Origin of the sequence: Ruminococcus sp. HUN007 (genome assembly GCF_000712055.1) — a bacterium.
Lineage (GTDB): Bacteria > Bacillota > Clostridia > Oscillospirales > Ruminococcaceae > HUN007.
Window position 1 is genome coordinate 1 of record NZ_JOOA01000001.1, and the last position, 57,671, is coordinate 57,671.

General features: G+C 40.2%; 32 protein-coding genes and 3 pseudogenes (1 of these 35 running past the window's edge). 3 read left to right on the top strand and 32 right to left on the bottom strand.

Annotation, left to right across the window (positions count from 1 at the left end; all coding sequences use genetic code 11):
- Positions 1–115: 115 nt before the first annotated feature.
- The 19 genes and pseudogenes from CC97_RS20705 to CC97_RS00100 all read right to left on the bottom strand — a co-directional run bounded on the left by CC97_RS20705 (position 116) and on the right by CC97_RS00100 (position 36,196).
- The gene (locus tag CC97_RS20705) at positions 116–334 is read right to left on the bottom strand and encodes a hypothetical protein (protein ID WP_049962564.1); all 219 of its coding nucleotides are present in this window, start codon (positions 332–334) and stop codon (positions 116–118) included.
- Entirely contained in the window at positions 309–1,472 is a 1,164-nt protein-coding gene (locus CC97_RS00005; protein WP_049962565.1) for an ABC transporter ATP-binding protein, read from the bottom strand. Before CC97_RS00005 ends, CC97_RS20705 begins: the two co-directional genes overlap by 26 nt.
- A pseudogene (locus tag CC97_RS00010) lies at positions 1,469–3,212 on the bottom strand (ABC transporter ATP-binding protein). Before CC97_RS00010 ends, CC97_RS00005 begins: the two are co-directional and overlap by 4 nt.
- On the bottom strand, positions 3,205–3,840 hold the full coding sequence (locus CC97_RS00015) for a TetR/AcrR family transcriptional regulator (protein WP_044973005.1): 636 nt from the start codon (positions 3,838–3,840) through the stop codon (positions 3,205–3,207). The pseudogene CC97_RS00010 and the gene CC97_RS00015 overlap by 8 nt, the downstream one beginning before the upstream one ends.
- Before the next feature lie 237 nt (positions 3,841–4,077).
- Positions 4,078–6,852: an FtsX-like permease family protein gene (locus CC97_RS00020; protein ID WP_044973006.1), complete on the bottom strand. Its 2,775-nt coding sequence runs from the start codon at positions 6,850–6,852 to the stop codon at positions 4,078–4,080.
- A gap of 12 nt (positions 6,853–6,864) precedes the next feature.
- Entirely contained in the window at positions 6,865–7,581 is a 717-nt protein-coding gene (locus tag CC97_RS00025) for an ABC transporter ATP-binding protein (RefSeq protein WP_044973007.1), read from the bottom strand.
- A 362-nt stretch (positions 7,582–7,943) separates the two neighbouring features.
- The gene (gene metK / locus CC97_RS00030; protein WP_044973008.1) at positions 7,944–9,125 is read right to left on the bottom strand and encodes a methionine adenosyltransferase; all 1,182 of its coding nucleotides are present in this window, start codon (positions 9,123–9,125) and stop codon (positions 7,944–7,946) included.
- Positions 9,126–9,187: 62 nt separating this feature from the next.
- On the bottom strand, positions 9,188–10,120 hold the full coding sequence (locus CC97_RS00035; RefSeq protein WP_044973010.1) for a serine acetyltransferase: 933 nt from the start codon (positions 10,118–10,120) through the stop codon (positions 9,188–9,190).
- Positions 10,121–10,143: 23 nt separating this feature from the next.
- A complete protein-coding gene (locus CC97_RS00040) occupies positions 10,144–12,228 on the bottom strand; it encodes a non-ribosomal peptide synthetase (protein ID WP_044973012.1) in 2,085 nt (694 codons plus the stop codon).
- Between the two features lie 19 nt (positions 12,229–12,247).
- A complete protein-coding gene (locus tag CC97_RS00045) occupies positions 12,248–15,106 on the bottom strand; it encodes an amino acid adenylation domain-containing protein (RefSeq protein ID WP_044973014.1) in 2,859 nt (952 codons plus the stop codon).
- Position 15,107: 1 nt separating this feature from the next.
- The gene (locus tag CC97_RS00050; RefSeq protein WP_049962566.1) at positions 15,108–16,028 is read right to left on the bottom strand and encodes a hypothetical protein; all 921 of its coding nucleotides are present in this window, start codon (positions 16,026–16,028) and stop codon (positions 15,108–15,110) included.
- Between the two features lie 812 nt (positions 16,029–16,840).
- The gene (locus tag CC97_RS00065) at positions 16,841–17,620 is read right to left on the bottom strand and encodes an alpha/beta fold hydrolase (protein WP_044973021.1); all 780 of its coding nucleotides are present in this window, start codon (positions 17,618–17,620) and stop codon (positions 16,841–16,843) included.
- A 20-nt stretch (positions 17,621–17,640) separates the two neighbouring features.
- The gene (locus CC97_RS00070; RefSeq protein ID WP_044973023.1) at positions 17,641–25,275 is read right to left on the bottom strand and encodes a hybrid non-ribosomal peptide synthetase/type I polyketide synthase; all 7,635 of its coding nucleotides are present in this window, start codon (positions 25,273–25,275) and stop codon (positions 17,641–17,643) included.
- A gap of 17 nt (positions 25,276–25,292) precedes the next feature.
- The gene (locus tag CC97_RS00075; RefSeq protein WP_044973025.1) at positions 25,293–30,752 is read right to left on the bottom strand and encodes a non-ribosomal peptide synthetase; all 5,460 of its coding nucleotides are present in this window, start codon (positions 30,750–30,752) and stop codon (positions 25,293–25,295) included.
- Positions 30,753–30,765: 13 nt separating this feature from the next.
- The gene (locus tag CC97_RS00080; protein ID WP_049962567.1) at positions 30,766–31,848 is read right to left on the bottom strand and encodes a Gfo/Idh/MocA family oxidoreductase; all 1,083 of its coding nucleotides are present in this window, start codon (positions 31,846–31,848) and stop codon (positions 30,766–30,768) included.
- Entirely contained in the window at positions 31,845–32,471 is a 627-nt protein-coding gene (locus CC97_RS00085; protein WP_156036715.1) for a hypothetical protein, read from the bottom strand. Before CC97_RS00085 ends, CC97_RS00080 begins: the two co-directional genes overlap by 4 nt.
- Positions 32,443–32,922: an NAD-dependent epimerase/dehydratase family protein gene (locus tag CC97_RS00090; RefSeq protein ID WP_044973029.1), complete on the bottom strand. Its 480-nt coding sequence runs from the start codon at positions 32,920–32,922 to the stop codon at positions 32,443–32,445. The genes CC97_RS00085 and CC97_RS00090 overlap by 29 nt, the downstream gene beginning before the upstream one ends.
- A 223-nt stretch (positions 32,923–33,145) precedes the next feature.
- Complete coding sequence (locus tag CC97_RS00095) at positions 33,146–35,464, bottom strand: ABC transporter permease (protein ID WP_044973030.1); 2,319 nt, start codon at positions 35,462–35,464, stop codon at positions 33,146–33,148.
- 33 nt (positions 35,465–35,497) lie between these two features.
- Complete coding sequence (locus tag CC97_RS00100; RefSeq protein WP_044973032.1) at positions 35,498–36,196, bottom strand: ABC transporter ATP-binding protein; 699 nt, start codon at positions 36,194–36,196, stop codon at positions 35,498–35,500.
- A 445-nt stretch (positions 36,197–36,641) separates the two neighbouring features.
- Here CC97_RS00100 and CC97_RS00105 point away from each other — a divergent pair, with 445 nt between their 5' ends.
- From CC97_RS00105 to CC97_RS00115, 3 genes and pseudogenes are all read left to right on the top strand, one after another.
- Positions 36,642–37,613 (top strand): AraC family transcriptional regulator, encoded by a 972-nt coding sequence (locus CC97_RS00105; protein WP_242848079.1) that lies wholly within the window; start codon positions 36,642–36,644, stop codon positions 37,611–37,613.
- Positions 37,614–39,390: pseudogene (locus tag CC97_RS00110) on the top strand (ABC transporter ATP-binding protein). It begins immediately after the preceding gene.
- A complete protein-coding gene (locus CC97_RS00115) occupies positions 39,383–41,140 on the top strand; it encodes an ABC transporter ATP-binding protein (protein ID WP_044973037.1) in 1,758 nt (585 codons plus the stop codon). The pseudogene CC97_RS00110 and the gene CC97_RS00115 overlap by 8 nt, the downstream one beginning before the upstream one ends.
- A 283-nt stretch (positions 41,141–41,423) precedes the next feature.
- Here the strand turns inward: CC97_RS00115 and CC97_RS00120 are convergent, their stop codons facing one another.
- From CC97_RS00120 to CC97_RS00180, 13 genes and pseudogenes are all read right to left on the bottom strand, one after another.
- Positions 41,424–42,173: a phosphotransferase gene (locus CC97_RS00120; RefSeq protein ID WP_044973038.1), complete on the bottom strand. Its 750-nt coding sequence runs from the start codon at positions 42,171–42,173 to the stop codon at positions 41,424–41,426.
- 38 nt (positions 42,174–42,211) lie between these two features.
- Positions 42,212–44,827 carry a bifunctional acetaldehyde-CoA/alcohol dehydrogenase gene (gene adhE, locus CC97_RS00125; RefSeq protein WP_044973040.1) on the bottom strand — a complete coding sequence of 872 codons (2,616 nt, stop codon included), beginning with the start codon at positions 44,825–44,827 and terminating at the stop codon, positions 42,212–42,214.
- Between the two features lie 107 nt (positions 44,828–44,934).
- Positions 44,935–46,110, bottom strand: coding sequence for a malic enzyme-like NAD(P)-binding protein (locus tag CC97_RS00130; RefSeq protein WP_044973042.1), 1,176 nt, complete (start codon positions 46,108–46,110; stop codon positions 44,935–44,937).
- Positions 46,111–46,458: 348 nt separating this feature from the next.
- Entirely contained in the window at positions 46,459–47,187 is a 729-nt protein-coding gene (locus CC97_RS00135; protein ID WP_044973044.1) for a SprT family zinc-dependent metalloprotease, read from the bottom strand.
- On the bottom strand, positions 47,181–50,282 hold the full coding sequence (locus tag CC97_RS00140; protein WP_044973046.1) for a type I restriction endonuclease subunit R: 3,102 nt from the start codon (positions 50,280–50,282) through the stop codon (positions 47,181–47,183). Before CC97_RS00140 ends, CC97_RS00135 begins: the two co-directional genes overlap by 7 nt.
- Positions 50,283–50,286: 4 nt before the next feature.
- On the bottom strand, positions 50,287–50,688 hold the full coding sequence (locus CC97_RS00145) for a hypothetical protein (RefSeq protein WP_156036716.1): 402 nt from the start codon (positions 50,686–50,688) through the stop codon (positions 50,287–50,289).
- 474 nt (positions 50,689–51,162) lie between these two features.
- Positions 51,163–52,485 carry an IS1380 family transposase gene (locus tag CC97_RS00150; protein ID WP_044973808.1) on the bottom strand — a complete coding sequence of 441 codons (1,323 nt, stop codon included), beginning with the start codon at positions 52,483–52,485 and terminating at the stop codon, positions 51,163–51,165.
- Between the two features lie 117 nt (positions 52,486–52,602).
- Complete coding sequence (locus tag CC97_RS00155; protein ID WP_044973050.1) at positions 52,603–53,034, bottom strand: hypothetical protein; 432 nt, start codon at positions 53,032–53,034, stop codon at positions 52,603–52,605.
- Positions 53,027–53,926, bottom strand: a complete 900-nt coding sequence (locus CC97_RS00160; protein WP_197021797.1) for a restriction endonuclease subunit S — start codon at positions 53,924–53,926, stop codon at positions 53,027–53,029. The genes CC97_RS00155 and CC97_RS00160 overlap by 8 nt, the downstream gene beginning before the upstream one ends.
- A gap of 189 nt (positions 53,927–54,115) precedes the next feature.
- Positions 54,116–55,306 (bottom strand): annotated as a pseudogene (locus tag CC97_RS00165) (ISL3 family transposase); the annotation flags it as partial.
- 76 nt (positions 55,307–55,382) lie between these two features.
- Positions 55,383–55,820 (bottom strand): hypothetical protein, encoded by a 438-nt coding sequence (locus CC97_RS00170; RefSeq protein WP_044973052.1) that lies wholly within the window; start codon positions 55,818–55,820, stop codon positions 55,383–55,385.
- A 455-nt stretch (positions 55,821–56,275) separates the two neighbouring features.
- The gene (dinD, locus tag CC97_RS00175; RefSeq protein ID WP_044973053.1) at positions 56,276–57,118 is read right to left on the bottom strand and encodes a DNA damage-inducible protein D; all 843 of its coding nucleotides are present in this window, start codon (positions 57,116–57,118) and stop codon (positions 56,276–56,278) included.
- A 197-nt stretch (positions 57,119–57,315) separates the two neighbouring features.
- Positions 57,316–57,671, bottom strand: partial view of a type I restriction-modification system subunit M gene (locus tag CC97_RS00180; RefSeq protein ID WP_044973054.1) — the final stretch only. 1,174 nt of this gene lie beyond the right edge of the window; the window shows 356 of its 1,530 coding nt (coding positions 1,175–1,530); its start codon lies beyond the right edge, outside the window; it ends in the stop codon at positions 57,316–57,318.

Here is a 57,671-nt window from a genome sequence, read left to right on the forward strand (position 1 = left end):
GAATCTTTCAGAATACATCTTGCTATCGACAAAACGCTGTGCCTGACCTCCCGAAAGCGATTCTCCGCCTTCACCTATTACTGTATCAAACCCATCCGGCAGTTCCATAATGAAATCATAGCAGCGCGCCTTTTTTCGCTGCTTCAATAATCTCTTCACGAGTCGCATCCGGTCTTCCAAGTGCGATATTATTGTAAACTGTATCCTGGAACAGATAAACACGCTGGAACACCATACTGATATTGTCCATGAGTGTTGCAAGCGGGATCTTTCGGATGTCAGTACCCCTTAAGAGAATCTCACCGGATTTAACATCCCAGAATCGTGTAAGCAAGCTTGCAATAGTAGATTTTTCCGCCGCCTGAAGGGCCGACCAGTGCAGTCATTGTGCCCTTATCAGCTTTGAAGGAAACGTCTTTGAGAACATCTTTCTGATCGTAGGCAAATGTTACATTTTTATATTCAATTTCAGGTGCATCTCTGTCTGTAAGAGTCTGTGTACCGTTGTCATCAAGCTGTTTTTCGGCAAAAAGCGCTTCTATTCTGTCAAGGCAGGCACTCATTACTGTAAGTCTCGCCGCCTCAGAATAGAAAGCCTTGATCGGTACAAACAGGTCGAAAAGGAAAAGGAGCATACCGATGTAGTAATTAAGCGGCATAGCACCTTTAAAATACAGGCATGTCGAAACTATGAGAAGAAGTACAGTACCGGCGCCGTAGATCATATTCACACCACGTGACCATGGTGCATGTGCCTCTTCAAAGCCAAGATTGACTTTGCAGTTGTTTTCAAAGCTGTCTGTCAGTTCCTTTGATTTTTCACCGAGCAGATTATAGGTCTTGATAATACCGATGCCTTCTGTAAAATCAAGTACCGCTTTAGTCTGTGTTTCAGAGGCATCCTGTCTTTCCTTTGAATGAGAAAGATCTTTTTTCACCATACCTCTGCCAAGTATTATCATGCAAACAGTAACAGCAAGTGAAGCAAGGCCAAGTCTCCAGTCAAAGAAAAACATAAACAGTATCATAATGATCTGTGAGAACAGGTAGCTCATTACATCTGCAAGCACCATCATGCAGTTTTCTTCGATGAAGACCATATCTGTAGACAGTACCGAGCTGATTCGTCCGATATTTCCTTCTGTGAAAAATCCCATCGGAAGGTGTCGGAGATGTTCACCGAGTTTCATACGCATATCAGAAAATATCATGTAACCGGCAGCACTTTGCAGTCTGTCAGCTATATTCTGAAAAACTGCCTGTACTGCAACACTGAGTACAAGCGCAATAGCAGCATAAACGCCAGCCTTCTTCGTGAGTTCGCCGTCGATGAAAGCCGATACGATCATAAATGTTGCAATTGCAGGAGACTTCATCAGCATGCCTTTAAGAAATGACAGGACAAACGCTCCGTATATTCTTCCCTTATATTTACCCGAAACATCAAGGATACGCTTTATCATACTGATCATGCTTTCACCTCATTTCCAATCGTCCAGTTCGCTCTGGCTTCACTGCTGTTCCAGAGTTTCTGATATTCCTCACAGCTCTGCAGAAGCTTTTCATGAGTGTCGGCGGCAATGATATTTCCATCTTTCATAACACATATTTTATCCGCATTAATAATCGTCTGTAAACGATGAGCAATGACAAGGACGGTTTTACCTTTGATAATCTCACCTATTGCTGCATTCATTTTTTCCTCGTTTTCCGGATCGATAAATGCTGTCGCTTCATCAAGAACAATAACTGGTGCATTTTTCAGTATCGCTCTTGCAAGAGAAATACGCTGGCGTTCACCTCCGGAAAGCTGCTTGCCGCCGTCACCAGCCATAGTATCAATGCCCTTAGGAAGACGCTCAAGGAATTCACTGCACTGAGCCTTGTCAGCTGCCGCAAGTACTTCTTCACGGGAAGCATCAGGTTTTCCTATGAGAATATTGTCATACAGTGTCGTGTTGAATAAAAACTGCTCCTGTGAAACATAGGAAATATTATCATTAAGAGCTTCAATGCTCATATCTGTAATGCCCTGACCTCCGAGAGATATCTTACCTCCGTTCAGGTCATAATAATGTACAAGAAGCTTGGCCAGCGTAGATTTACCACTGCCCGATTCACCGACCAGAGCGGTAAGAGTTCCCTCGCCAAGTCCCAGTGAAACGCCATGCAGTACTTCCTGTTCCTTGTAAGCGAAATGTACATCATCAAACTTTACTTCATGTGAAGTTCCTTTAAACGGATGATTTTCAGATTTAAGCGGAGCATTGTCCATGGCTTTTTCAATCTCGTCAACCTTGTAGTTAAGCTGCGGGAATTTACCTGCAAAGTTCAGCGCCTTAAGCAGCGGTCCTCCGATAGACAGCGTCAGGCAGAACACAAGAACAAGATCAGCAAGTGAAGCAGTACCTTTTGCAACCATCGTTGTACCGACCGGAAGCATCACGAGCGCAACACACGGAATAAGAGCAGTATAGAGAGCCATCCACGGCCAGCAGATCCTGTACCATGCAAGAGTAAAATCACGGTAGCTTTTAATATCGTTCTCATAACGCTTGTAGGATTCACCATCGCGTCCGAAAACCTTGACTACTTCCATACCGTTTACGTACTCAATGATCGTGGAGTTCATTTTTGCAGCAGACGTGTAATAATCATTCATTTTCGCCATTCCTGCCTTGAACATCATCCCCATTGCAAAAAGGCCAAGCGGAAGAGAACAAAGTGCCAGCAGAGCAAGTTTCCAGTTTGCAAAGAACATGCAGACAACAGCGATCAGCGCCAGAGCGAGATTTGAAATTCCTTCAGGAATAGCGTGGGCAAGAATAAGTTCGACCTGCTCAATATCATCGGTGAACAGTTTTTTTTATCTTACCGTTTCCCATGTCGTGGATCGTGCCGAGAGGCTGTCTCTCCAGTTTTTTCTGCAGGGATATACGAATATTTTTCAGCGTATTGTATGCTGAGATATGTGAAAATTTCAGTCCAAGCACATAAAGATTAGCATGAACTAACTCGCATACAAAAATAATAGCGATATGCATCGCTAAATAACCAGCTGATAACTTTTCGCCGTCTATCAGCGGTCTGATGATTCGGTACACCATAAAAAAAGGTACCATAGAGGCAATAAGTGAAACAAGCATTGTCCACAGTGCCGCGTAAGTGTACCTGATGTAGCTGCCCATATAGGGCTTGATCTTGTTAAACAAAGTTTACATCGCCTTTCCTTAAAATAATGACCTCTTTCCAGTTGAAAAACCGACAGATAATACGGCAGTGCTCCTCAATCTGCTCCCAGGACATATCGTGAACGAATGGCTCACAGATACAAGTCCAGAAAGAAGAAAGCAGTACATGGAACTCATCACGTGTTACCTCTGCCTGCGCTAAGCCGCGTTTTTTTGATTCTGAGTAGTACTGTTCATAGGCATAGCTCATTTTGATTACAAAATCATGATTGAAATTCTCATACTTTGTCCCTGCCGCCTTATCGATCAGCATGGTGAACGTATTACGATACTTATACAGCAAACTGAACAGTGGTAACATCGAATCATAGGTCATCTGCCATGTATCGTATATCTCCTTATCCAAAAGTTTGGAAAAGTCGATATTCGATCGTTCCTCAATAAATACTTCAAGCCGCTCTGCTATTTCGTCAACAAGCGCACAGAACAAGTCCTCTTTGCCTTTGTAGCGTTTGTAGACTGCACCAGTCGTAATACCGGCATTCTCACAGATCGTTTTCAGATCCGACTTTACGAATCCCTTATTAAGAAACTCTGCTTCTGCACTGGCAAGCAGACGCGGGTCAATACTTCTGTCGGGTACTGACATATGTTTCCTCCTTTCGTTGAAAACTGAATTACCGATAATTCAATTATCAGGTTAGCGTACGCTTATTATATTAGCATACGCTTACTGCTTTGTCAAGCCATTTGAAACACTAATTTTAAAAATAGGCATAATAGATAAAACACAAAGAAAAAAGCCGTCCAGTTATGAACGGCTTAATATTACCATTTCTGCATGAAACAGAAAGTATAATGTTTAGTGAACGTAATTTTTTTCGATTTATTCAGCGTTCTTAAGTGCAAGAACTTTCGGTATCTTACGAATACGAATGTAGTCGATAATCGTGATTATAAGATAAGCTGCAAATACAAGAACAAATTCCTTGACGAATCCTGATGCCGGCATTACGAAGTCGAACCACCCGCTCATACTCATTAACATTAGCTGCCATGCAAATTTCATAAGGACGAAACCAAGGTATATTGCAATGAATTCCGAGAAGAATACCATTAACGCAGTCGGTATAATATAGAGCGACGCAATCTCACCGTTGCTGTAGCCAAGGATCTTAGTCATCGAAATAGCTCGTTCGTTTTTTTCAATGATGATCTTTGTAAGAAGATAAAGGATGATCGCAGCAATGATAACGCAAACATACTGGAAGTAAACCATGTAGGCACCCATAGAGTGATCCAGCTGACGGGCGATCTTAAGCATATCGTCCACAGTGATCTTTTTAACAATGTATTCCTCATCGATGTCATTAACCGGGTTATTGCTTAAATATCCGGTAAAGCTTCCTTCGTCCTTATCGAACTCATGGTTGAATCTGTCGTTGCTCATAAACACTGTTAAAGCAGCAGTATAATCGTAAATATCGTATACTCTGAATGTGTAGTCCTTATGCTCATACTTTTCAGAAAGAACAATAGTGTCCCCGGCTTGTACTCCGTACTTGTCAGCATAAGCTTTCGAAACATAGACCTCATCATCGTCTGCATTCTTTTCATATTTACTGTCAAGATTTATATATTTACTGTTTTCTGCAACACCGTAAACTGAAATTTCTTCGTTGTATGTATCAGATTTTCTTTCCAGCGAATAAACGGAAAAGATCTCGGCATCCTTAGCGGCAGTTGTAATAGTGTCTCCGTCTTCATCCTCAGTAGTACTTAAAATGATCTGTTCTTTGGCAAACATACCGTCTTCAATATTATTCTGATAATATGAAAGAGTTTCCGGTAAGCCAACGACCATGGAAAGCAGCAGCATAACGAATGTGATTCCTACAAAAAGCATCAGATAGTTCGGAATGTTCTGAAGGAATACACGCATTCGGAAACGTGAGAGGAAGTTCCATCTCGGAAGTCTCATGGTCTTCTTCTTTTTGTTCTGCTTAAGATCATGTCGTAAGAAGCGCAAAGGTGACAGACGCAGAGTTTTTGTAATTACAACAAGATTTATCACAAGCATGAGAACCAGAGGAATAACTGTTGTACGAATAAATGCTTCAGGAGTCCAGATGGTTCTGTACTTCGGCAGACTATAACTGTTATTGTACATTCCTATAACAGTATCCTTGAAAAATGAATAGCCAAGTGCATTGCCTGCGATCGCAGCGAAAGCAACTACAAGCAGCGGAGCACTCATGTAATAGCGTAACAGTTCTCCTTTGGTATAACCGGAAGCTCTGAGTGTACCGATAACCGATGATTCCTGGTCAAGGGTTGTACTTATAGTTACTGCAAAAATGAATGCAAATACTGCTGTAAGAATGTAAAGAAGCACTCCTGCCATCGCCTTGTCTGATCCAAGGTCGTTTTTGGCAAAATTCATTGCATTGTTTGCATAGGCAGGAACAAAATCCTTTATTTCAAGATCTTCATTTTCTGAAGCCGCCACCTGAGTTAAAAGTACCTTAAGAAAATGGTCTGAAAGTTCTTTTTCCTCATATTCATCCGCCGGAGCGTTATTGTAAGTAAATGCATAATTTGAACTTGTATTGCTTCTGATTCTGGCAAAACCTTCGTCTGTGGTCATACCCACATTGAAAGTAAGTGCATCAAACATGGAATCAGTGTTACTCTCGTATAATGTCGAATAATCAACGAAAGCAGCAAGTCCGCACACTTCAAACTTCGTTTTTCCTGCATAAATAGTGTCGCCGGTTTTTATTCCGGCATTGTCTGCGTGCATACGGTCGATAAGTATCTCTTTATCATTTTCAGGAGCATGACCATCAAGTATGTCATACAGATCGATGTCATTTCTTTCAGGATAAACTCTTATCTTTGAATCATTCGTGCCAGTATTCTTATGTATTTCATCTACATCCTTATAGAAAAGCTCATAAACTGTGACCGGAACAGGATCAAATTCTTCATCCAGTTCATATCTTTCTGAAAGTTCAGAATATTTTTCATCTATCTTATCATCTATTTCCTTGTGTGCTTTTTCAAAAGCTTCGTCCAGAGCCTTGTCGTAATCTTCAGACTCTTTTGCAGTTTTCAGTGCCTCTTCATATGCCTTGTCAAAGTTTTCGCTTAAAGCACTGTCATAAGCCTTGTCGATAGCAGCCTGTTTTTCCTCGTCGGAATATTTCATACCAGCTTGCTCAGCCTGTGCAAGCTGACCGGTAACAGCTGCAGAAACCTGTTCAAGTATAGCTGCCTTTACCTGCTTTTCTACTTCTTCCGCTACAGCATCTTCAACGGCGTCAATAACTTCATCCTCTGCCTCATCATAGGCACGTTCACGGAATACTGATACAACATCAGCTTTCTCACCTGATTCTATAGCTTTGATCGTTTCCTCATCCGCTTTGTCCGAAAGGCGGAAATGTCCGTGCTCACGCTTCATGATCGTAACATTTTCATCAAGCGTGGTAAGCATACTGTTATTGGCGACATACATACCGGAAACAAATCCTATGACCGTTACCAGCATAAGAAAAATCATTATATAACGTCTTCGATCACGCCAAATGTCCTTCCAGACACGCTTTACCATCGGATCACGCGGACGCTTTCCGAATGAAATACTGTTCTTTTCCATACCGGAGCCCCCTTACCAGTCGAGCTCTTCGGCAGTGATCTTTTCAGTATTGATTATGTCATGCCTTATCTTACCGTCACGGAACTTGATCACATGGTCAGCCATATTCTTTATAGCTTCGTTGTGAGTAACCATTATTATTGTATTTCCATACTTCTGGTTTACTTCTTCAATGAGTTTAAGAATCTCCTTGGAAGTCTTGTAATCAAGCGCACCTGTCGGTTCATCACAAAGAAGTATATCTGGATTTTTGATTATCGCACGTCCTATGGAAACTCTCTGCTGCTGACCGCCGGAAAGCTGATTCGGAAGTTTATAACGATGATCGTAAAGACCAAGAATCTTTAAAAGCTCATCAATATCAAGCGGCTTGTCAGAAAGATATGCACCTGTTTCTATATTTTCCTTAACATTGAGGTTTGGTATAAGATTGTACATCTGAAATACGTATCCCAGATGCTTTCTTCTGTACAGAGTCAGATTCTTTTCGTTCATTTCCTCAAGCTTATCACCATTGATAATGATATCGCCTGAATCTGCGTTATCTATTCCTCCGAGAATATTAAGCAGCGTGGACTTACCGGAACCTGACGGGCCGAGAAGAACACAGAATTCTCCCTTTCCAACTGTAAAATCAAGACCTTTCAGTACTTCCTGTCTTGTTTCTCCTTCGCCGAAACTCTTTTTGAGTCCGCGTACTTCGAGGAATTTTTTCTCCTGTTCACTCATGATTATTTTGCTCCTTTTCTATGTCTAAGGAAACACTGATTAAATCGGAAATCCGGCTTTGCCGGATTTCCGAAGGTGGGATTTTCGGGGCTTCGCCCCGAACCCCACGCTGATTTATTCATAAATCAGCGTTTCCCTGATAGTTAGTCGCTGCTAACCTTTCCGCTTATAATTATATCACTGTATATTTAGAAATTCAAGCCTCTTTTACCATATCAGTGAATTATCGGCGCTTAGTACAAAATAAAGCAGCATCAGCAAAAACAGTTCAACCATTTTGCTGATGCCGATCTTTACATTTGTATTATTGCTAGGAACTTGTTCCGCTTCTCACATGGATAAGTGAATTAACCAGCTTTTTATCAGAAACCTAAAGCTTTTTTCAGTTCTTCAGTCTTATCTGTCTTTTCCCACGCTGCGCCAAGATCTTCACGTCCCATATGACCATATGCCGCGAGTTTTCTGTACTGAGGTTTTCTCAGATCAAGTTTTTCTATAATTGATGCAGGTCTGAGATCAAAAACCTTATTTACAGCTTCTGCTATTTTGTCATCATCAGTCTTACCTGTTCCAAATGTATCTACAAGAACAGATACAGGACTTGCAACACCGATAGCATACGCAAGCTGAACTTCACACTTGTCAGCAAGTCCGGCAGCAACTACGTTCTTTGCAACGTAACGTGCTGCATAAGCTGCTGAACGGTCTACCTTCGTCGGATCCTTTCCTGAAAAAGCTCCGCCGCCGTGTCTTGAATATCCGCCGTATGTGTCAACAATAATCTTACGTCCTGTAAGGCCACAGTCGCCCATAGGACCGCCTGTTACAAATCTTCCTGTCGGGTTGATAAAGTACTTTGTATTATCATCAAGAAATTCAGATGGAATAACTGTTTTAATAACATATTCCATAATATCCTTTCTGATCTCTTCAAGGCTTACGTCTTCTGAATGCTGAGTAGAAATAACCACCGTATCAACTCTTACCGGCTTTCCGTCATCATACTCAACTGTTACCTGTGATTTTCCGTCCGGTCGCAGATAATTAAGCGTACCGTTCTTCCTTACTTCCGTAAGTTTAAGAGCAAGCCTGTGAGCAAGAGAGATCGGAAGAGGCATAAGTTCCCTGGTTTCGTTGCACGCAAAACCAAACATCATGCCCTGGTCACCTGCACCGATCGCATCAGCATCATTCTCACTGCCGTCCTTCGATTCAAGAGCCTTGTTAACACCAAGAGCTATATCAGCACTCTGTTCATTGATCGAAGTTATAACTGCGCATGTGTTACCGTCAAAACCATATTTTGCTCTGTCGTAGCCAATATCAGTGACCACATTCCTTACTATACTCGGAATATCGACATATGCACTGGTTGTTATCTCACCCATACACATGATCATACCAGTCGCAGCAGTTGTTTCGCACGCTACTCTGGCAGCCGGGTCTTTCTCAAGTATTGCATCAAGAACAGCATCCGATATCTGATCGCAGATCTTGTCCGGATGTCCTTCTGTTACTGATTCTGAAGTAAAAAATTTCTTCACCTGTATATCCTCCTGTCGGTGTGACTTTATTTCCCCTCACCCGATATTTCCAAATAAGAGCGTTATATAATATAGAACCACTCATTGTCATTTTCCGATTCAACTTTCTCAACTGAATTAGCCGAATCAAATTTATATCTGAGTTCCTGATTTTTCACGCTGACTTTTGCGCCGTCAGATACAGAGTGAGTAATAAAAGCATTTCCTCCTATTACTACATTTTTTCCTATAACAGTATCACCGCCAAGGATAGAAGCTCCTGAATATATCGTAACATTGTCTTCGATGGTCGGATGCCGTTTTTTGCTTTTAAGAAGCTGACCGCCTCTTGTCGAAAGCGCACCAAGCGTTACACCCTGATAGATCTTGACATAGTCCCCTATCTCTGTCGTTTCACCGATCACTATACCTGTTCCGTGATCGATAAAGAAATACTTTCCTATTGAAGCACCCGGATGTATATCGATTCCAGTCTGGCTGTGAGCATATTCAGTCATCATACGCGGAATTACAGGAACTCCAAGCAGATACAGCTCGTGCGCTATCCTGTTGACAAGTACTGCAAACAGTCCCGGGTATGAATAGATGATCTCATCCTCGCTGAAAGCAGCCGGATCACCGTCGTAAGCTGCCTGTACATCAGTTTTTATATACTCTCTGATCTTACCGAGTTTTCCTACAAATTCAAGAGATAACTTCTCGGCTTCTTCTGATCTGTTATCCTCTTCGCCAAGAACAATTGATATCTGCTTTGTAAGCTTGTAAATTACATCCTCGAGAAGCATTGAAAGATTGTTTCTGAGAGTATACACCTTGATGGATCTGTTTCTGAAATATCCTGGAAAAATTATTTTTCTGAGATCTGTAAGTATCTCAACTATAACATCCTTGTCCGGATGATTGAATATTTTAGAATCGTCAGTTTTTCTTCTCTCTTCATCATCAGCAAGAAAACTGTTTACGATCCCGCTAATGCTTTCTTCAATTGCGTTCAAGCCATATTCTCCTCTGTGTTTTCTTAATCAAGTTCTGCCGCAAGCAGCTCAGCAAGTTCATCTTCATCAAGTGCATCAAGATCTTTATCGTTATCTTTCTTAGCTATAAATTTACTGTAAAGATATGATGCAAAACTGTTCACGGTGTTGTGGTTAAATATATCAGCTATATCAAGCTTGACATTCGGAATTGTATTGAACTTTTCAACTATGCTCACTGACATCTCGGAATTGATACCCATCTGCATAAAAGGCATGTCGGCATCAGTTTTATCCTGAGGAACACCTGTTGCTTCAGCGACCTCGGAAATAATGATTTTCTTCAGATCATCCTCGCTTCTGATCACCGCATCTGAAAGACTGCCGCTCTCCTTTGGTTCCAGAACATAAACTACTTTTTCAAGTCCGTCAGAAAGATATAATTCTTTAGTTTTCTTGTGCTGTATTTTATCACTCTGCGTTCTCGGAATTGAGTTTTCTTTTACGATTACGACGCTTTTTACAGGAAGAGAAAAAGTGGAAAGAACTGCTTTTCTGATATTTTCTGCTGCAGCTTTCACCTTTTCTGAAGTAATATTTTCATTCTTTATTTCCTGAATTATAACAAGGCTGTTTTCTTCACTGTCCGAAGCCGAGAATGCACACGCAGCATAACTAAGTGCCGAATCGCTGCCGGATGCTACTTCTTCAATATCAGCAGGATAATAGTTCGCACCGTGAATAACTATAAGATCTTTGAAACGTCCGGTAACATAAAGCTCACCGTCTTCGCCCCAGAAACCTGCGTCACCGGTGTGAAGAACTCTTCGGCCGTTTCTGTCTTTCTTATACACTGCTTCTGTAGCTTCTTCAGAATCCCAGTACCCTTCTGCCAGAGTAGGTCCGGCTGCACATATCTCACCGATACGGAGTTCAGGAAGTATCTCTCCGTCCGAATCAGTAATAAACACCTGATTATTCTCTATCGGTACTCCGTTTCCTATGAGGTATGTATATGAACTGTCGTTTTCATCTTCGACAGCTATACTGCCGCAAAGACGTCCGCTCTCTTCTATCTTTACGATATTTCTTGAAAGTGCCTCTTTATCAGCCTTTACCCATCCTATAGGATCATCAATATCGTTTACTGTGAGAACAAGGGTCGCCTCAGCCAGTCCGTATCCAGTCCTGATGATATCATCTCTCATGCCGAATTTCTTCGCCAGATCAAGAAATGTTATAAATGTACTGAAACGTACAGGTTCGGATCCGCTCAGCATGGATTTCATTGAAGCAAGAGAGATCTTATCCGGATTTCCGGCATCAAGATTCTTCTTCAGCAGTGTACAGAGAAGTTCAAATGCGAAATTAGGGGCTACTGTATGAGTTCCTCCGAATTCACTGATCGCTCTGAACCATTTCATCGGGTCTTTTTTGAATATAAGCGGAGACATAAAGATATTAGTAATGTTGCTGTAAACACTTGTAAGAAGTCCTGCTATAAGTCCCATGTCGTGATGATAAGGAAGCCAGCTTACCCACTTGTCTGATCTGACAAAATGCATCTTGCTTTCAATTTCCCGCATATTAGCACTCAGTGATTCGTTGGTTACAACAACACCCTTAGGTTCACTTGTGGAACCGGATGTAAACTGCAGAAGTGCGGCATCACCGAAAACCACTTCATTTACAGGTACGCTGCCTGAAGACATTGAAAAACTGTATACCGGAATCGAATCATACATTTTTTCAGATATCATTTTAAGATTTTCTGACTCTGTATCATTGGTAAGTATGCATTTTGCTTTGCACCTGCTTATTATTCTTCCGGTTTTTTCAAAATCAGCATCCTTATAAGGAAAATCAAGCGGAACAGCGGATGCTCCTAGCATAGTGCAGCCGAAAAACGCATAAACTACTTCTATGTTCTGTCTGAAAGCCAGAATGCATTTGTCATTTTTTCCGACTCCTCTGTTCTTAAGAAACCCAGCGTACTTAGAAGCTGCTTCGTATATCTGCTTAAAGGTAAACTTTTCACTGTCGTTTTCATCAAGATAGATATATGCAACTTCATCCGGAGTTTCAATAGCTCTGTTTTTAAGCCTTAGTGCAAGTGAATCTGAATACATTGTAATACTCCTTTTATTATCATATTTCCCCGAATTCCGTATCATCATCATTATTTTCTGCAAGCTTTTCGTCGATAGATGCTGCGATTGCTTCAAGTGTTGGATCATTGTACATTTCCTTGAGCGATAGTTCTATATCATACTGTTTCTTGACAACTGTCAGCAGATGCGTTGCAAGAAGGCTGTCACCGCCTGCCTGGAAGAAACTCTGGTTGATACCTACTTCCTTTACGCAAAGAATTTCTTTCCAGAGTTCTGCGATCTTCTTTTCAGTTTCTGTTTTCGGAGGTACAAGTTCAATATTGTTTTCTTCGGAAACAAGTTCTGTTATTTTATCCTTGTCTGCTTTTCCGTTCTTGTTAAGCGGAATTTTATCAAGGAATATTATTTTTTCAGGTACCATGTATTCAGGCAGCTGTCCTGAAAGATAATATTTAAGTGCATTTACTGAAAGTGCTTCGTTTATATTCTTTTCTGACGCTTCAATAAACATAAAAACGGATTTTTCTATTGTTCTGCAGGTAACTTTTCTGAAACCGGCATCTGCAAAGTATTCACACATTTTCTCCGGCGGAACTATCGGATTTTTTGATACCGGACGATTTTCTTCAGTAAAACGTTCAAATCCGTTTTCTATAACAGCTGCAGTAATTCCGGAAACAGGAGGCATTTCCTTAAGATCGGTTACAAAAGCAGTACCGTTTTTCTTAAGCATATCCTTTATAATGAAAACTGCATGAGGAATATCTTCTTTTGTATGAAAATCATTTACTGAAATTACCATATCAAAAGAATTTCTTAATTCTTCCGGAACATACTCCTTTATTATTTCAAAACTGCAGTCTTCATCTGCAAGATTCTGTTTTGCCTGTGCGATAAAGAATTCTGATGAATCGATAAGAGTAAGTGAAACATCCGCATCGCTTACCTTTTCAAGCAGGTACTTAGCAAGAAGCCCTGTTCTGGCACCTGTAAATGCAATGTTCATATTCATTCCGTCATCATCATACTTATCGTTTATCCTGTCGGCGATAATATCAATGCTCTTCAGTATTCCTGGTTCTTGCGCTGAAAGCTTCTCAGGTGACAGCACCTCATCTTTCAGCATATCAGCTTTATCGCGGGTCCCCTTCAGGATATCAGCTATAAAATCAGCTTTTTCGATAATTTCCTTAAAAGCTTCATACACCTCTTTATCAGGTGTAATATCAAAGCGATCACCAGCAGTTATTATTCCGTCTTCAAGTTTAATTATTCCGTCATTTTTCAGACTTTCGATCCAGTAATCATAAAGATTTCTGTGTTCAGGAACAAATCCAAGACTGGTAAAATGATCGTCAATGTTCACCCTGATACTGCAGTCTTCAATACCAAGGATCTTCTTTATTACAAAACCGTTTACCTGCTTCTGTGCTGCAAGAATATCTGTATTATCGCTTTCAGTGCTTAAGATCTCCGGAACGCATTTAGAACCGTCATTTGCTTCAACAACGACCGATGCAAGATACTGTCTTGTGCTGTTCTGCACCATTACAGAATGTGCATTTTTAACGCTTTCATGAGCAAGAAGCTTTCCGGTTATCTCACCAAGCTCAACACGGAAACCGCCGAACTTGACCTGATCATCAAGTCTGCCGAGAAATTCGATATTACCGTCCGGCCAGTACATTCCTTTGTCGCCTGTTCTGTACCAGCGCTCACCGGAATCTGTTATAAAACGCTCTGAAGTAAGGTCAGGCGAATTTATATATCCTTTTGCAAGACCTTTACCGCCAATAAGAATCTCACCTGGTTCATTATCTTCACAGTCTGTGAGATCTTCCTTTACTATTCTGTATTTCTGATTATAAAGAGGAACGCCATAAGGAACAGACTTCCAATCCGGATCAGTATTGTTTCCGGCATCAAAATAATTTGACCAGATTGAAGCTTCTGTTGCACCGCCAAGAGCAATCATACGTGCACTGCTGTTTTTCTCACGGAATTTATTAACAAGTGACGGATATACCCAGTCACCGGAAACCATAGCAAGTTTCAGTTTTCCTGCTGCTTCATTTTCTGTATCGGCACAGATAAGCATTTCAAAAAGCATAGGTACAGAGTTCCATACCGTTACATTTTCATGTGCCATAAATGTTTTCCAGAGGCCGGCTTCCTTTTTCATTCCACGGTCAGAAATGACCACTTTCCCTCCGACAGAAAGAAGTCCGAACACGTCATATACTGAAAGGTCAAAGTCTATTTCGGAAACAGCAAATACCGCATCATTCCTGCTTACTCCGAAACGCTCATTTATATCTGCAATAGTATTATGAGCAGCATAGTGCTGAATCTCAACGCCCTTCGGTGTACCTGTCGTACCGGAAGTGAAGATGATATAGGCTGAAGAAGCAACTGGAATTTCTGTATAAGACTCTTCCGCTTCACTTGTTTCTGCTTCTGACGGAGTTATTGTCTTTATGTTCAGTTTTTCAAAAAACACCTTATTTTCTTCTGAAGTAACCGCACCGCTGATATTAGCTTTTTCGCATATAAATTTTCTTCTTTCATCAGGTACTGAAGAACTCATCGGCAGATAAGTGCAGCCAGCAGCAAGTATGCCCATTATCGCGCTGATATATTCTGCACTCTTTTCAATAACGACTGCTACTATATCTCCGGGTTTAAAACCTTTTTTCTTAAGCTGACTGCTGTATCGGAGTGCTTTATCAGCGATCATTCCGTAAGTAAAATATTCATATTCACCGTTACCGTCACGCTGAGCAACCGCTATACGTACCGGATCTTCCGCTGCATTGCGGAAAAAGTCTTCATGAAGAAGCTTCTCAGGAATATCATGATCTGTCTGATTAACCTTTTTTCTTATTTCACTTAACATTTTAATCCTCCAGTAAAGTTTCAATCGAATCTATTTTAAGATCAGCGAGAATATCGTTGATTATCTCTGTACTGTCATACGCATTTTCATAGAATTCCTTAACTACTTTTTTCGAAATAACGCCCTTTCTAACCTGTTCGGATAATTCCTTGTCAACGTAGTTTACAGTTTTGTTTCTGTACGCAAGATATGACCACAGATGAGCAAGCTTGCATCCGGACGCTATGTATGTGGACGACATTGTTTTCATTGGTTTCCAGTCCATTTCCTTTGTGATATAGTCAATCATCTCCATCGGCTTATAAGGAAAATACTGATACATGAAAACTCCCTTTACCCCATCCGGAAATAGTTCTTCCGGAAAATAGTCAATAATGTCCGGCGCTTTTTCCGAACTTATTTTCCTTGCTTTATCAACGCTTTCCCTTATCATTTCACGAATAGCTTCTCTTTTTACTATTCGTTTAGGATCTGTTTCAAAGCTTTCCCCCATACCGACTACCTGTTCAGGATTATGTCCTGAGAATACCATCGGAGCACCATGTTCTAGAGCGAAATCAGCAGCAGCTCTTATCATGAAGCGGCCGCAGTAATTGCATATATGGCCGAATCCGCCATCCTTCAGTTCCTTTGAAGTAAAGAGAAACCTGAAATATCTTCTCATTACATCTTCATCGAACTTGTTTACATGCAGCGGCATATCCAGCTTTCTGCAGATATTTTCAGCTCCTTCAAACGTCTGATTGTACTCATAATGTATGTCGTTGATAAAACCTATAAGTCTTAAACCATATTTTCTGCGAAGCGTGCATGCAAGATAAGCACTGTCCTTACCGCCGCTCATCATTACTACACCGTCATATTTTTCGCCTTTGCCCTTGTGCTGGTTTATCGTGTCCTCAAAAACATTTTTAAGCAGCATCCAGTCCGGTTCACGTTCTTTCTGGGCAAGACGGCAAAGTGAACATATTCCCTTCTGGTCAAGAATGATGTTACTGTTTAAATCCTCTTGTATATAGCAGCGCTTGCATCGCCTGTCAGTAAAAAAAATTCAATCAGAGCTCCTCCTTATAACCAATTTCTGAATTCTGAAATATATCCCCTGATATTTCTGCTTTCATATGAACAAACCTGACACTCCGAACATATTCCGGCAGAATATTCATTATCACACAGTGATAAAAAATGAAGTTTTCCTCGCTGTTTTGTCTTCCACAGACAATCTGAAAAATCATACATTTTCATTTTCTCTGTAAGACCTTTTCCGGTATACTTTAAGAAAGCTTCCTTCAGGCTCCACAGACCTGAACAGTACATATAAGGATCCGAAGAAAGTGAAATCAGTTTTTTCTCATTACTGCTCATCGCAAAATCCATTACTGAATCCAGATGAGTTATCCTGTCCTGAATATCAATACCTATTTCAGACGAAGAAAGACCGCAGCATACCGCTCCTCTGCAATGTGAGAGGCTGAAAAAAAGACTTTTTTCATTATCAAAATAAGGTTTTTCCAGTGTCGGCACATACTACAGCGGGCATATCTCTGCTGTTTCTTTCTTTATAAAAGGAATAAAACAGAAGGAAGTATACTGCGATACAATTTTTCATATCAGATGGTTTAATGTAGCTGTATGCTTTTTTTATACGGCTTTCAGGAAGGAAACTCATCATGAAAGTGAGTTCATGATCTGTGAGCTCCTCAGTTCCTGATGCCGTCAGGATATTTACAAAACTCATGCGCTCTGTCCGGCTTTATTTTCAAGTGCAGCATTTATCCTCTTCTTAAGCATGGTAACATATTGCGAACCGAGATTGAAAAGGAAGAAATGATTTCCCTCAAATTCGCGCTTTTTCAGATATGCTGTCGTTACATTATTCCAGTCATCAAGCATATTAAAGGCTGCGTCATGATCAAGTGTACCTGCATACGCATATACCGGAACACTAATCATCTCACCGTTATAGTTGAATGATTCATTAAGCTTATAGTCATTTCGGATATGCGGTATAAGATATTTCATGAGTTCTCTGTTTTTCAGAACGTTTTCAGGCGTTCCTCCCATTATCGTCAGCTCATTTATTAGCGCATCATCATCCATGCTTGTATTGAATCTGTCAGGCAGATGAACGCACGGAGAGTGTCTGCCTGATACAATCAGTATTTCAGGACTGTTCATATTTCTTTTTTCCATTTCATATGCTGTCCTGAAAGCTACTGCCGCTCCCATGCTGTGACCGTAAAATACGATTCTTCTTCCGTCAGCAAACCGATCAACTGCTTCCGCAGCAAGTTCAGAAAGCTTTGTCATATCATAGATGTATTTTTCCCCCATACGGCAGCCTTTACCCGGAAGTTCTACTGGTACGAAAACTGTATTGTAATCGGACTGAAGCTGCCATTTTCTATACACTGCAGCGGATCCGCCTGCGTGATGAAAACAGAAAATCATAACTGCGTCTTTTCCGGCTTTCCCAAACTTATTGAACGGAAACCAGTTTTCAAAATCATTCACAATGATCTGTCCTTTCGTATTTACAATTCATTCCAGTTATCAGACAAAGCAAGTTTTCTGATAAATGAAACATAGGTTTCAAACATTTCATTAATTTTATCAGGTTCAAATAATTCTTCAACATAGTCCCATATAAGGACGAGTTCGCCGTTTCTTACCAGAGCCTGATGATCAAGTGCTACCTGAGGTGTCTGACTTATCGCATAAAGTTCTTTCGTAACACTGAATACTTCATCATCTTCAGCGGAATCAAGATTTCCGAAAAGCTCACTGGTGAAAACCACAGGCATTACAGCACTGAAAATATTGTTTCCGGAAAATCTCTTCAGCAGATCAAGTCCGTTATAAGTCCTGTACTCAGCCGCTTTCATAAGAAGATCATGGACCGCTTCGGTTTCCTTTATAAAACTTCCTTCAGCATGATAAGGAACAAGAGTTAAGTTTGTAAAGTCACCAAGCAGCTTTGAAACTTCTCTGTTCAGAGGCAGACGGTTATAAAGAGTAAGATTGAGTGAAAACTCTTCTGAACCACCAAATTCTGAAATTATCTTCATGTAAGCAGTGCAAACTGCCGCTGAAGCAGTAACTCCTGTTACTTTCAGCCTCTCATTGAGTTTAAGTGTCAGATCACGGTCAAGCACGTATCGCTTTCTTGAAAAATGAGGTTTCTTTACGCTGTCCGGAGATACACGGTAAGGAAGTGCCGGTGCAGGCGGAAGTAACGGAGAATTTTTCTCCCAGTATTCGCATGCTTCGCGGTAATAATCCTTCTGTTTCAGCCATTCATCTTTTTCAAGAACATACTGTCTGAACGTATAATCAGGGAAATCCACCTTTTTGCCGCTGTACAGACTATAGATCTGACTTATCATCATATTTGCACTCCAGCCGTCAAGCAGCATGCAGTCAAAACTGAAATGCACAACAGTTCTGCCATCGTCAGTCCTGCTTACAGATACATCAAACATTGGCCATTTTCCTGTTTCATAAACAAAAGCCTTGTTTTCTTCGCGATATTTTTCAAGTTCTGTTAAAGTCAGTTTTCTCTGAACTATCCTGTAATACGGAACTTCCTCAAGCGGTACCTGAGTTCCGTCATCCAGAACAACAGACTGAAGTATATCATGATTATCAATCATCGTATTGACTGCTTTCTCAAGTTTCGCCACATCAAGATCATTCCATTCGAGTTCAGCGTAATAATGTGCGCTTGTGCCGCCAAGTTCATAATCAGATGATCTTCCGAGAAGATAAGCTTTCTGTACAGGTGTAAGCGGATAAGCATTTTCTGAATAATACTTTTCCAGTTTTTCTAGACGCTCTTTTTCGGAATCAAGCCATTTTAAGATCACACTTTTCTCTGATTTTATCTGAGCAAGAAGCTCATCGGTCAGAGCACCTTTAGCAGCACGGAATTTCAGCTTTTCTCCTTCTGAACAGAGCTCTATTCCGAGATCGCGATACTTCTTTACAGGATCATATCGTGAGTTATCTTCATATACCCTCTTAACTACTTTACGCTTTTCTGATGATAACGCTTCTTCCTTTTTGTCCGCTGCATCCGCAAACATAGCAGTTATTTCAGACACACTTCGGCTGTTCAGCATTTTGGTGATAGATGGTCTGATTCCGTAAACACTTTCAAGTTCATCGGCGAGATGGATCATTTCAACAGATGAAACACCCAGCCTGCCGAAATTATCAGAAGGATGGATATTATTTATTCCAAGGATATTCCTTATAGTCAGAAGTACAGGATCAGCATTATCATCGGTCATATCATTCTCAGATATACGTTCTGACCGCTCGTGATATATCGCAGTCAGTCGTCCGGAATCGACTTTACCGTTTCCTGTAACAGGAAGTCTGTCAACAGCAAATATATTTTCCGGGAGGAAATAATCCGGAAGATATGCCATAAGAGATTTTTTAATCTCAGAAGCATCTATCTGATCTGATGTTTCAATGAATGCTGCAATTTTCTTTGCACGGTCGCCTACAGGAAGAACAAATATTCTTTCCCTTATTCCGCATTTTCTGAATGCAGATTCTATTTCAGCAGTTTCTATACGATAGCCGTTTATTTTGACCTGTCCGTCTTTTCTTCCTAGAAATTCAATAATACCGTCTTCAATATATCTGCCGTAATCGCCGGTGTCATAAACACGTTCACCGGCTGCTGAAGAATAATAGAAGGAACGTTCGGTGATCTCTTTCTCGTTATAATAACACTCAGCAAGTCCGCGTCCCGCAATATGCAGTCTTCCGCTGACTCTGTCAGGGCATCTTCTTCCGAATTCATCGAAAATATAGAATCTCTGATTCGCAAGCGGATAACCATAAGGGACTGACTTCCAGTTTTCCTTCAGTTCATGAACATCAAAATAATTTGACCATACTGACGCTTCAGTAGCTCCGCCCATACTGGTAAGCTTACAGGACGGAAGTGTCTGCTTTATCTTTTCAGGAAGAGTCATCGGGATCCAGTCACCGGAAAGTATTACTTTCCTTATGGTGCTGTTCTGAATATTTTTCTTCTTCAGATAATCGGTAAAAATATCCATAAGTGCCGGAACACTGTTCCATACAGTGACACCGTTCTCCGAAACAAGTGCATACTGTTCCTTAGGATCTATTCTCTGTTCTTCAGTCGGAAGCACCAGAGCACCTCCGGCAGTAAACATTCCGAAAATATCATAAACAGAAAGGTCAAAACTTAGTGCTGAAACTCCTATCGCTCTGTCTTTTTCGTTTATACCGTATTTTGAATTTACATCAGTGACCGTATTCATGGCAGATCCGTGCGCGATATACACACCCTTCGGAACGCCGGTTGATCCTGATGTATAAATGATATATGCACCGTCTTCAGGAGTAATAACTGTTTTTTCAAAGTTTCCGTTGCAGGACTTTATCATTTCCGGAGTAACAGTTTCAAGAACAAGTTCATCCGTATTCCTGTTAGTTATGATCGCAAACGGAGCAGCTTTTTCAATAATACTCTTTGTTCTTGCGACCGGCTGATCATGAGTCAGAGGAACATAAACGCATCCTGCCAGGAGTACACCCATTACAGCATAAATCTGTTCAAATGACTTCGGAAGGTCTATCAGTATCCTGTCGCCTTTTTTCGCACCTTTTTCATGAAGTAAAGAAGCTGTTTTTATAGCCATTTCATTAAGTTCGCCATAAGAATAGCTTTTTCCGCCTGTTATAAGCGCTGTTCTTTCCGGATGTTCCGAAGCGTTCTTTTCAAAGCCCTCTGTCAGTATCGTTTCTTTACGGATAATCTCAGTAGAATTTGCCTTCAGATGAACAGCACGCTGGGAAGCAGGGCGAAGATCAGTAAGTATAGTACTGAAGAACTTCTTATCATCTGAAGCTCTTTTAATAAGTCCGGTATACACTTCAAACATTGCATCAACAACGCCTTCTGCAAATACAGAATCCGGTGTATCCCATGAAATAACAGTGTCCTCATTCTCATAAAATACCTGATGGTCGAGGCACACCTGCGGTGTTGATGAAACAATACTTCTAAGTTTTGATGCAATAACCGAACCAGACATATCACTGTCATTACGTACACCAACTGCACTGGTAAAAATAACATTATACATTCTGTCATCCTGATGAAGCTTTCTGAGCTTATCAGTAAACTCTACTGCAGAATAATCGGCATGCGCAATATTTTCGTGCATGGTTTTCTGTATTGCCAGAGCATTTTCTGCTATCGAAACATTTTTTCTGTTTACTTCCACTGGTGCAAGCCTTGTAAAGTCACCGACGATTTTTCCTATATCTGGTGAAATATCATGTCTCCTGAAAACTGTAAGCATTACGGCAAAACTGCTTCCACCGCCAAATGCTGAAAGTACTTCTGAGTACAGTGAAAACAGTGCTGCTGACGGAGTGAGTCCGTATTCTGCTGCGTTTTCAGAAAACTGCTTCCATTTTTCCTTTGATATATTCTTCCTTCTTCTAATGAAAGTTCTGTCGGCACCGGAAACGAATTCTGATGAGATATACGGCAGTTCAGGTGCTTTCGGAAAATTCTCAGCCTTTTTACTCCAGAATTCTTCATCAGATCTTTCTGTCGCCATTAATTCTTCGTTTTCGCGGGTGAATTCCAGGTAATCCCTGTAAGTGATCTCAAGAGGTTTCAGTTCATCTCCATTGTACAGTTTTTCAAGATCATTTATGATAATATAAAGACTGGCTGCATCGGCGATCATAAAGTCGATGTAGAAATGCATTCTGTAACAATTATCATTCAGATGTGTGAGCCTGATCTGATACATAGGATCTCCGAGCGGAATGATCATACCGGACATTTCATTTTTTACAGTTTCCAGATGATCTGAAAGTTCATTTGCTGGAATGTTATCATATATTCTGATATCCGGATGAGACTCACGTTCAATATACTGAACTGCGTCTTCTGTTATCCTGCATCTTAGCATATCATGACGCTCTTCAAGCTTTCTTACTGCTTCAGCAAATCTGTCAGTATCAAGGTTCTCTATATCACCTTCGAAATAAGCACAGCATGCTTTTCCGGAAAGCAACATATTAGGATTGTCTCTGCCTGCCCAGTACGCATACTGAACATCATTCAGAGCAAACGGTTCATAACGTTTTTCTTCATCTGTCTTTACACAATCTTTTTTCTTTTCTTCCTCACCCGATGCATTTTTTACCGCAGTCACTATTTCACCGAATCTGCAGTGGTCAAACAGCTGTTCCACCGGTAGTTTTACCTTCAGAACGGAATAAATTTTCGTAATAAGTCTTACTCCGCTTACAGAATCTATTCCAAGTTTAAGAAGATTTGTATCATCAGTTATTTCATTCTCAGGCACTCCGGTAAAATCAGCTACCAGACTGCGGAGGATCTCTGATTTGTCGGTACTTGTATACTTTTCATTTTCATCTGTAAGATCCGCAGCGACACTTACAGAACTTCTTTCTGCGAATGTATGGATAAACGGTATTCTTCGTTTATCAAAACTGTAATTCGGTACAGCACAGCGCGAAGCACCGGAAAGTACATATGCCTTTCTGATATCGCATTCCGCACCATGAAGAAATGCAGATGTAATAACAGACGGTATTCTTTCTTCAGCGTCACAGTCCATATCAGCTGAATGTATGCATACAGCAGTTCCCCCGGTTATGCTCTCTACAATACCTGAAAGAACTGGTTCCGGGCCTGTTTCTACAAATATTCTGCCGGAATTGTCTCCAAGGTTTTCAATACTCTCGCAGAAATGCACTTCTGAAAGAATATGTTCTGCCCAGTATTCCGGAGATGCGATCCTTTCGCGTTCAGGTCTGCCGCTGATATTCGAAATTATCTCTATGGAAGGAAGACTGAATTTTACTTCCGAAGCTGCCTTACGGAATTTTTCAGCTGCTTTTTTCAGCAACGGTGTATGGAACGGTCTGCTTGTACGCAGAACTTTGAACCTGATACCAAGCTGTTCTGCTTTTTTGAGAACGGCATCAGTTTTTTCTTCAGTACCTGCAATAACTGTCTGCGAACGGCTGTTTGAGAGTGATATAAATACTTCATCCTGATCACTGATCAGTTCGGCGGTCTTTTCACGTCCTGCAAATATTGCTGCCATTCTTCCCTTAACAGCATATTCTTCAAGTATCTGGCCTCTTAAAGTTACAAGTTTAACTGCGTCTTCCGGAGTCATTACTCCAGCAATACACGCAGCTGCATATTCACCTATACTGTGGCCGATAACTGTATCAGGTTTTAACCCCAGACTGATCCACATTTTCGCCAGCGAATACTCACATGCAAACAGCGCAGGCTGTGTATAAACTGTTCTTTTCAGATCATAATCGCCGCTGAATACAATGTCATAAAGCTTTGAGCCGGTAATTCGGTTATAGTACTTAGCACACAAATCAAAAGTTTCACGGAAAACCGGAACTTTATCATAGAAAGTTTTACACATTCCGCTGTACTGAGAACCCTGACCGGTAAACAAAAAAACGGTTTTTACAGGTTCTTCTGCCACAGTGCTCTCCATTGATACGCTGTGCCCTTTCGAAACAGCCTCTTTCAGTACCTTTTCAAGATCTTTTCTTCCGGAAACTGTTATACAGGTTCGGTTACTTAGCTTAGCCCTTGTTGTATTCCACGAATATGACAGGGATGTCATATCCGGATATATCCCTTTACTCAGATATCCGAGCAGTCCCCGCATATTTCTTATAACACCGTCAACAGATGGCGCTGTAAATACAAACGGGTACACAGGCATTTTTCCGGGAACATTTTTTCTGACTGACCTGTACTCCTTCATAACGATATGAACGTTGGTTCCGGATAATCCGAATGAACTTACACCGGCTATACGTTCACGTTCGCCTGTATTCCATTCGGATCGTTCAGAAGCAACACGAACCGGTATCCTGTTCCAGTCAATAAAACCTGATGGCTTGTCAAAATGAAGACTTGCCGGCATCTTTTTTCTTTCAAGCATAAGAGAAGTCTTGATAATACCAGCTATACCTGCTGCTCCTTCAAGGTGACCGATATTTGTTTTGACCGATCCGATAAAAACCGGAGATTTCCGTTCCCCGAGGGCTTCAGCTATCGCCTTGGCCTCGATCGGATCGCCAAGTGCCGTACCGGTACCATGTGTTTCGATATATCCAAGGTCAGATGCGCCTATACCACTCTTTTTCCACGCAGTCTTCAGAAGTTCAGTCTGTGCTGAACCGTTCGGAGCAGTAAGCCCTGAACTTGCACCATCCTGATTTACAGCAGAACCAATAATAAGGCTGCTTATTCTGTCGCCGTCTTTTTCGGCATCGGAAAGTCTTTTCAGAACGATTGCTGCTGCGCCTTCTCCTCGTACTGTGCCTGATGCGTTTTCCGCAAAGGCTCTTACTTCTCCGTCAGAAGAAAGAATGCCAAGTCCGGCTATCTTTTTCGTACTTTCCGGAGAAAACATGATATTTACCCCGACTACAACTGCTAAGTCACAGTCGTAGTCCCGCAGATACTTTATTGCTGTGTCTATCGCAACTGCCGACGAAGAACACGCAGTATCGATGGAAATTGACGGACCGCTGAAACCGAAAAAGTAAGAAATTCTGCCTGAAAGGAATGAATGATCAATACCTGTTATGTTGATCTCGTCATTGTTTTCATGCATATAGTTTTCATGACCGAAATCATTCTGAACAGCTCCGGCGAAAACCCCGACTCTTTTACCTTTAAGTGAATCAGGTGCATAGCCGGCGTTTTCAAGCGCCTCCCAGCACACTTCAAGTGCGATCCTCTGCTGCGGATCAACTGAAGCTGCTTCTCCCGGAAGCATCCGGAAGAGTCTGTTGTCAAACTCTTCGATGCTGTCAGCAAGGAAACCCGCCTTTTTTAGTCTGTCATCCTCAAGATATTTTTCCTTATCGTATTCGTTCCATCTGTCATCAGGAACTTCACTGATAACATCTTTTCCGTTCCACAGAACATCCCAGTAATCATCCGTATTTCTTATGCCGCCCGGCAGTCTGCATGACATACCGGTCACAGCAGCCGGTTCTGAATGACTTCCAGCCATTCTTAAGCGTTCCTTAAGATTTCTTATCTCAAGGAGCGCTTTTTTCATCAGTTCTTTTTCATTATGCATTTTATAGCCTTTCCTGTTTACGACTTTATGATCTTTGCAGTCTCAGCGATCTTAGCTATGCTTTCCGGCATTTCGATACAGGTGTAATGGTCACCGGCAACATCTATAACTTCCATTTCACCAATACATATACTGCTCCAGAAAGATCTGTCTTTTTCAAATTCGTAGAACATCTTACTGTTGCCCTCCGGTCTTACATATCTTATATCGCCAAAGTATGTATCCATTTCGCAGGAGTACGATCTGAGTATACGGCAGTAAAAATCAAACATACTCTCAAGCACAGACGGGATAATGCTTTCAGAAGTCTTTTCTGCAGCAGCCGCTGCGTACATTCTGAAGCGTTCATCCTTATCGGTTGCTGCGAGTTTTTCCATACCGGAACAAAGTGTCTCAAATCTGCTGTCTGATCTAAGCTTTTCATAGCATTTTTCTTCTATTTTTCCGTCTGTATCTATCAGATACTTAAACATATCTTCAATATCACAGTTTACGCATTCTTTCATCATTTCAAGATTCCCGAATGTGAGGCCGTAGTTCTGAATGAACATCATTTCAAGGAATATCCTGTCTTCAATAAGCCACGGTACTGTCTGGGAATCTATAAGAAGAACATCGTCGATTTCGATTCCTTTTTCCGCAAGACGAACAGCACACTGAGATGCAAGCCATCCGCCGAAACTGTAACCTATAAGCTGAACATGTTCTGCTCCGGTTTCTTCGATCAGTGCGGAATAATCGTCTGCGAGTGTGGGAATTATTTCCTTTTCATCCATACTGAAGAACTTTTCAGTATCACCGAGAGCAATCGTCATAACGTCTCCGGCATTCTGAGCAATCAGTTCATTTACAAGGCCGCGCAGTATATTAACTGTACCAAATCCGGCATGGAAGACCACTCTGAGCGGACCTTCACCTGCACTTATTATTTCAGCATTGCCGATATGACCGTTTTCTTTTCTTCTGCTTTCCTCTGCTTCATGTTCACCGTTCTTCACGGACTGAATGAATTCTGCGACATTATAAATATCAGGATTATTTAACATAAATCTGAGAATTGAGTCAAACGGAACATCGTTTATCATAGTTTCCCTGATTTTTCCCGTTATCTGGGCCATAATAAGAGAATCCGCTCCGTGATCATAAAAACTGTCATGCAGGCCAAGGCCCTTAAGTCCGAAACTTCCGAGTATCTCAGCAACCGACCTCTGAAGATCAGTCATGCCGGACATAACAGAATCATTTCCGTCTGTCTTATCTGCGGCTGAAGACGTCACCCTCTTTTCAGCGATTGAACGCAGTGCTTTTTCGTCTGTTTTGCCGTTTGCTGTAACAGGCATATGGTCAAGCATGATATATACGGAAGGGATCATATATGAAGCAAGATTGTCACGGATAACCGAAGAAATATCTTCACCGCTTATATTTACCCTGTCCGTCTTCATCTGTTTTACAAACAGTTCCATACCGTAAGTCTCAAGAGAACTGCCAGGTTCAGGAAGTACAGACAGTGATGAATCTGGATCATTCTCATTGAATATGCTCTGCCACATCTGAGAATCAATAAATGCTTTGTCTTTTCTGATATCATCCTGCGGCTTTGTCATAAGAAATCCCTGTGAAGCAAGTATCCATGCTTCTTCTCTGAACGGTTCCGTGAAAAGGAAATATCCGCCCGGTCTTGCAAGTCTTCTTATCTGAGCAGCGCTGTAACGTATATCCTCTGCATTTTCAAGTACGCCTACAGCGATTATGATATCAAACGAGTTCTCTTCAAATCCCTGTTCACTAATATCTCTGTCTATGTTAAGTACAGAAAATCTCATATTCGGATTTCCTTCAAACTTTCCTTCCGCCAGCGGAATAAAATGAGGATTGATATCAGTTACATAATATGTATAATCCATTCCTTCAAGAGCTTTTGTCACCTGAAGTGAAGTAGCACAGGTTCCTGCACCTATTTCAAGTATCCTTACCTTCTTATTATTCTTTGCGTAGTTTGCAGCGAAAGAACATATACATCTGTTAAGATACTGTGACATAAGATTGTTTACATACATATCAGTAACGACATCTGTTGATCCGTCCGGATAAAGAAGCTTGACAGGATCAGTATCACCTGAAAGAAGTCCGTTCAGTTCGGTTGCGGAATTCCTGATATAACGCATAAACGCAGCAGAATTTGAAATATTTCCTTCTTTGCTGATCAGATCATCCCATTCAGATCTGTAACTTTCTTTATCGACAGGAATGAATTTGTCTGTAAATTCAAAGGTATCCCCATCTGATCTCAGTATATTCTGATTTACAAGATCCTTAAGCCAGTATTCAACCAGCCACTGATATTTTTCAAGTATTTTACCCGAACTGAAAAGATCATTAAGTACAAAACTTTTTTTATTTCCAGAGACCTCATACAAGGCATTTGCCATACCGGAATAAAGAAGTTCATTCTGTATGTCAAAAGCAGCGATCACTCTTTTAATATCCGTATTTTCAAATACTTTTTCGGCTTCGGTATCTATTCTGTACGTAAACTTTTCAAATTCATTTTTATATTCATTCTGAGCTGAATCATCTGAAAAAGCCGGTTCATAACAGCATACAACAGCATGTTCATTTTCTGATGACAAATAGATAACTGAAGCAGCTTCAACTGAATTAACGTGATTAACTGCACTCTCTATCTCTCCGAGTTCGATACGGTGACCGTTCAGTTTTATCTGTGAATCAGAACGCCCGAGGAATTCTATTTCTCCGTTGTAATGATACTTGCCCACATCTCCGGTCATATACATTCTTTCTCCGGAAACAGGATGTTTTATAAACTGTTTTTCTGTCTTTTCAGTATCGTTGTAATATCCTTCAGCAAGTCCTTTTCCGAGAATATATATATCACCTTTCACACCGACAGGGCACGTTCTTTTTTTGCTGTCAAGAATACAGAACTGCTGGTTTGCAAGCGGATAACCGTAAGGTATACTTGCAAATCCTTCTGACAGTCCGTTATAGTCATGATAGATCGACCATATCGCTGCTTCAGTTGCACCGCCAAGGCTTACCACCTGCGCATTTGCTGAATATTCATGAATTTTGTCAGGAAGTCCGAGCGGGATCCAGTCGCCGGAAAGCATAACAAGTCTCAGTGATGAAATATCAGGGATTTCAGATTCATGATCAAGATAAACAGTAATCATATTCAGCAGTGACGGAACACTGTTCCAGACAGTTACTTTATTTACTGAAAGAAGTTCTGCAAGATACTGAGGTTCTTTCTTGCGGCTGTCTTCAGGATATACAAGCATTCCGCCGACAGAAAGAAGGCCGAAAATATCGTATACAGAAAGATCGAAAGTAAGCTGTGAAACGCCGAGCACACTGTCATCTGGACCTACTGCATATCTGCGGTTGATGTCCTCGATCGTATTTACCGCAGCCTGATGGCTTACAGCTACACCCTTCGGTTCTCCGGTTGATCCTGAAGTAAAAATTATATAAGCAAGATCTTCTGCAGAAGCCTTTTCTGTATCCGGAAGCATTCCTTCCTCATTTAACTCATCAGCATATATTACACTTATTCCGTCAGGATAATCGGTAGTATCCCCTTTAAGAGTGATAATGTATTTTATATCTGCTTTGTCTATGATCTTTTTTATTCGGTTTGCCCCCTGTTCAACAGATACAGGAACATATACCGCACCTGCAGCGAGAACTGCAATTGCACCTGCTGGCTGGTAAACAGATTTTTTAGCAGCTATTCCTACTCTGTCGCCCTGTTTTACACCGTTTTTATCAAGCGCAGAGCATATTCTTCCTGCTATTTTCATAAGATCAGCGTATGAATATTTTTCCGATCCTGCAATAACAGCAGTTTTATCAGGATATTTTTCTGCTGATGAAATCACTTCAGAATGAAGAAGATGTTCAGGAAGTTTGCAATCAGTATCATTTGCCTTTCTGTACAGTTCTTCCTGATAAGCAGGATAATCATATCTGACAGCATGTTCGGCAGATTCGTCTTCCGCGATCTTCATCAGTATTTCACTGAAAAGCATGAACATATCATCAAGCATCTTTTCATCGAATACATTTTTACGGACATCCCAGTTGACCTGCATTCCGAAGTCCCCGTCCATGACCTGACAGTCAATGAACACCTGCGGCGTCTGGCTGATACCTGTACCAGTTACCATACCCTTAAGCGACTGCGCATTCATTGAATTCAGAAGACCTATAGCACTTGTAAACACATACGGCATAAAAGCTGCATCAGCGCCTTTTCTTCTTGATACTTCACGCATAAATGAAACACCGCTGTAAAGGCTGTGATCAAGGTCTTCAAACAGTTCCCTGCTTGCTTTCTGTGCTGTCGAAGTAAAATCGGAAGTGTTTTCAAAATCCACTTCAAGCATATTAAGACTTGTAAAATCTCCTACTACCTTGCCTATATCACGGTGACAATCCTGTCTGCCGAGTATCGTAAGGTTTATCGCAAACCTTTTGTTTTCACTGTAACGTTCAAGTACAGATGCATATGCTGTAAGCATAAGAGCAGTCGGAGTAACGGAACAGTTTACCGCAGCTTTCTTTATCTTAGCCCATTGTTCAGGGGTAAACTGCAAAAATCTTCTTTCAAACTCCGCCTTTGAGTCCGGATCATATTTTTTAGTATCAATATGCGGGCATTCAGGAAAAGTTTCAATTTTATCAAGCCAGTATTTTCTGTCATTTTCATATGCTGCTCCAGCCTTAAGCTCACGTTCCGCAATAACATAATCCCTGAAACTTACCGATATCTCTGGAAGTTCTGATATTGTTCCGAAATAAAGTCCCTCAAACTGCAGAAGCAAAAGCCAGATACTTGTCCAGTCAGCAATTATAAACTCAATGGAAAAATGCATGACCGCACTGTTTTCGTAATTTGTAACACCCACTGAAAAATAAGGCCAGCTTCCTACCTTATAACTGCTGTGCCCCATTTTCTTCATTACTTCATTTCTGTCAGTGCTGCCGTAGTCGGTAACAGTAAAATGAGGAGCCTTTTCCATTATCTGCTGATAGCCTTCCTCATGGATAACAGTTCTCAGCATTTCATGATGTGCGATAAGACGATTCCAAATGTCTTCGGCGCGTTTCACGTCAATATGTTCATAGTCAAGCTGAAGATAAATGTGACACGCAACACCGCCGTAATCAAAAAGGTTCTTTCGTCCCATAAGATAAGACTGCTGAACATCGGTGAGCAGGAACGGTTCAAAACGGTGTTCAGGATCTTCAATAATTCTGATTCTGCCCTTCATGCCGTTTAGTACATCTATTATTTCCTGCTTGTATTCCTTAAGTTCAGCCATATCTTCCTTCTTAAGAATACCGTTTGCAGCTCTGAACTTTATTTTGTCTTCTTCGGTCCAGAGTTTAACACCTTTTGCTGAAAGCCTTCCGATTATCTCTTCAGCTTTACTGTTTCTGTTTTCCATTCGATCACTCCTGTTAATTGCCTGAATTTTCGATATATGACATCAGACTGTCTGCTTCACTGCTTACAGTTTTGCCTGAAATAAGTGAAGCGAAGCCTATTTCTGATGTAAATTCATGCCACATTTTTGATGCAGCAAGGGTTTTGTTATAGTACATATTCATTGCTTTGCTGTCTTTTTGCTCTATAATTCCCAGATAGTTTTCTATATCTTTTCCAATGGCAGGTATCCATTCCTCTGTAAAGATCTTACTGAATTCTTTACTCTGTGGTCTGTACAGCTCTCTTACACTTTTTTTAGCAAGATCAGGGTCACCGCTAAGCTCGGAAACGATACCTCCGTGAACAGGCACAAACATTTTATTGTACCAGTAAACTCCGCCCATAGCATCATCAAGACGTAACCTGCCGTCAGATGTAATCAGTTCGAATCTGAAAAGATAATGCATAAAGTTATCCGGGTCCTCCGGGTTTACCTGATTCTGAACTGTAAACAGCACCGGAACTCCACCGATATCAGCTTCGGCTGTCTGAAAAGGCCTGTCGTTTTTACTTATGTTATGCAAACTGAAAGGTCTGACACTTTTAACAATTTCAGAAATGATCTCAAAAACCGGATATGAAACCTGTGAAGCAGTTCCAACCTCAATAAACTGTATTTCAGAAACTTCTGACAGTTTTTTTGCAGCCTCTGTAAAGCATTTTACATTAGGCAAATGCCGGTACAGATCACCTACTCTGTAAAACACTCCGTTTTTTCCTGCTATACGCGCACATTCTGTAATATCCCTGAAATGTACAGGCTGTTCCTGTATAACGTTTATTCCGCGTTCAAGAAACTGCTTTGAAAGATCAGTACCAATGCCACCAAGAACACCGGAACGTGTAACAACACAGGCCAGTCTGACATCATCTGGTATCTCCTCCACAGATCTGAAAAGTCTTACGCCATAATGTTCAGCACACTTTACGGAACGTTCGCTGCCTGCCGCAAGAATACCGCAGAAATCTATCCTGTCCTCTGATTTTTTCAGTGCTTCGCAGTAAAACTGTCCGAATGTCGTTCCGCATACTACTGCTTTTATTCTGTCACTCATATTTCACCATAGCTTTCTTCATTCAGTTCATCGATCGACATATCATATTCATCGAACATAACTGTTCTTTTATTCCCGCTTATTTTCTTTACGATATCCGGCATATATCTGTTAAAGAAAGGTGTACGCGAAAATTCAGAAAAACTTATCAAACCTGAAAGATCAGTTTCATCTGCTGCCATCTCAGTACATATCCCGGAAACAAGCCCTGTCAGTGACTGTGATGATTCCGTTCTCAGAACCAGAGTTGATGTTTTTTCTTTTTCTTCAGAAATGCCGCTTATCTCTATAAGGAACATAAAATGATCATTTGCCTTTATATGATGAAGTCTGCTCAGTTCCACAAGTCTATTTGCAGATCCCGTCTTATCAGTACTGAATGTTACTGCAGCCTGTTTCAGAATTGAACCGGTCTCAGCACCGCCGAATGAAACAAAACTTTCTCCGTCAGCACACAGGTTCTTTTTCAGAAAAGCTGTTTCCGAGTCGGAATATTCTGTCAGATCTTCCTCACCGATAAACGGAACATTCACTCCTTTAAGCTGCTTCACCATACCCGATTTAGCTGTCGAACCAGTTACACCTTCGAGGTAATCATAAGCGGCACCAAAGGAAAAAAACACCGCTCATGGAAGTTATATGTCTGTAGTTAGTCACTTTGCTAAAGTTACGGGCGGCATAAAAAGCAAGAGGAACCGAAAGTCCCGGAAGCGCACCGGCTGTGTAAAAACCTTTTCCTGATACATTTTTAAAGTGATCTCCGGTTCCGGCATCAACAAACGGTCTGTTATTGACAGCACAGATATCAGCGATCTCAGAGCCCTTACGTACTGCCCCAGAAACCATATTCAGTACGACATCGTTTCTGCAAACGAACTCTTCAAGAAATGCATTGTCGGTAATATCCGCTTCGGTAAAACTAACATTTATCATTCCGTTAAAAAACAGATCCTTACGTGCTTTATTTATATTACGGCTCACAGCTTCTATCTGAAACCTGCCAGTACTGTTCAGATATTCAAGAGCATAGCGCCCTACGTCACCAGCTGCGCCAAGAATGCCGATTTTATTCATATAAATAATCCTCCGTTCATTTAGTTAGTTGTAGCTAACCTGTATGCAAATTTTTTTACCCTGCAGCAATCTGCAAGGTAAAAAAATCAGCATATTCATTTTTCATTATTTTTTAAAGCGCTGATCATAGAGTGATCAGCGCTTAGAAACGGGGTCAAGCCCCCGTTTATGACGCATTTCGGAAACCGGAAGAACCATATCTCCTGTTTATAAATGGCCCTGCTTATTCTCTGTTTTTCAGCGCTTCTGTCATTGCGATTTTTCTTACATGCTTCATATGAATCATATTGGTGATAAGGCATGTAATTACACCGATAGCAATAATGGATGCTATTACCGGTACACTTACTTTAAAGTAGAAGAAACCGCTCATTGACGAAAGCATCGAAGGCCACATTTTACACATAAGTTTGTACTGCAGCGGCAGACAAAGAATAATTGAAACAACAATGATTATTTCAGCCTGTGAAAGATAAAGCTTGTTTACTTCAGGATTTCTGTAGCCGAATACTTTAAGAAGAGAAATGTTAAGCGCGTTCTTGTCGATAACAATCTTTGTAAGAAGGTACATGACAATTACATAGCACACAACACCGACGATAACAAGAATAACTATAAGTGAAGCCATAAGTTCCTTCATCTGTTCAGCACTGTCAGCAACTTTGTCTCTTGTTATAGTATTGGATATATACATATCATCGATATCTTCAATTTCTTCATCGCTGAAGAGTGTATTATAATATCCTTCTTCCTTTTCAAGAAAATCGTTCAGAATATCCTGCTTTGTAAATGCATACACGCCAAGCTTGAAATCAACTATATCAACGATTTTTACATCCCAGCTGTGAAGAGTGAGCTTGTTGTCAAGTGTGATCCTGTCACCGATCTTAAGTCCGAGCTTTTCAGCCATAACATCTGATATTATAACGCTTCTTCTGTTTAGCCTGTCTGTATCGATCTCGGAGAAGTAATCTGAATCTTCACAAATACCGAGTACATTTACACCGAGCATTCTGCCGCTGTATTCTGTTTCATAGGAACTGATAGTATCACGTTCAACGTATTTGTCGAGAACTGAATCATCCGGAAGCGGAGTCTTTAAAACATACTGGTAATCAGAAACAGCGCTGTCCGGAAGTGTATCGATATACACATCAAAAGAAGAATTCATTCCTAAGCCGAACATTATAAGCCATCCTGAAAGGAATACACCAAAAACAAGTGAGATATATTTTCCCTTGTTTCTGAGAACCGTTCTGAGTCTGAAACGGCTGATAAAGTCGAGGAATTTCAGACTGTGTGCCTTTCCGTCCTTTGATTCCTTTCTTATATCCTTTCGGATAAGTTTTAAAGGTGTTAGATTAAGTTTTGAGCAGAATACTATAAGATTTATAATTACCACTGCAAGTATCGGAACAGCAAGTCCGAGAACATAAACCTTCGGTTCAATTGTAAATTCAAGTTCCGGAAGATTGTCATACTCGTAAATGCTCTTTGCAGGAATTTCGTAAAGCACAGTCGTTCCCAGTGCAAATCCCGCAGCAGAACTTATAAGCGTAACTACAAAAGGAATTGTAATGTAATGAATAAGGATAGAAATTTTTCTGAATCCTGTTGCAATAAGTACTCCGACAAATGAGCACTCCTCTTCAAACGTATGAATCGATACTATAGCGAAAAGGAACGCAACAATTATCATGCCGAGAATTATGAAATACATTGAAGACTGAAGATTGGTTTCAACCTTTGAAGTAACGCCGTTTACACGTGTATTATCTTCAATCGGACAGAAACTGCTGATAATATGGTCTTCGCTCAGATCTTCGATAAGAGTTTTGTTTCTTTCGTTAAGTTCGTCATCCTCGTAGACATTTCTGTACCAGTATGAATAATTCCATACAAGATCTTTTTCATCGATCTTATCCATGTAATCGGCATTCACCACAGCTACACCAAACGTGTTTCTGTCAGCGAGAAGATCACCGGTATTTTTAAGTGATACAACATAATCAGGCAGACCGATTATTCCGGTAACCCACATTCTTTTACCGTTGATTCTTATCCTGTCATTAAGCTGAATGTCATTTGCCTCTGCAAAAAGTTTGTCTAATGCAATCTCATCTTCAGCTTCAGGAAGACTGCCTTCAAAAACGATCTCTCTATTGATGTCCTTTCGAGGTCTGAAAAGTCTTAATGTTACTGTTTCATCTTCATCATCCTCATCGTCGTCATCATCGTCTTTATCATCATCTTTTTTAGTTTCAAATTCGATATCTGTATAGAACTGTTCTTCTATTTTGATATCGCTTTTGAGCTCATCGCAAAGCTCATCATAATCCGCTTTCATAAACAGTGTGAATTCACCGTTTTCAAGTCTGTTTGCATCGACCATGTTGTTGTATGAAGCAAGCGTGCTTCTGTATGATACCATATAAGCTACGCAAAAGCATACCAGCAGGACGATAAAAAGTGCCATTCCAAAATAACTTCCGAAGTTTCTGATAAAAAATCTTGGAAGTCTTTTTCTTAAAACTCTGTTCATAAGTCAACCTCTGTTCAATTACTGCAATTCTTCTTACCAGGTAAGGTCCTTTGCCGGGACCTTTTTGTCATTAATAAAGTTTTTCGTCACTTTACCGTCTTTAAGAAGAATTACCCTGTCAGACATATGACTTATCGCTTCGTTATGTGTAACAATAACAATGGTCGTATTATACTCATGATTTACTCTTTCGAGCAGTTCAAGTATTTCCTTTGACGTATCATAGTCAAGAGCTCCGGTTGGTTCATCACAGAGAAGAAGCGAAGGTGTCTTTATAAGAGCACGTCCGATAGATGTTCTCTGCTGCTGTCCGCCGGAAAGCTGACGAGGAAATTTATTCTGGTGTTCTTTGAGACCAAGGTCGTCAAGAAGCTTGTTTATATCAAGATTTCTTTTTCCGAGAAATCCGCATACTTCAATATTTTCTTTTACTGTAAGATCAGGAATAAGATTATAGAACTGAAAAACAAACCCGAGATAATCACGTCTGTAGTCAAGAAGGTTATCGCCTTTATCAAGTTCGATCTCATTTCCCTCAATAGTAATAGAGCCGGATGTGATAGTATCAATACCGCCTATAAGATTGAGAAGTGTGGATTTTCCGGCACCAGACGGTCCCAGAACCGTGCAAATTTCCCCTTTTTCGAGTTCGAAGTCTACTCCCTTAAGAACATGAACAACACTGTCCCCTACACCATAATCCTTTTTGAGTTTTTTTACTTCTACAAACATTATTTTTTTCCTGAACGAAAACGATCCGTTCAATACCTTTCATTTTATTATGGCAGAATAAAATGATATCTAAAGGTTAGTCCGCGCTAACTCACGATTATTATTTTATACTAAACAAATCCGGTTTGTCAAGAAGGTAATTATGCAATCTCGCTTTTTCACATTTTTCTTTTCGATTTACAATTTCATTTCAGACATTTCAACAATTTTTACAACCTGGTTGCTGTTAAACAATCAGTAAGCCCTGTTCCACTCTTAATACAGTTATGATAAAACGAGAGTAAAGCCCCGTTTTCATCCCGATAAACCCATTTACCGATTGGAGTATTACTATCCGATTGGTACTTGATTTTGTTATAAACCTATATTATAATCATTAAGGCAGAATAAAATTTTACCTATCGGTTAGCTGTGACTTACTCTAATCCAGACGGAGGAATATAATTTGGATAATCAAATGAATTTTATTGATCTCGGGGAAAATGTTACGGATGTCGGACATACAAATGACTGCCGTATAATGAGAATAACCAACGATACCGGCGAAGGTACTATGACTATGTATCCGGTATTTGACGGTGTATATATAGTCTACAACAATTTTCATATGAAAGAATGCAAGTCAAACTTTCACGAAAATAATATTCTCTGCATAGATCACTGCCGTGAAGGTCGTATAGAAACTTCAAAGGGAGACGAAGCATGCTGCTATCTTTCAGCCGGTGATATGCGTATTGACGACAGTTCACACAATAAAGGCAATTCCTTTTTTCCTCTTGGTCACTACTATGGGATGACTATTGGGATAGAAATTGATGCTGCTGAAAAAAGCATACACGAATCAGTTCTGAATTTTTCTGTAAATATTCCTGCAATTGCTGAAAAATACTGCTGTCACGAAACACCGTATGTTATTTCAAAAGCTCCCGAAATAGCCAATATCTTTTCACAGCTGTACAACGTACCTTCAAAGATACGAACGGATTATTTCAGGATAAAAGTACTTGAACTGCTTTTGTATCTTGATGCACTTGAGATCAGTTCACACATTGAAGAAAGACCTTATTTTTATAAGTCGCAGGTAGAAAAGATACGGACGCTGCATAAATTTATAACTGCAACACCTGAAAAATTTTATACTATCGACGAGCTCGCTGCCAGATTTGATATCTCTTCAGCATCGCTGAAAAAATGTTTTACAAGTGTTTACGGAAGTCCGGTATACACATATATGAAAACATACAGAATGAATCTGGCCGCTGTAGCCCTCAGACAGGAAAGATCCAAAAAGATATCGGATATTGCCAGATCGGTCGGGTATGAAAACTCAGGAAAGTTTTCAGTAGCTTTCAAAAGCGTAATGGGCAGAACTCCCCAGGAGTACAGGTCCTATTATATCGAAACGGAGGATAATTAAATGAATAAAAAAGGCTGGTTTTCGCAGATGCTCAGCTTTGCAGAAAACTGTAAACCCAAAATGTTCTGGTCAGTCTTTCTTTCAGTTATAAGCCTGTCAAGCGGTCTTATTCCATACTACTGCATGTACAGAATAATAGCTGAATTTACCGAAGGGACTGCAGATAAAAGTACTGCCGTAAAATGGTGCGTTTATTCACTGATAGCATTCGCAGTAAAATCTCTCTGCTTTTCTTTATCGACCGGACTTTCCCATTCGGCTGCGTATGAAATTCTGGAAAGCTTAAGAAAAAGAATAGCAGACCGTTTTCTTCACGCTCCGCTGGGCACAGTACAGGACCATTCAATAGGTGAGATAAAGAATATTATCGTTGATAAAACAGAAAACATGGAACCGCCGCTTGCTCATATGGTTCCGGAAGGTGCTGGTCATATAGTCCTTCCTGTAATAAGCTTTATCGCACTTATTATGATAAACTGGAAACTTGCGGCCGCAGCACTTGTCACTTTCCCGCTCGCTTTTATCTGCATGGGACTTACTTTCAGCATAAGCGGAAAGAATTTTGAAAAGTACAACGAATCCAACGCATATATGAACAGTACTATCGTTGAATATATCGAAGGAATTGAAGTTATCAAGGCTTTCGGAAGAGCCGGTGTTTCATATGAGAAATTCGCCGGTGCCATCAATAACTACAAATCATTTGTTGTTAAATGGATGCAGTCCACATGGATCACAATGAAGCTTGCTTTCGCCCTCTTCCCTTCAACAATGATCGGCGTTCTTCCTGTAGGCATTCATCTGTGGACGAAGGGAGAAATATCTGCTGCTGAATGTGCTCTTGCTGTTATGATGTCGATCTCAATGGTTGGTTCACTTGCTAAACTGGAAGTATTCTCAGAAAATATGAGACAGCTGAAAAATACTGTTCTCGAACTTATGACTTATCTCGAAATGAAGGAACTTCCTGAACCTGCATCAAGAGCGGAAGTAAGAAACTTCAATATAAAGCTTGATAACGTACACTTTTCTTATACCGGCAAGCCTGAGGATGAAGTACTTCACGGAATCAGCACTGAACTGAAGGAAGGAAGTTTCACAGCTCTTGTAGGTCCTTCCGGCGGCGGAAAATCCACTATCGCCAAGCTTATTGCCCGTTTCTGGGATGTTACTGACGGAAGCATCACTATCGGCGGAGTAAACATAAAGGATATGCCGCTTTCTCAGCTCACGGAATATGTAAGCTTTGTTGCGCAGGATAATTTCCTGTTCCGCACAACCATTATGGAAAACATAAGACTCGGAAACCCTTCTGCATCAGACGAGGAAGTTAAGGCTGCTGCCCGTGCAGCTCAGTGCGAGGAATTCATAATGAAACTCCCGGAAGGATATAACACGCAGGCCGGCGAAGCAGGTAAAAGACTTTCAGGCGGTGAAAAACAGCGTGTTGCCATTGCAAGAATGATGCTGAAAAATGCTCCTATAGTTATACTTGATGAAAGCTACCGCTTTTACTGATCCGGAAAATGAAGACAAGATCCAGCGCAGTATCGCTGAACTTACCAAAGGCAAAACCCTTTTGGTCATTGCACACAGACTATCCACTATTGCAAAAGCCGACAATATACTTCTGCTGAAAAACGGAACTATCGAAGCAGAAGGAACTCAGAGTGAACTTCTGAAAAACAGCAGTCTTTACGCTTCAATGTGGCAGGCTCACATAGGCGCAAAGAAAAGATCGGTTATTTCCGGAAAGGAGTGCAGAGCAGATGTTTAAAACCTTAAAACGTATCATAGACTGGTGCGGTGATTTTAAAGGAAAACTGTATCTTGGATTTGTTTTTTCATTTTTCTCACACTGGTTTGCGGCAATGCCGGTAATGGCAGCTTCATATGCCGTAGGTAAAATGATAGATTCAGAAATGAACGGTACTGAATTTGACCGTCAACTGATACCGCTCAGTCTTGGTGTTCTTATACTGTTTGTTTTTCTTCGTTTTCTTTTTGACTATATTCGCGCAAGACTTCAGGAAACGATCAGCTATGAACTTGTGGCCCGTGACCGTCTTGCCGTGGGTGACGCTCTTAAAAGAGTCTCGCTCGGATATTTTCAAAATGTAAATACAGGTACCATCCTTTCATCTATCACAACAGGACTGAATACACTTGAAAATATGGGAATAAGAATGACGGATGTGTTTATAGGCGGCTATCTTAACTTCGCCTGCGTTCTAATTTTCCTTCTTTTCATTAAACCTGTAATCGCTCTTATAGCAGTTGCAGCAGCGGCTGTTTCTTTTATATTCCTTACACTCGTATCAAAGTACAGTACACGAAATGCTCCTGTCGAAGCTCAGGCCAACAAAGATCTTACCATGGCTGTGATCGAATATGCGCGAGGTCTTCCTGTTGTAAAGTCATTCGGTCAGAGCGGAGCATCTACTGCTGCTATCAATAAAGCTATAGCAGACAGCAAGCGTATACACCTGAAGATCGAATGGGGCTTCATTCCTTCCAACTGCGGTCATCATTTAGCGCTGCGCTGCGGTACAGTCGCTCTGGGGCTTGCATCCAGTATTATGGGTATTTCAGGTGAGCTTCCGGTTTCATATATGCTCAGTTTCATCTTCTTCTCATTTATCATATTTATCAGCCTTGAGCCGATAAGTGACAGTTCGCATATTCTCGGAGTTATTGATGACGCGTTTGATCAGCTTGATATGCTGAAGAAAACTGATAATATGATCGACCGTGACGGAAAGGATATAACTCCTGATCATTTCGATATAGAATTCAGTCATGTAGACTTCGGATACGATACAAGAAAGGTACTTAATGACGTAAGCTTTTCTATTCCGGAGAAAACAAGTACTGCTATTGTAGGTCCGTCCGGTTCAGGTAAGACAACTATCTGCAGCCTTCTTGCAAGATTCTATGACACTGACAAAGGTACGATAAAAGTCGGCGGACATGACATAAAAGAAATGACCTGTGACAGTCTTTTAAAGAATATAAGTATGGTTTTTCAGAATGTATATCTTTTCAATGACACAGTAAGAGCAAACATTCTGTTCGGTAACCCTGACGCAAGTGAGAAAGACATGATAAACGCAGCAAAAAAAGCATGCTGCCACGACTTTATCATGAAACTTCCGTACGGATATGATACAGTTATAGGTGAAGGCGGCGGCACGCTTTCCGGCGGTGAAAAACAAAGAATATCCATCGCCCGTGCAATGCTTAAGAATGCCCCGATAATAATTCTGGATGAAGCAACAGCCAGCATCGATCCGGAGAATGAACACCTAATTCAGAATGCTATTTCTGAACTCACAAGGAACAAAACGATCATCACCATCGCACACAGACTTGCAACTATTGAAAACGCAGATCAGATCCTTGTTGTGGACAATGGTTCAATTATTCAGAAAGGAAAGCATTCCGAACTCATTCAAAAGGAAGGACGATATAAGCAGTTTATCACAATAAGACAAAACGCTGAAAAATGGAGCATCAGCCAGAACTGATATCTTCTGTGATATAAATACTCAAAAATGTGCATACAGGTTTTCACTTGTATGCACATTTTTTGTTTCCTTAAGGAAACGCTGATTTATTCATAAATCAGCGTGGGGCTCCGGGGCGAAGCCCCGCAAATCCCACCTTCGGGAATCCGGCGAAGCCGGATTCCCGGTTTAATCAGTGTTTACTTAAATAAAAGCAGAACGGACATCCAGAATATACTGAACGTCCGTTCTGCAATTATTGAGGTTTATGAAATATCAAAAAGATTAGAAAAATGCGTACCTTTTATTCGTAGTCCACTACATTTACCCATGAAAGAAGGATCTCTTTTTCCTTGTCTTTCTTCTTGACCGACTGTGAAGCGGCAACTACAGGCATCCAGGACTGGACATACTTCTTTTCTGTCTGACTCTTTGTGCAGAAGAGTTCAAGGTATTTCTCAGCACCGGCAATGTTTCCTTCAAGGCAGAATGTGAGATAAGTTCTTGCGGCATCTGCAGAAGCGTTGCCCTGTGTGGCATGAGCCCAGTCTATGATGTAAGGAGTTCCGTCAGGAGTGATGATGATATTTGACGGTGTGTAGTCGCCGTGACAGAGCTTAACGTGCTTCTTCATACCGTCAAGACGTGTGTGAAGATCATACTTTGTAGTATCATCAAGATCAGAAAGATCGATCTTGCGGTTCATCTTGTCTGTGAGACGGCTGAGCAGCGGGCAGCTCTTTGACTGGATCTTCAGCTGCAGGTCAACGAACATTTCCATGTATTCATCATACTTTTTCGGATTGGATGCAATAAGTTCCGAGAGGCTTTCGCCTTCAATGAACTGTGAAACGATCGCCCATTTTCCGTCTAATCTTGTTACTTCAAAAAGCTCCGGAACATTAAGACCAGTCTCCTCAACTCTTGCGTGGTTGAGAGCTTCGTTTAATACATCAGCCTTTGAAAACACTTCATCGAAAAGCTTGATACATCTGTCACCGTCACGGTAGATCTTCTTGTTTATTCTTTCTGAAATGCAGTTTTCAGGTTTCATGCTTTTTACCTCCCCTTTAGCCCTTAGGATATTCTTTTTCAGTAAATGTTTTTTCCGTAGTATGCATTTAAGTACATCTGCTTCATTTCACTCATAAGAGGATAACGCGGATTTGCACCTGTACACTGGTCATCGAATGCATTTTCTGTCATTTCATCAAGTGTTGCGAGGAAATCTTTTTCTGAAATGCCGTAGTCAGCAATAGTATCCTTGATTCCGATTCTGTGACGAAGATCTCTGATAGCAGCGATAAGTTTTTCGAGCTTATCCTTCGGATCCTTACCGCCAAGGCCGAGATAATCAGCTACTTCAGCATAACGTTCGAGAGTGTGAGGATGATCGTACTGCGGGAATGTACCCATCTTAGCCGGCTTTTCGGAAGCGTTGAAGCGAAGTACATCTTCTATAACAAGAGCATTTGCTATGCCGTGAGGAATGTGGTGGTAGGCGCCGAGCTTATGAGCAAGTGAATGGCTTATTCCGAGGAATGCATTTGCAAATGCCATACCTGCCATTGTAGCTGCATTTGCCATCTTTTCTCTTGCTTCAGGATCGTTCGGACCGTTATCGTAGGCACGAGGCAGATATTCGAATATGATCTTGAGTGCCTTGAGTGCAAGACCGTCAGTAAAGTCGGTAGCCATTACTGATGCGTATGCTTCAAGTGCATGTGTAACTGCATCGATACCGGATGCTGAAGTAAGGCCCTTCGGTGCTGACATATGGAAATCGGTATCGATTATAGCCATATCAGGAAGGAGTTCGTAGTCAGCAAGCGGATATTTTACTCCTGTGCTTTCATCAGTGATAACTGCAAAAGGTGTTACTTCCGAACCTGTACCTGCTGATGTAGGAATTGCAATGAAGTATGCCTTCTCGCCCATCTTCGGGAATGTATAAACTCTTTTTCTTATATCCATGAAACGCATAGCCATGTCTGCAAAATCTGCCTCAGGATGCTCGTAAAGCACCCACATGATCTTGGCAGCATCCATTGCTGAACCGCCGCCGAGGGCGATTATAACGTCCGGCTTAAAGGCAGTCATCTGTGCGGCACCTTCCTTTGCACACGCAAGTGTCGGATCAGGTGCTACGTCGAAGAAGGAAGCATGCTGAATGCCGAGTTCATCGAGCTTGTCTGTAATAGCCTTTGTAAATCCGTTTTCGTAGAGGAACTTGTCAGTAACCACGAAAGCACGCTTTTTATCCATTACTGTTTTAAGTTCGTCAAGCGCCACCGGCAGGCAGCCTCGTTTCATGTACACTTTTTCAGGAACTCTGAACCAGAGCATATTCTCTCTCCTTTCGGCAACGGTTTTAATATTGATAAGATGCTTTACTCCGACGTTCTCACTGACTGAATTGCCGCCCCATGAGCCACATCCAAGCGTGAGTGAAGGTGTAAGGCTGAAATTATATATGTCACCGATACCGCCCTGTGATGAAGGTGTATTGACGAGAATACGGCAGGTCTTCATTCTGCTTCTGAATTCTTCAAGCTTTGCCTGTTCAGTAAGTAAGTTGAGATAAATGGATGAGGTATGACCGTAACCGCCGTCGGCAATGAGCTTTTCAGCCTTGTCAAAGGCATCCTTTATATCCTCTGCCTTGTACATTGCAAGTACAGGGGAAAGCTTTTCGTGAGCAAATTCTTCTGAAAGATCTGTACTGTCTACCTCACCGATAAGGATCTTGGTACCTTCTGGAACTTTAACTCCGGCAAGTTCGGCAATTCTGCACGCGCTCTGACCAACGATCTTCGCATTGAGTGCGCCGTTTATAAGAATGGTCTTGCCGACCTTTTCCTTTTCGGCCTTTGTGAGGAAGTAGCATCCGCGGGCTGCAAATTCAGCTTTTACTTTGCTGTAAACATGCTTGTGAACAATAGTAGACTGTTCTGAAGCACATATCATACCGTTGTCAAATGTTTTTGAATGGATTATCGAGTTTACAGCCAGAATAATATCTGCAGTTTCATCGATGATAGCCGGTGTGTTTCCGGCACCTACACCGAGAGCCGGCTTTCCGCTTGAATAAGCAGCCTTGACCATTCCCGGGCCACCAGTTGCAAGAATAATGTCTGCTTCAGCCATTACGAGATTTGTCATTTCAAGGCTCGGTACATCGATCCATGAAATAATGCCTTCAGGAGCTCCAGCCTTTACAGCAGCCTCAAGCACGATTTTTGCAGCTTCGATCGTAGACTTCTTTGCTCTCGGATGCGGGCTGATGATGATACCGTTTCTAGTCTTAAGTGCAAGAAGTGACTTGAAGATTGCTGTGGAAGTAGGGTTTGTTGTCGGGATGACAGCAGCAATAAGACCGATAGGTTCAGCAATTCTTGTGATTCCGGCAGCTTTGTCTTCCTCAATGATACCGCATGTTTTTGTGTTTCTGTAGGTGTTGTAGATATACTCAGAAGCAAAGTGATTCTTGATTACTTTGTCTTCAACTATACCCATGCCTGTTTCTTCAACAGCAAGCTTTGCAAGCGGTATTCTGTTCTTGTTTGCAGCAGTAGCAGCAGCAAGAAAGATCTTATCGACCTGTTCCTGCGTAAATGAAGCAAACTGCTTCTGCGCATTTCTGACTCTTTCGATTGCAGCTTCCAGCTTTTCTACGCTGTCAACTATTTCGTAGTTCTTCTTATCCATTTTTACCTCCCGGATTTTATAATATTTATGTGAACATAAATTGTAAATCTATTATCATTATTTACGAACACAAAAAATCAGGACACTCTTATTTACTGTGTAACTGATTATTTACGCGCAACACCTGTATCTCTTGCAGCCTGTGCTACTGCCTCAGCAACAGCTTTCGGAACATTCTTGTCAAGAGCGCTCGGAATTATGTAATCCGCGCTGAGTTTATCATCAGTAACAAATGAAGCGATCGCTCTTGCAGCTGCGATCTTCATCTCATCATTGATATCGCTTGCGCATACATCAAGTGCTCCCCGGAAAATGCCCGGGAATGCAAGAACATTGTTTATCTGGTTAGGATAATCGCTTCGTCCGGTTCCGACTACGGCTGCTCCGGCAGCAATTGCATCTTCCGGCATGATCTCCGGTGTAGGATTTGCCATCGGGAAAATGATCGGATCCTTTGCCATCGACTTGACCATTTCACGTGTAACGCAGCCTGGTGCAGATACGCCAATGAAAACATCTGCGCCTTCTATTACATCCTTAAGAGTTCCCTTTCTCATCTGCTTGTTAGTGATCTCCGCCATTTCCTCCTTGACAGGATTCATGTCTTCAGTTCTGCTCTTGTAAACTGCGCCCTTTCTGTCACAGAGCACAACGTCTTTGAGACCCATGGAGATAAGGAGCTTTACTATCGCAATACCGGCAGCACCGGCACCGCTTGTAACGACTCTTATCTCATCTATTTTCTTGCCGACAACCTTAAGTGCATTCATCATAGCTGCAAGTGTAACAACAGCTGTGCCGTGCTGGTCGTCGTGGAAAATCGGAATGTCACAGCATTTTTTCAGTTCTTTCTCTATTTCAAAGCATCTCGGAGCTGAAATATCTTCAAGATTTACACCTCCGAATGAACCGGCAAGAAGTTTCACCGTATTTACTATATCGCTTACTTCCTTTGAACGTATACAAAGCGGTACGGCATCAACATCACCAAACGCCTTGAAAAGCGCGCACTTGCCTTCCATAACCGGCATACCTGCTTCAGGTCCGATATCTCCGAGGCCGAGTACAGCTGTTCCGTCTGTCACAACCGCAACAAGGTTTGAACGTCTTGTAAGCTCATAGCTTTTACTTACATCTTTCTGAATTTCAAGGCAAGGCTCAGCAACACCCGGCGTATAAGCCAGAGAAAGATCCTCCGTTGTCTCCAGAGGAGTACGGCAGGTGACTTCGATCTTGCCTTTCCATTCATAATGCTTCTTCAGCGATTCTTCTGCGTAATTCATTTATAAAGATCCTTTCGCTTGATTTCTGGCAAACGAATAAAATTTGTGTTCGCCGTAGGTTAGCACTTGCTAACCTATTATAATTATAAATGTACTGAAATAAAATATCAAGGGCAAAACCTTCCGTTCCGGAAAAAACGTAAATACCAACAAAAAGTAATTTACAATCATGAAATCTTTTGTATTTAGTTACCTCTCGCTAACTGTTTTGCATCATTTCAATATAAATAAGTCATGACCGATAACAGTTATTCCTGCGGCATATGATCGCCGAACAAAAACGGCTAAAACAGCAAAAGATCGTCTCTGTTCTCATCCGACAGAGGCGATCTTTTGTTAGTTTCAGTTCTAAATATTTACGCATTTCTCGAGAATATCTTTCGTTTCTTTCCAGTTTGGAAGCATTACCTGAAGCAATGAATAAAACTTCTTTGAATGATTCGGATAGACAAAGTGACAAAACTCGTGATAAAGAACATACTCTATACAGAATTTTGGGGCTTCAATCAGTCGTTTGTTCAGTATAATGGTTTCTTTCTCTGGAAGACAGCTCCCCCATCTCGAAGACATTTCCCTTATTTTCAGTTCAGGAAAAGGAAGATCATAACAAGCAAATCTTCTGTATACATTCTGCATCACTTCTTCAAAAACTGATTTGCTGTACGATTCGATCCATTCAGTGAATTGTTCCATTATGCGTGGTTTATAATCCAGACGAAGTGCATTAATCTGAACGTATACACCATCGCATACTACTGATTCGTGAAAGCTTTTAACTATTTTCAGACGATGATTTCTGCCAAGAAGAGTTATATTTTCACCGTTCACATACTGAAGTTCTGAAGAAGGTGCGATGTTACAATCAAATTCAGCAACGTGTTTCAGAATATAGTTTTTTCGACTGATAACAAAAGAATCTATCTCGCTGACAGGAACATCTTCAGATGCAGATACATAAATACTGCTGTCATTGGTTATTCGCAGATTTATATTTTTTACTTTTTTTCTTTCAAGAATAAAACTAATAGATTGGTTTTCCGTTTTAACTACTCTTGATTCAGATGAAACATTTAGCATCCGTACCTCCCGTGCGCTGACTGCTTAATCGTTTCCGTAATCGCATCCTGCGTCTCAACTGTCATGCCCCATTCGTATTTGTCACTGTAACAATAAAGTACATAATCAAATTCGCGATTAATTTTCTTATTAATTTCAGTGTTGCTTTCCCAGTCAACCTTACAGTTTTCCTGCATTATCTTTGCGATTTCAAGTGAAAGTTCTGCTTTTATATCGTCAGAGATTTCAGCATTAATCCTTTCATTAAGTATAGTCGAAATTATGTAGTAATATACCTGAGCATTAGAATTATGCTGAATAGCTGAAGGAAACTGTATTTCCACTTTACCTTCTGAATAATCTTTTTTAATTTGATTCATTCTTGAAAGATATTCAGCTTCGCTTATAATCTGATTTCGATATTGTTCAAGCGCCTTCTCTATCTTTTCAGAGAACTTCTGATAAAATGCAGGATTTTCATCACGCTTCAAAGCAATACTTCTGGTAAGCCTGTATCGTATAGCATCAGCTTTTGCTCTGTCTGTACTGAGCCCGCTAAGTATCTCTTCCATTCCCTGAGAGTCGAGTATATCTACCGGAGCGGTTATTTTCTTAAGACCAGTAACAGAAAGGTTTCTGTCTAAAAGATTCTGCATAATAGGTTCATATTCCTTATTATCTACTGCATCCGAATATCTAAGTTTAACAACTTGCCTGAGTTTGGAAAAGAATATAAAATCATTCTTAAATGTCTTCATTAAATCATCCGGAACAGCGTCATATGCCTTCTCCGAACCAACTACTAACGAAAGCGATTTGCCAAAATCACAAAGACGATTATAAAAATCATTTCTTCTTTTTTCATCTTCAAGACTATCACTGAATTCATTAACATCAGTTTTATTTCTAACTAAAGAAAACATATCAATGATTTGTGAATGCGCATTTCTTAAATCACCAACTGCTTTCATTACATCAATTACAGCTCCGCTGATCTCAGAACCGTCGAATCCTTCAAGTCCTGCACCACTGTACATATTCATTGCATCATCGAGCTTCTTAATAAGACCGCGATAATCAACGACAAGGCCGAAATCTTTTCCTTCACAAATTCGATTGGTTCGAGCTATAGCCTGTAGAAGTGCATGTTCCTTCAGTTCTTTGTCGATATAAAGCACCTGGCATAACGGCGCATCAAATCCAGTAAGAAGTTTGCTGCAGACTATAAGAATATCAATCTCACCGTCTATGAATTTGTCCTTTAAAGCATCTTCATACTTATCTTCATTGCCATACTGTTTCATCATTTTATTCCAGTATGCAATCACTTTATTATCAGTTTCCGAAAGAATATCATCTTCTCCTTCACGCTTATCCGGTGCTGATATAACAACAGCACAGTTCAGATTGCCAAGCAGTTCAAATGCCTCAAGATATCTTACAGCATCTCGCTTGAAATTTACTGCAAGCATAGCTTTCATACCAGTGTCCTTTATGGACTCTGTAAAATGAACATCAATGTCCATTGCTATTCTGTTTATTCTTGCATCAGTAGACGAAAGGCGCTTTATACTGCTCCATTTTTTCTTCAGGTCTTCCCGCTCACGTTCATTCAATCTTTTGGTTGTTCTTTCAAACCACATATCTATGTTTTCTTCATCAACCTTCTGATCAATGAATCGTCCTTCATAGATAATCGGAACAATAGCTTTATCCTCTACGCCGTCTTTTATTGTGTATTTATGGATATAGCCAGAACCACCGAATCTTCCGACTGTTGATTTTTCTTTTTTCATAAGCGGAGTTCCGGTAAATCCGAGGTAACAGCCACGCGTAAATACCATTCTCATTTTGGCAGCCATTGTACCATAATTGCTTCTGTGGCTTTCGTCTACAAGCACGAAAATGTTATTATTATCAAGTTTTACTTTCTGATTTGCTGCAGCAGTAAATTTATTGATTACTGTTGTAATAACATCAACCTTATTGCTGTTTATAAGATCTATAAGATGTTTACCTGTCGATGCTTTTGCTGGAGAAAGTCTTGTATGCGCAAATGTGCTCGCTATTTGTTTATCAAGATCTTTACGGTCTGTAACAATAACTACTCTTGGATTACAATCAGACATCTCCATCAGTATATACTTTGCAAGCATAACCATGGTCAATGACTTACCACTGCCCTGCGTATGCCATATAACACCACCCTGCCTGTTTCCGTATTCATCAAAAGTATTGATCGTTTTGATTATGTTCCGTATAGCAAAGAACTGCTGATGTCTACAGATTTTCTTTATATTCGCATCAAATACGATGAAATATCTTGTTATTTCCATCAGTCTTTCAGGAGACAGTAACGATACTATGTCTTTATCCTGCTGGGTAACTGTTCTGTCAATTACTGTACTCTCAAGTATTTCATCACGCCATGACACATCTTCTTCACGCCACACATTCCAGAATTTCTTTGCTGTTCCCGTGGTCGCATATTTTACATTGTTTGTGTTTGTACCCATTACCACCTGAGCAAATTTGAAAAGCTGAGGAGTATAATCGTTTTTCTGATTACGTATCATCTGTTCAACAGCTCTGTCAACAGAAAGCAAAGGACTTTTACATTCAATTACTGCAAAAGGTATACCGTTAATAAAAAGAACTATGTCCGGCCTTGTATCGTTTCTGCGATCAATACTGTGTACAGAAAATTCTTCAGCTATATGAAATACGTTATTGGACGGGTTTTCCCAGTCAATGTATTTCATATTAAACTCCTGCGTTCTTCCGTCAGGTAATGTTTCCGGAAAACTCTTTCCAAGCATAATAGCATTATAAACTTTTTCACTGGAAACAACAAGATTATCTGCAAGTGGTTCATCCAGTTCGTTTACTGCTCTGTTGATATTATCTTCAGAGAATTTAAATGTTTCTCCGCAGAAATCATAGCTGTTTATTTTCTCAAGCTGCTCTTTTAGAATCTGTCTCAATAAAACATTATAATGATTTCCACGGTTGTCATCACACTGTTCGACTGAAATATACTCATAACCAAGTTTAATAAGTAAATCAATTGCAGGACGTTTGCTGATATTATTTTCAAGGTATTCGCTGCTGTTCATAAAATCACCTCAGTTCAGGAACATTAGATAACTCAGTTATAACTACAGGTACGTCTTCTTTTCCTATAAGCATTTGTTCATTTGAAAAAATATATAGTTTATTCATATTTTCTTCATAATAAGCATTTGCAACAAGATAATAATCATTATTATCTGTTAATATCACTCTGGAATTTACCACTCTATGATTTCCAGTAATATAAGGATTCTCTCGGCTTTGATCTTCTCTTAAATTACTGTAATTTTCTTCTTCATCTAATGATACTATTCGAAAACATTTTTCTCTTGCTGCTTTATTCTTTCCATATCCGCCAGCATACAAAACCATAATAACAGCTGTGATTATGAAAAAACTTGCAATCAAAAAATAACCTTTTTTCCTAGACGTCTGTACATTGTCAGTCATATTATTTCCAACCGACTCTATACTGACCTGATACATTCGATTTCTTGCATTTGACAGATGAACAAAGATATTTCTTAATTTTAAAGATTTCCGACATTTAACATAATAATTAAAACTTCTTTTAGGATGAAATATTACAACATGTAAAAACGTTAGTATATCAAAATAAATTGACAATGTAAATGGCAGTCCAATACAAAATGCAACAACTATTTCGATTACTATTCGCATCATAATATAAGATAAACCAGTGAAGTGTACTGCAATAACTGATAACACAGGTAAAAGATAAACTAACCCGAATAATTCACGAAACTTCGGAACGCTGTGAAAAATTATGAATTTCTAAAAATCAATTTTCAAAAGTGAAAATTCGGAATATTTGCCACTATAAAACAGTTCGAGATGGTACACCTATCCTGTAAATATATTTTTTTTGATTTTTCGATTTTCAAAATACTTGGTTTTCCACAACTATTCATTCAGCTGTACATAAAGCTGTTGAATATTGATATACGTTTCTATAATATCGCTCTTGTGTACGCAATTGCTGCAGAACTTAAAGTATTTGTATCTGGACTTGCATACAATTTTTCCTGCTACTTTGAATATAGCCATACGTATAGTATTGGCATTACAGTTTCTAAGTCTTTTACTCAAGGCAAATCTTCTAAACAGATTGAAGATGTTGTATGCAAGCGCATGGATAAGAAATCGGTTAGCGTTTACAGTCATCGACTTACTGCTGACATGTCGGAATCCAAATTCGTTCTTACCTTCCTTGATGAAGTTTTCCATAGCACCGCGTTTACAGTATGCATTGATGAGCTGCTGCGCTTCGCTTTTCATTGAAGTAACAACAAAGGTGTACATGTAAATCATCTGGCCGTATGGTTTTTCAATTTTGAAAACAACACGTCTCGGGTGTTTCCACGAGGAAGCCTGATATTCGAATTCTCCGTATGTACATGCATAGTCAAGCGAATTCAAATCTACAGCTGTTTTCAAATCTTTAAGTTTAGCTTCTGCGAGCTGTCTGAGTACATTATTTTCCTTCAGCCTGATTACATAGCTGATACCATACTTTTCACAAAGATCATATATTTCCGGAGCGGCAAAACCGCTGTCTCCTCTGAGCATACAGTTCATATCAGGATATGATTCAGTATACTCTTTGAATATTGGTTCAAGAAAATCTGCAGCATCTTTACTGCAGTATTTTGATCCTTCGCGTAATTCAGCTCCAATGAGGTCTTTGGTTAATGCATCATAGCATAGTAATGGATGATATCCAACGTTCTGATAATGAAAGTTGAAGGCTGTGCCTTCCTGATTCCCATAAGTATCAAGCAATGTTGAATCCAAGTCAAAGACTATGAATTCAGGTCTTTTAATTGCATAAGCTATTCTTCTTAACTCAGTCAGTATACAGTTAAGCTGCTTGATTGTAGTTCCATCTGCGCGGCTGAAAAATCTTGACATTGATGACTGTGAAGCAATGCGATCCTTGTTTAGGGAAGTTGTGAGAACATGTTCATGAGCAAGCTCATTAGCATCGTAATCGTTGTAGTATGAAAGAAAAATCTGTGAAATTGCCTGATGAAGATTATCTGCGTCAGTGTGAAATCTAACAGCGGAATCTTTTGTTTTAAACAGCTGAAACAGCTTTTTTATACCTGTTACATGCATGAATTCTTCTATCAAAAGGGCACCGGAATCTGACGTTAAATCGCCACCATCGAAATTAAATTTCACAGAACTATTGAATTTAAATGAAAAATCGCTTATACTATTAATCATGAGAGCTTCTCCTTTGTTATTTTGTTGTTTGGCGATTTCAATTATAACAAATTTGAAGCTCTTTTTCTATACCATAGCTTCACTTTTTAGGTGAAACATGAAAAACTTTTTAAATTACATGATTATGTGGCTGAAAAGAGTTTCTTTATGCCGCGATGAATAATTCAGGACTAATATTCCTAAAAAGACTATTTTAATTTTTAACTTCGTAGATTCTTTGTGACAAAACAAAAATATATACAAAGATACAACGTTTAAACATAGTGCTGCTAATCCCAAAAATCCATTCGAAAGTAATTTGAAAATAGTAGTTGATAATTCTATGTTTGTCCATGATTCGTCAACATTAAAATAACCTAAATATGAACTTTGGCTTATATATATTAAAAACGTGATCACAGCGCCGATAACAGGAATCAACGCAGCAATTCCGCTAAACACTAATCCATATTTATCTTTTAGTTTTTCAGCTATACTATTTAATGAATTAGTGCTGTTTTCATCATTACTTTGACTATTGTTATCTATTATTTCTTCATTAGTCATTAACACATCTCACCTTACCTGTAAGTAACAACTGCATGAGTGCTTTCTTCTTTTTCTTTTCGGCTTCTAACTTACGCTGATGAAGGGTGATTAAGCCGTCAACACTGGTGAGAAATTCAGCTATACGCTTTTGTTCTTCGTAATATGGTGATACCATAATTTCACCTGACAACCATTCATCGTTTGAAATATTCATGGTGTTTTTTACACCTTTTCTTACCAAAGGACTAAGATAGTTATTTGTCTTTTGAGGGGTATCAAAACAATAGTAAATGAATTTAGAGTCGTTCCCCTCAGTTGTTACATTAACTATATAAAGTGGCGATATTATACCTGTTTCCTCGGCTACAATCTTTATTATTCCGAATGGTTTTGCCTGCAATGGTGAACGAGTATAGATGATGTCACCTGTCTCAACAACCTTATAATTGGATATATCTTCACCGGCAAAACTTCTACCCTGAAACCTGATTTGATTGACACAACCGAATTCATCTGAAACCGATAAAACATCTTGTTTTGTATACTGATTTCCGTTCTTTCGTGTGGCAATTTCAAGTATTTCTGACAACTTGCGCTGTTTCCAAGCATCAGTAAATCCCTTAAATCTCAACTCCGGATATCTGCTTCCTTTCTTCGGGAACATTTTTTCCAGATATGCTTTTTTCAGTTTCTTGAGGGATTCTACTTTCTGCTCCTGAAGGGAGATTAGTTTGTCCTGGGTGGTGAGGATGGAGGCGATTTTTTGTTGTTCTACAAGCGATGGTAGTTGACAGCTTACTTTAACAAAAGATTTCCAATATAATCTTTTTCTAAAATCAGTTACTCCATAAGATAAATCATTAATCTGGCCAATGATATCTTTGCTTCTAAGAAGATAATTCATAAACATTGGATAAATTTGAGGCATCGTTAATATGTGTGGTAACTTTTCCGCCTCTGTTCTTTATCCTTTTGCTGCTATTAGAGAAACCAGCGTGTGTGGATATCAGTGTCAAGGGTTTCCGCGTAGCGGTGCTTGCACCCTTGATACTGATATTCACATATGCTACAATTTCTAATTGCAGAAGAAGGATGAACGCTAATTCCAAGGCAGTCTAACATCAATGCCTGAGCATCTCAGCATTATCATAGCTAACATGTTATCGATATTTCTGAAGCCATAGGCCATACGTATAGATAGTTTTATCTTGTTGTTAATTGCTTCAACTCTTGCGTTCGAAAGATGATATTTTATCGTGTTCAGAATCGATTTTCTATGACGATTGATTTTCTTTTGTAGCTCAACAAACTTTGGCAAACGACAATGTCTTGCCCACTTAATCCATGCATCAAGTTTTTCTTCAGCCTCCTCAGCTGTATCACTATGAAAGACGTATCTAAGCGCTTCTTTAAGTTTGTAAGCTCTGAATAGTTTAGGATCTGTTTTCGATATCCAGTCAATCTTGTCAGCTTGCCTGGACGTGAGTTTTTCCATCGACTTTCCTAATATGAGCTTGGATGTCTTTATTTCTTTAGCAACGTCAATCGTCTTCGGAGTATCCTTGGGCTTACGACCACGTTTGGCTGGTCTTTTACATAGTGCTACTTCCTTTTTGATTGAACGCCATGTATCTACGCGCATATCGTCAAGTGCTTCCATTGCCCAGCTGATTACGTGAAAAGGATCTACATAGCGCTCAGCGTTTGGACAGTATTCTTTTATACATTCATCAATCCATTTAGCTCCGTCTCCGGATACGAGTTGTATGTTTGCTCTCTGTTCTTCTGTTAGCTGATCAAAGAATGAAGAAAACACACTTTTACCATGACCTTCAGATGCCCATATCACCTTTCCGGTATCATGGTTTATCACCGTCGTTATGTATTTATGACCTTTCTTGTAGCTTGTTTCATCTACACCGATTCTAAAGAGATTATTAAATCTTTTTTCAGGGTCAGTATCAAGTGCATCGTTTACTCTTTTAACGATTGCTCCAACGGTACCCCATGAAATTCTCATGAATTCTGAAACTGCAACTTTAGAACAATTAACAGCCAGCCAGGCTGTTATCTGCTCAAAATCATAGGTGAAACCTGAGTTATGCCTTGCCCACGGAAACTGACATGTAACTACTCCGTGTTCAGGACACCTGACTCTGCATGATGGGGCTACAAGTATCACTTTGTATGTTGACCAGTCACATGCTCGCCACGTTCTTGCTCCATAGTTTCCTGCATCATATACTTTACATTTCCTGCCGCAGATTCCGCATCTGCACTGATGTCCTTTGGTTGCATGGACCTTCCTGTTTTAATTTTTTCTCGTCAAAAAAATCATAACAGATATCATATGCTTTTTCAATTTTTTACGGCTTTTTCTGCGATTTTATTTCCACACATGTTAATGAAGAGCCATAAATTTTTTCATTTGGAATTGCTGAAATATAAGCTGGACTAACCATTCCTTCATTTGTAACAACTCCAATTGCCCCCTGCCATGCACGCATCATATTAAAAACCACATCGCCGCTATATACGTGCTTATATACTGATTTATCTTCACTTCGTTTCACTTTCTTACCTAAATCTTCCTCTTCAAGTTCACCATCAGATACACCCGTATGAATTGACACCGTTAAGATTTGAAGTGAATCATTACCTCTTTCATTACGTTCTATATAAAGATCGTCAAGTTTATAGCATTCCCAATTTTCAGGAATAATCTTTTTCCCGACTTTTTTATATCCCATCGGCACAACACCATTTTCTATATCTTCTATCCTTTTCTTAACTTCTAGTGTCATATAATTCACCATCCTTTTTTATTTTCTATGGAATTTCAAGTTTAATATTGCTTATTATCTGTATTCTACATAGTATCAATTTGACACTTTGTGGCCTCTAAAGTATCAACCAAAGTATCAGTTTGACACTTTGAAACCTCTAAAGTGTCAACCGAAGTGTCTGTTTGACACTTTGAATCCTCTAAAGTATCATTCAAAGTATCAGACTGACACTTTAGAATTTATGGAGTATTTATTACCGTCTGCTTTTACGGCATCTTTACCACCTTTTCCCAACACAGTTTTTCGTCTCTTCTAGCACCATTTTCGACTTCTCTGGCACCATTTTCAGCTTCTCTAGCACTGTTTTTCAGCTTCTCTAGCACTGTTTTCAGCTTCTCTAGCACCATCTATACCGAACTTTATACCGAACTCTTTACCGAACTCTTTACCGAAACTTTGACGGTATAAAGTTATTATTCATCTGCATCCGAAATCAAACTTCTTCTCTGTTTCCTTTCAATTTGCGAAATACTTCTGTCGGGTGTCGGAAGGTCTTCCGGCATTGTACCGCCAAGATCAGCGATGGTCTGCCTTACTTTCGCACCGACTTCGTAGTGTGTTTTGTTTGCTTCGTCTTTTCTGGTTATATTATCACGTCTGAGTTTTTCATCAGTCTGTGTTGCACGGAAGAGATTTGCTGCAAGTTCTGTGCTTCCCATATGGTCGAGAATCTTCTGGTTTTTCTTTAAACCTTTACGTTCATGTATAGCTTTGGCGTCCAGTCCACCGTAAAGCCCTCTATAGCCGTAATTCTGAAAAATCGCATAATCCTTCGGAGTTACAGCTCCGGCCATCTGTGCTGCTTCGGCGAGCGATTTGTTGTGGAATTTCATTTCTTTTCTTACAGCAAGACGTTTCTGATCTTCATCCAGATCTTCGTAATTTTCAATAAGCTCCTGCTGTCTTGTTTTTACAGCAAAATACGTCTGGCCGAGAGCAATGACTTCTTTTCTCGGATCGCCGTTCATAACGATAAGATAGCATGCATACCGAGACAACATATAGTCATCTATATTTCTTTTAGAACTACTTCCGAGATCGACCATTTTGCCGACGTTGGCAAAATGGTCAGAAGACGTATTTCCTGAGTTTTCGCAAGCCTGCTTCGCCTTATCAATAACCTCAGAAAACCTTCTCCACTGTTTGTACTCCAATACATTTTGTAACTCACGAGCATACCAGAATTCTTCTCCGTATTCATTTACATGTTTGATTTCTTCGAAAACCTTTTCTGAATATTTTTCAATTTCACTCATTTTTCCATACTCCTTTTTTTCAATGTATCATTATTCCGAAACCTTTTCCGAAATCTTTTCCGACATCTTTACCGACATCTTTACCGCCATCTTTACCGACATCTTTACCGACAATCTTTACCGACACTTATTCCGCCAATGTGGCGGAATAACGGCGGATTAAATGGGGGGGAATAAAAAAAGATATCTGATCGTAATTATAATCCAAGCTCCTTCAAATATGCATCCATCTGCTTCTGAACTTCATCGATTTCTTTGTCGATTGCCTTTATTTCCTCACGTACAGCATCGATATCTATCGGTTCTTCCTCTTCAAAAGTATCAACATATCTTGGAATGTTCAGATTATAATCGTTCTCAACTATCTCTTCCTTTGAAGCAACGTAGCTGTATTTATCGACATTCTCACGCTTTTTATAAGTATCTACGATCTTCTCGATATCACAATCACGCAGGTTATTCTGATTCTTGCCTTTTTCGAAATTACCTTCACCACTGGCATCGATAAACAGTACATCATGAGTACCGCGGTTCTTTTTGAAAACAAGAATAC

What these genes read in the sequence shown, in the direction of transcription:
- CC97_RS00005 (WP_049962565.1), bottom strand. Translation starts at nt 1,472, where the DNA reads ATGATCAGTATGATAAAGCGTATCCTTGATGTTTCGGGTAAATATAAG.
- CC97_RS00015 (WP_044973005.1), bottom strand. Translation starts at nt 3,840, where the DNA reads ATGTCAGTACCCGACAGAAGTATTGACCCGCGTCTGCTTGCCAGTGCA.
- CC97_RS00020 (WP_044973006.1), bottom strand. Translation starts at nt 6,852, where the DNA reads ATGGAAAAGAACAGTATTTCATTCGGAAAGCGTCCGCGTGATCCGATG.
- CC97_RS00025 (WP_044973007.1), bottom strand. Translation starts at nt 7,581, where the DNA reads ATGAGTGAACAGGAGAAAAAATTCCTCGAAGTACGCGGACTCAAAAAG.
- CC97_RS00040 (WP_044973012.1), bottom strand. Translation starts at nt 12,228, where the DNA reads ATGTATTCAGATTCACTTGCACTAAGGCTTAAAAACAGAGCTATTGAA.
- CC97_RS00045 (WP_044973014.1), bottom strand. Translation starts at nt 15,106, where the DNA reads ATGTTAAGTGAAATAAGAAAAAAGGTTAATCAGACAGATCATGATATT.
- CC97_RS00050 (WP_049962566.1), bottom strand. Translation starts at nt 16,028, where the DNA reads ATGCTGCTTAAAAATGTTTTTGAGGACACGATAAACCAGCACAAGGGC.
- CC97_RS00070 (WP_044973023.1), bottom strand. Translation starts at nt 25,275, where the DNA reads ATGCATAATGAAAAAGAACTGATGAAAAAAGCGCTCCTTGAGATAAGA.
- CC97_RS00075 (WP_044973025.1), bottom strand. Translation starts at nt 30,752, where the DNA reads ATGGAAAACAGAAACAGTAAAGCTGAAGAGATAATCGGAAGGCTTTCA.
- CC97_RS00080 (WP_049962567.1), bottom strand. Translation starts at nt 31,848, where the DNA reads ATGAGTGACAGAATAAAAGCAGTAGTATGCGGAACGACATTCGGACAG.
- CC97_RS00090 (WP_044973029.1), bottom strand. Translation starts at nt 32,922, where the DNA reads ATGAATAAAATCGGCATTCTTGGCGCAGCTGGTGACGTAGGGCGCTAT.
- CC97_RS00095 (WP_044973030.1), bottom strand. Translation starts at nt 35,464, where the DNA reads ATGAACAGAGTTTTAAGAAAAAGACTTCCAAGATTTTTTATCAGAAAC.
- CC97_RS00100 (WP_044973032.1), bottom strand. Translation starts at nt 36,196, where the DNA reads ATGTTTGTAGAAGTAAAAAAACTCAAAAAGGATTATGGTGTAGGGGAC.
- CC97_RS00115 (WP_044973037.1), top strand. Translation starts at nt 39,383, where the DNA reads ATGTTTAAAACCTTAAAACGTATCATAGACTGGTGCGGTGATTTTAAA.
- CC97_RS00120 (WP_044973038.1), bottom strand. Translation starts at nt 42,173, where the DNA reads ATGAAACCTGAAAACTGCATTTCAGAAAGAATAAACAAGAAGATCTAC.
- adhE (WP_044973040.1), bottom strand. Translation starts at nt 44,827, where the DNA reads ATGGATAAGAAGAACTACGAAATAGTTGACAGCGTAGAAAAGCTGGAA.
- CC97_RS00130 (WP_044973042.1), bottom strand. Translation starts at nt 46,110, where the DNA reads ATGAATTACGCAGAAGAATCGCTGAAGAAGCATTATGAATGGAAAGGC.
- CC97_RS00135 (WP_044973044.1), bottom strand. Translation starts at nt 47,187, where the DNA reads ATGCTAAATGTTTCATCTGAATCAAGAGTAGTTAAAACGGAAAACCAA.
- CC97_RS00140 (WP_044973046.1), bottom strand. Translation starts at nt 50,282, where the DNA reads ATGAACAGCAGCGAATACCTTGAAAATAATATCAGCAAACGTCCTGCA.
- CC97_RS00145 (WP_156036716.1), bottom strand. Translation starts at nt 50,688, where the DNA reads ATGACTGACAATGTACAGACGTCTAGGAAAAAAGGTTATTTTTTGATT.
- CC97_RS00155 (WP_044973050.1), bottom strand. Translation starts at nt 53,034, where the DNA reads ATGACTAATGAAGAAATAATAGATAACAATAGTCAAAGTAATGATGAA.
- CC97_RS00160 (WP_197021797.1), bottom strand. Translation starts at nt 53,926, where the DNA reads ATGTTTATGAATTATCTTCTTAGAAGCAAAGATATCATTGGCCAGATT.
- CC97_RS00170 (WP_044973052.1), bottom strand. Translation starts at nt 55,820, where the DNA reads ATGACACTAGAAGTTAAGAAAAGGATAGAAGATATAGAAAATGGTGTT.
- dinD (WP_044973053.1), bottom strand. Translation starts at nt 57,118, where the DNA reads ATGAGTGAAATTGAAAAATATTCAGAAAAGGTTTTCGAAGAAATCAAA.